Genomic DNA, 55,509 nt, shown 5'->3' with positions numbered 1-55,509 from the left:
GCGGCGCAGATCACGCCCGAGTCGCTGGAGGCCATTGCCACCTGGCTCTACGTGGAGATGCTGGAGGCCGGTTACACCTCGGTTTGCGAATTCCACTACGTGCACCACGACCAGGACGGCCGGCCCTATGCCGACGATGCCACGCTGTCGCTCGCGCTGCTGCGCGCGGCGCGCAATGCGGGCATCGGCATCACGCTGCTGCCGGTGCTCTACCAGACCAGCGGCTTTGGCGCCAGGCCACCGCGTGCGGACCAGGCACGCTTCATCCGCAGCACCGACAACATGCTGGCTCTGCTGGAGCGCCTTGCGCCCCTGGCGAAGGCGCAGGGTGCTGGCCTGGGCCTGGCACCGCACTCGCTGCGCGCCGTGCCGCCCGACAGCCTGGCTGCCGCCGTGCAGGGCCTCACCGCCATCGATGCCCACGCCCCCATCCACATCCACATCGCCGAGCAGACCCAGGAGGTGGACGACTGCGTGGCCTGGAGCGGCCAGCGCCCCGTGCAGTGGCTGCTGGAGCACATGGCCGTGGACGCGCGCTGGTGCTTGGTGCACGCCACGCACATGACACCGCAGGAGTATGCCGATGCCGCGCGCAGCGGTGCCGTGGCCGGCATCTGCCCCACCACCGAGGCCAACCTGGGCGACGGCATCTTCGACATGCCGCAGTGGCTGGGCCATGGCGGTGCCTGGGGCGTGGGCTCGGACAGCCATGCCTGCGTGAACGCGGCCGAGGAATTGCTGATGCTGGAGTACAGCCAGCGCCTGTCGCTGCGCCAGCGCAATGTGCTGGCAAGCGCGGTGCAGCCCCAGGTGGCCACGGCCATGTGGCTCGCGTCCGTGCAGGGCGGGGCGCAGGCATCGGGCCGCCCTGTGGCGGGCCTGGCCGTGGGCCAGCAGGCCGATTTTGCGGTGCTGGACCCGTCGCACATTGCGCTGGCCGGGTTGCCGGTCGAGGCCATGCTCTCGGCCCATGTGTTCGGCAGCCACCGTACCAGTGCGCTGCACGGCCTGTGGGCCGGCGGCGTACAGCGTGTGTCCGCCGGCCGGCATGCCCTGCATGAGAGTGCGGCTGCTGCCTTTGCCCAGGCCCGTGCTGCAACCATCGCGCCACAATGAAGAACTCTGAAAAGCGTCCCTTGAAACCCACGCCATGACCGTCACCACCCAACCCGCCTTCACCTTCCACCAGGGCACCGCGCCGCTGCTGATTTCCATGCCGCATGTGGGCACCTACGTGCCACCGGCCATCGCCGCGCGCTTCACCGACGAATGCCGCCAGGTGCCCGACACCGACTGGCACCTGGAGCGCCTGTACGATTTTGCGAAAGGCATGGGCGCATCCATCCTCGCGGCCACGCATTCGCGCTACGTGGTGGACCTGAACCGCCCGCCCGATGGGGCCAGCCTCTACCCGGGCCAGAGCGTTACCGGCCTGTGCCCGGTGGACACCTTCGACGACACGCCCATCTACACCCGGAGCGACGTGCCCGACGACACCGAAGTGGCCGAGCGCCGCGATGCCATCTGGGCGCCGTACCACGCGCAGCTGCGCGCCGAACTCGATCGCATCCGTGCTGCCCATGGCGTGGCCGTGCTGTGGGATGCGCATTCGATCCGCTCGGTGCTGCCGCGCTTCTTCGAAGGCAAGCTGCCCGACCTGAACCTGGGCACGGCCAATGGCGAGAGCTGCGACCCAGCGCTGGCGCAGGAGCTGCTGGCCATTGCGCAGGCCGCACCCGGCTACGCCGCCGTGCTCAACGGCCGCTTCAAGGGCGGACACATCACGCGCCACTACGGCCAGCCCGCGCAGAACGTGCATGCGGTGCAGCTGGAGATGACGCAGTGCAGCTACATGCAGGAAGCCCTGCCTTTCGACTACCTGCCCGAGGTGGCGGCCGGCGTGCAGCCGCACCTGAAACGCATGCTCGAAGCCGCTCTGGCCTTTGCCCAGGCGCGGGCCAAAGGCTGAGGCCGCACAGGCTTTACCGTCGCTGCGGCCGTTGGGCCGGGGCTATCGGTGCTATCGGTGCTAGTATGGGCCGAGCGGTCCTCGCAGGGCCGCAGGTGCGCCCCTTGGCCACCATTGCGGAAGGAGCCGCACCCTCGTGGACCCAGCGGCCTATTACTACATGCCCTTGTTCAAGCCCGGCGCCTTCGTGCACCTGGGGTTGAGCCGCGAGACGGTGAGCCACATCGTGGTGCGCCGCGACGCCATGATGGTCTACCTTGTGGGGCACGAATCGCCTGTGCATCCCGATGCACTTCGGCTGGCGCCCACGGCCTTCCATCTCGCGCGCGTTCCAGACAGGATCTGAAAAGCACTGCCCGGATTGCTTTGCGTCCCGGTGCAGCCGCAGGAGGCGGCAGCTCTGGGGGCAAGCCAGGCACGCCTGCGCGGAGGCATTATTCCATTGGGTACTGCGCCATGGCCTCGCCCAGGCGCACGGGACGCGCCGGAGCCCATTCGGCGTTGAACTGGAACGGCCCCTTGGGGAACAGCATCACCACGGTGGAGCCGAGCAGGAAACGGCCCATTTCCTCGCCCTTTTGCAGCGACACCTGGCCGGCCGGGTAGTCCCAGTGGCGCAGCACGCCGGTGCGCGGCGGGTTCACCTGGCCATGCCAGACGGTGGCCATGCTGCCCACGATGGTCGCGCCCACCAGCACCAGCACGAAGGGCCCGTGCGCCGAATCGAAGAAGCACACCACGCGCTCGTTGCGCGCGAACAGGCCGGGCACGCCGCGCGCCGTGGTCGGGTTCACCGAAAACAGGTCGCCGGGCACATGCACCATGCGCGTGAGCTGGCCTGCGCAGGGCATGTGGATGCGGTGGTAATCGCGCGGGCTCAGGTACAGGGTGGCGAAGTAGCCATCGTCAAAGCGCGCAGCCAGCGACGAATCGCCGCCCACCAGTGCCGTGGTGGAGTACGAATGGCCCTTGGCCTGGAAGATCTGGTCCTTCTGGATGGGGCCGAACTGGCTGATGGCACCGTCCACGGGGCAGACCAGGTCGGCATCGGCCAGGGGTCGCGCGCCGGGCTGCAGGGCCCTGGTGAAGAAGTCGTTGAACGAGGCATAGGCCGCGATGTCCGGATTGGCCGCCTCCGCCATGTTCACCTGGTAGTGGGACACGAAGCCGCGGATGACTGCGGTGGTCAGTCCCCCCAGGCGGGCCGAGGCGAATTTTCCCGCCAGGGCGGTCATGGCCTGCTTGGGCATCAGGTACTGGGGGAGAACGGCGAGGCTGTCAGACACTGTGGGAACATCCTTGGAAAGGGGTGCGGGCCATTCTACTGATGGCGGGCGCTCAAAAATGTAGGTATGCAGCCTGTTGTGCGGGCTGTGTTGGCCAAGTAGCGGGGCGCGGTGCCCAGTCCTCGGATGCCTGCACCAGGGCGCCGACGAAACTGCCCAGGTCGATGCCCAGTGCGCTGGCCGCAGCCTCGGCGCCTGCATCGCCGCGGCGGGCGCTGGTTGCGAACCGGCTGAATGCGGGCCAGTCGCGCGCCAACTGCTCTACCGCGATGCGGGCGAGGTCATACGACAGCGCGTTGCCATCGTCCGTGCGGTGGAACGAGTCGCCCGACCAGAACTCCTGCACGCGCTCGGCATTCCAGAATGCCAGGTGGCGCTGGTGCATGGCCTGCGGCGTCTGGGCAGGGCGGCGCGCGCCTGTCAGGCGGTGCTCGGTGTTCACGGCCAAGCCTTCATCGAGCCAGGTGGGCAGGCGCAGGTACGACAGGGCGCTGTGCGTGAGCTCGTGCGCGATCACGGGCTCGATGGTGGACAGGTCGGCCTGCACCACCACGAAGTGCGGGCAGCCGTTGTGGATGAACATGCCGCCGCTGAAGGCGAACTCCCCGCCATCGGGGTAGAACTGGCCCACGTAGTGGTAGTAGAGCTCTTCGCTCTCGAGCACCAGCAGCACGCTTTTCTCGCCTGGGTTGAAGCGGGCCACGCCATCGAGCACGCGCGCGATGCGCTGGCGCGTTTTGGTGACGTAGCCCGCCATGGCCTGTGCCACTGGCGGCTCCAGAGGGGACAGGATGTGCACGTCCGCGCTCTCGTGCAGGTGCATGTGCGGGCCAATCGCATCGCGCAGGTGCAGCAGCCAGGCGCGGCGGCCCAGGGCGATGGCCTCTGTGGTGGCTTCGGGGGTGGGGGCTTGTCCGGCCCAGTGGTCGAGTGCCTGCCAGTCCATCAGGGGCAGGCCGGCGGGGGCGCTCAGGTGGTCCCGCACGGTGAAGGGTTCGAGGCCGGCCATGCGCAGCACCTGCGGCGCCGGGGGCTGTTCGCCGCCCTGGACCGGCAAGGCCAATGCTGCAGGCCGTGAATCCTCTGGCGGCGCAAACTGGTAGCGCGCCATGAACGCGCCGAGGAAGGGCAGGATCCAGATGCCCATCACCATCAGCGCCTTGCGGTTGCCGAACTCGTGGCTGCGCAGCACGCGCCGCGTGGCCCAGACGTTGGTCAGCACCAGGGCGGCAAGGAGCAACAGGAAGACGGCGAGGGCAGGGGACATGGACAGCTTGGCGGGGCGGGTGGACCGCCGGATGCTAAGGCAAGACGAGACGGGTCCCGCGCACCGGGAGAGGGCGGTTGTGTCAAACGCCCAGGTGCTGCTCCAGCAACTGCGGCTGGGAGCACAGGGTCTCTGAGCTGCCCTCGAACACCACCTGGCCCTTGACCAGGATGACGTTGCGGTCGGTGATCTGGGTGACGTGCTTCCAGTTCTTGTCGACGATCACGCTGCTGATGCCGCTGGCCTTGATGAGGCTGCAGATGCGCCAGATCTCGCGCGCGATCAGCGGGGCCAGGCCCTCGGTGGCCTCGTCGAGGATGAGCACGTCGGGATTCGTCATCAGCGCGCGGCCGATGGTCAGCATCTGCTGCTCGCCGCCGCTGAGCTGCTGTCCGCCGTGGCCCAGGCGCTCCTTGAGGCGCGGAAAGGTCTCCAGCACGCGCTCGTAGGTCCAGTCGCGCTGGCCGCGCGTGCCGGCGCGGGCGGCCATCTGCAGATTTTCGACCACGCTCAGGTTGCCGAAGATGCCGCGCCCCTCGGGCACATAGGCGATCCCCAAGCGTGCCACCTCGTAGGGTGGTCGGCCCGTGGTGTCGTGCCCGGCCACGGCCACGCTGCCCGAGCGCGGCTTCACGAGGCCCATGAGCGACTTGAGCAGCGTGCTCTTGCCCATGCCGTTGCGGCCCATGAGGCCGATGGTCTCGGCCTGGCCCACGGTGAAGTCCACCCCGTGCAGGATGTGGCTGGCGCCGTAGAAGGTGTTGAGGCCCCGGGCCTCGATGAGGGGCGTGTTTTGCTGCGGTGCCATGTCAGTGTTCCTCACCCAGGTAGGCGGCCTGCACGTTGGCGTCGGCGCGCACTTCGGGCGGCGTGCCGCTGGCGATGGCCTCGCCGTTGACCATCACCGTCAGATGGTCGGCCAGTGCGAACACGGCATCCATGTCGTGCTCCACCAGCATCATCGCGTGGCCCGGCTTGATGCGCAGCAGCAGCTGCACCATGCGCTCGGCCTCGGCCACGCCCATGCCGGCCAGGGGCTCGTCGAGCAGCAGCACCTGGGGTTCGGTGGCCAGGGTCATGGCGATCTCGAGCTGGCGCTGCTCGCCGTGGCTCATGGTGCCGGCCACGGCATCGCGCCGCGCCTGCAGGCCCGCCAGTTCGATGGCCCGGTCCACACGCTCGCTGCTGGCGCGGTTGTGCGGGCCCTGGTCGCGCGTGTCACGCCACCAGCGCAGCGGGTTCCAGGGTTGCTGCGGGTCGCGCGACTGGGCGGCCAGGCGCACGTTCTCGTGCACGGTGAAGGGCAGAAAGATGTTGGTCTTTTGGTAGCTGCGGCCCAGACCCTGGCGCGAGATGCGCTCGGGCGCCCAACCTGTTACCTCGGTGGCGCCCAGCCGTATCTGGCCGGCCGTTGGGGGCAGGTCGCCCGAGAGCAGGTTGGTCAGCGTGGACTTGCCTGCGCCGTTGGGCCCGATCACCGCATGGATGCGGCCGCGCCACAGGTCCACCGAGACGCCGTTGACGGCAGCCAAGCCGCCAAAGCGTTTGGTGATCTTGTGGGCCGACAGCAGGACTTCGTGTTCAGCCATGGTCCGTGCCTCCCTTGGCAGCGCGCAGGCGCACCAGCATGCCCAGCAGCCCGCGCGGCGCCACCAGCACCACCAGCACGATGAAGCTGCCCATGAGCAGTTGCCAGTGCTTGGTGATGTCCTTGAACACATGCAGCAGGTACTCGAACGCGAAGGCGCCGACGATGGCCCCCGCGAAGTTGCCCATGCCGCCGAGGATGACCATCATGATGGCGTGCGCGCTCATGTGAAAGCCCATGAGCTCGGGGTTCACATAGCCTGTCTGCGCGCCCCACAGGTAGCCCGCCAGGCCCGCCAGGGCCCCGGCCACGGTGAAGGCCGTGAGCTTGTAGCCCTGGGTGGAAAAGCCCATGGCACGCATGCGGTGCTCGTTGACGCGGATGCCCGCCAGCGCCCGGCCCAGGTGGCTCCACAGCAGCCGGCGCAGCCCCACGTAGACCAGCACCACCAGCGCCAGAGTGAAGTAGTAGAAGGTGCGCCGCCCTTCGAGGTCGAACAGCAGCCAGCCGAACACCGAGGCATCAGGGCGCAGGTTGATGTAGATGCCGTCCGAGCCGCCCAGGATCTTGTTGTCGAAGAACAGGTAGAACACCATCTGCGCGAACGCCATGGTCACCATGATGAAGTAGATGCCGTGCGTGCGCACCACGAAGAAGCCGATGAACAGCGCCACCAGGGCCGAGCCCGCCACGGCCGCCGGCAGCGACCACCACAGGCTCACCGGGGCATCGGCCGGGGTCAGGAAGGCCAGCGCATAGCCTGCCACGCCGAAGTAGGCCGCGTGGCCCAGCGAGACCAGGCCGGTTACGCCCTGCAGCAGATCGAGGCTCATCGCGAAGATGGCCATGATCATCATGCGCGTGACCATCTGTACATAGAAGTCGCTGCCCACGAACGGAAAGGCCAGCAGCGCGACGAGGCCGAGCACGAGCACGAACTGCACGCTGCGCGGCAGCACCTCCAGGTTGGTGCGGGGTGTGCTCATGCGGGCCTCCGGGGCGCTGGCAGGGCAAGGATCACAGGAACGACTGTCATTGTTTGAAAAGACCTTCGGGTTTCCACAGCAGCACGGCCGCCATCAGCATGTAGACCAGCATGCCGGCCACGGAGGGCAGCAGCACCTTGCCGAAGGTGTCCACCAGGCCCACCAGCAGCGCAGAGATCAGGGCCCCGCGCACCGAGCCGATTCCGCCGATGACCACCACCACGAAGCACATGATCAGGACCGAGGAGCCCATGTTGGGGTAGACGCTGGAGACGGGGGCTGCCACCATGCCGGCCATGGCCGCCAGGCCCACGCCCAGCGCGAACACGATGGCGTGGATGAGCTTGATGTTCACGCCCAGCGACTCGGCCATGTCGCGGTTGAAGGCACCGGCGCGGATCTTCATGCCCAGGCGGGTCTTGGAGATCAGCAGGTACAGGCCGATGGCCAGCACGATGCACACGCCCGAGATGAACAGGCGGTACACCGGGTAGGAAAGGGTGTCGGTGAGCGGGATCGACCAGTCCAGCAGCTTCGGGATGGCCACTCCGTGCACATCGTCGCCCCAGAGGATGGAGCGCAGCTCCTCGAAGATGTAGATCAGCCCGAAGGTGAGCAGCACCTGGTCCAGGTGGTCGCGGTGGTAGAAGTGGCGAAACAGCAGCCACTCGAGCGCCAGCCCGAAGGCCACGGCCAGCACCGCACCGCCCAGGATGGCCAGCGTGAGGCTGCCGAAATACCCCGACAGCGAGTACGCCAGGTAGGCACCCAGCATGTAGAAACTGCCGTGCGCCAGGTTCACCACGCCCATGATCCCGAAGATCAGCGTGAGGCCGGCCGCCAGCATGAACAGCAAGAGGCCGTACTGCACGCCGTTGAGCAACTGGATCAGGAAGGTAGCGAAGTCCATGGCGTGCGGCAGGTGGATGTAGCGGGGTCAGGCCGCGCGGCGCGTGGCCAGCAGCAGCGAGCCCATCAGGGTGAACAGGCCACCCGAGACGCGGTTGAACCAGCGCATGCGGTTGCCCGAGCGCAGGGCTGGGGCCAGCCGGGCCACGCCCAAGGCGCACAGCGTGAGCACCGTGAACTCGAACGCGACGAAGGTGGCGGCCAGGATGGCGAACTGCGGCGCAAAGGACAGCGTGGGGTTCAGGAACTGCGGAAAGAAGGCCGTGAAGAACAGGATGGCCTTGGGGTTGCTGCCGCCCACGATCAGGCCCTGCAGGTACAGCCGGTGCGCGGGCACGGCGGGTGCCGCAGTGGCGCCCTCGGGCATCTGGTCGAACACGCTGCCCTGGCTGCGGAAGGTCTTGATACCGAGCCAGATCAGGTAGGCAGCGCCCGCTGCCTTGAGCACCCAGAACGCGGTCTCGGACGCGGCCAGCAGCGCGCCCAGGCCCAGGGCCGACAGCAGCATGGTGCCGAGCACGGCCGTCACACTGCCGGCGGCCGCCACGACGGCCTTGCGCGGGCCGTGCTGCAGCGAGGCGGTCATGCACATGAGCATGGTCGGGCCGGGCGAGAGCACCAGCAGGGCCACGGCGGCCAGGTAGAGCAGGTAGGTACTGAGGGTCATGGAAGAGGGTGATCCAAGGGGGTGGCCGCAAAGTCCGGGCGCACGGAGGACTGGCCTGCCGAGTTGGCAGGCGCTGCCATTGTGTCAAAACCCGCAGGGCCAGCGCTCCGCACGGCAGGCCGAGGCCCGCCGCTGCGCCAGGTGTGCGGTGGTGCTTAGGCCATGCGGCAGCCGGCGCCGCTGTCGGACAGGGCTTTTGCCGCAATGCCGACGACCTTGTTTTCCTTGTTCTCGACCACGCGCAGGTAGATGTCCTGCACCGGGTTGTGGGCCTTGCTCATGGTCCACTTGCCGCGCGGGCTGTCGATCACGGCGCTCTCGAGCGCCTTGTACAGCGCGGGCTTGGCGGCCAGGTCGCCCTTGACGGCGTTGGCACCCTGCACCAGCAGCAGGCCGGTGTCGTAGCCCTGCACGGCATACACATCGGGCTGGCTGCGGAAGGCCTTGGCGTATTCCAGGCGGAACTGCTTGTTGCGCGGCGTGTCCAGCGAGTCGCTGTAGTGCATGGTGGTGATGATGCCGTCGGCTGCGGGGCCGGCCGCATCGAGCACGCCTTCGGTCAGGAAGCCCGAGCCGTACAGCGGAATCTTGTCCTTGAGGCCGGCGGCCGCGTAGTCCTTGATGAACTTGGCCGCACCGCCACCGGCGAAGAAGCAGGCCACGGCATCGGGCTTGAGGGCCGCGATCTCGGTCAGCAGCGCCTGGAACTCCACGTTCGGGAAGGGCAGGCCCAGCTCCTTGACGATGGTGCCGCCGGCTGCGGTGTAGCTCTGCTTGAAGCCTTCGAAGGCTTCCTCGCCTGCGGCGTACTTCCAGGTGATCCACACGGCCTTCTTGTGGCCCTTGTCCACCATCGCCTTGCCCAGGGCCAGCGTGGGCTGGGAGTTGCTGAACGAGGTGCGGAACACGTTGGGCGCGCACAGCCCCCGGGTGGCGGCATGCACGCCGGCGTTGGGGATCAGGTTGAGCACACCGGTGTCGCGCGCCACCTTCTGGATGCCCATCTGCACGCCGGAGTGCACGGTGCCGATCAGCACGTCCACCTTGTCGCGCTGCACCAGCTTGCTGGCGTTTTCCACGCCCTTGCTGGGCTCGGACTCATCGTCCACCTTGAACCACTCGATCTCGCGCCCGCCGAGCTTGCCACCCTGCTGGTCGATGGCCATGCGCACGCCGTTCTCGATGGCCACGCCCAGTTGGGCGAAGGTGCCGGTATAGGGGAGCATGAAACCCACGCGCACCTTGCCGCTCTGGGCGCGCACGATGGAGGGCAGCAGCAGGCCGGTGGATGCGGCGCCGACGAGGGCTGCGCTGCGGCTGATGACAAGGCGGCGAGTGGTCATGGGGAGTGTCTCCTTTGTTTAGGCTTAAAGTAATTTAACCCCAAGCCCCTGTGTGAAAACCTATGGCTTACCCGTACCGGCGCTGGCTGCTGGTGTCCTTCATGGGCTCACGGGCGTGTTCCGTGAGGCTTGTTTTCGGGCCATCCATGGCGAAAACAGGTGTGAAGTAAACTGCATTCAATGCGGTGTACATGCAGTATAGAGCATGTTTTCTTGGCCATGTGCAGCGGTTTGAGGGGTTGCGATAGGTAGTTTCGAGCATAGTGCCCACCTTTTCCCACCCTGGCAGCAGCGAGCGCCATTTCTGCTCGGCCGCGCTGGCATCGATGGTCGCGAGCACCTGCGCTTCAGGTGCTGGACGTGAGCCGCGCCGACCTGGAAGGCCTGCTGCGGCTGGCGGGCACCACCACATCCCCATCGTCGTCGAGGGCGGGCACCTTGTGGGCATCATCCCCCAGACCGATCTGGTGCGCGCCCTGGCGGTGGCCGTGCAGGGCCAGGATCCGGCTGCTTGAAGGGGCTCTGGTGCCGTCCCGCGACACTGCTGCGCCCATGCCATAGGCAAGCCCGGGTACATCGCGGTACAATCGACAGGCTATGCACAGCGCTCTGCCTGTCCATTGATACGGATTTGCCTTTAACCGTGTAGCGTCGTTGCTGGCTACACGGTCAAATGCAAATCCGTATGAAGCCGTCTCCCCGGCCCTCTGCCTGATCTGCGCCCCGGGTGCAGCGACTCCCACCGCCCGCAATGCACCGTGTGTCGAGCCCGACCACGCTGCATAGGCCGTGGTGGATGCCCCAGCGTTCAGGCCGATCACCAGATTTTTTGATTTTTGAAAAGACAAGAGAACATGGCCAAAGAAGAACTGATTGAAATGCAAGGCTCCGTGACCGAAGTGCTGCCCGACTCGCGCTTTCGCGTGACGCTGGACAACGGTCACCAGCTGATTGCCTACACCGGCGGCAAGATGCGCAAGCACCACATCCGCATCCTGGCGGGTGACAAGGTCTCCCTGGAGATGTCGCCTTACGACCTCTCCAAGGGCCGCATCACCTTCCGCCACCTGGCTGGCCGCGGCCCAGGTCCGTCGAGCCGCTGATTGCAGGCCGCCACGTGGCCACGATGTGGCCGCACTGGTGCTTGCTGGCTGGTTCGCCGTTGTATTTTCCCCTTGGTTGTTGATTGATTGAGTTTCCCCCATCGCCGCAGTTTGCATCGCCCTGGATGCATGACAGCACTGCCGATGGAACCCTGGTCCGGTGCAGTCGCTGCAAAAAATTCAAAAAAAGCGCGCATTTGGTCAGAACCCGAAATTTCCCGGGTTAGAATACGAGCTGTCGGAGCGTAGCGCAGCCTGGTAGCGCATCTGCTTTGGGAGCAGAGGGTCGCGAGTTCGAATCCCGCCGCTCCGACCATTATTGGCAAGGCCTGCAGAAGCAATTCTGCAGGCCTTTTGTCATTTCCGGGCCACCATTGCACGCAAGCGTGTTCGCGCTGACGCTGCAAGCGAGGGTGCAACGGCTTGCCATTGCTTATCTCCCCCGCATCATCCTTTCCCCCGAGTTTTCTGCCGTGGTGGGCCATGAAGCCCGCGCAGCCTGGGCCAGAGTTCTGGCGGGTGCCAATGACCTGCAGGAATGCTCTGAAAAGCCACCATGCGACCCGTAATCGGGTACGATAACTGTATGAAAATACAGTATTTGGCTTTGATCCCGGGCGCCATGCACAGGCATGCCCTGTCCAGGGCCCTGGCGCGTCCGCAGCGGTTTTCCGCCGTCGCCTGACCTTGCACATGCCCACCCTCGGTTGCTCTGTCCATGTCCGCCGTTCCCCTCCGTTCCCTGACTGCCAGCGCACCGCCGCGTCTGGCAGGCGTGTGGCTGGCCGACCAGTTGGGTACAGCGGCCATGGCGCGGGTGCAGGCCACGGGGCATGCCGGGCTCGATGCGCAGTTGCCTGGTGGTGGCTGGCCTGTGGGCGCCATGACCGAGGTGCTGCAGCCGGCGGCGGGCCTGCATGTGTGGCAACTGGTGCTGCCAGCCTTGGCCCAGGCCACGGCCGCGCGGCCGGGGGCCGTGGTGCTGGTGGCGCCGCCCTATGAACCGTTTGCACCGGCCCTGCGTGCGGGTGGGTTGGATGCGGCGCGGCTGTGCCGCGTGCAGACCACCTCTGCAGCGCAGGCCCTGTGGGCGGCAGAGCAGGCGCTGCGCTGCCGCGACGTGCAGGCGGTGCTGGCCTGGCTGCCCCAGGCGGCACCCGAATCGCTGAGGCGGCTGCAGCTGGCGGCTGCGCAGATGGGGCAGCTGCTGTGGGTGTTCCGCCCGGCCAGGGCGCGCCAGCAGGCCTCTCCCGCGCCGCTGCGGTTGTGGGTCGAGGCCGTCGATGGCTCGGGTGGCGCGCAGATGCAGGTGCAGGTGCTCAAGCGCCGTGGGCCGCCCATGGAGCAACCCCTGGCGCTGCCTGCCAGCCATGCGGCGCTGGCCCGGGTGCTGGCCGCGTCGGCAGCACGCGGGGAGGGGCGGCGCGCCCCACAGCAGCCAGCCCGGCCTGCCGTGGTGCTGCCATTGGCGGCGTGGCGGGATCGCCTGCCAGTAGGAGGTGTGCAGCATGCACTGGATCGCATGGCCGTTGCCGCCAACCCCCACTGACAGCCATACCGACCCTGGCGTGGCATTGCTGTCGGCCACAGCCGGGCCGCGCCAGCCCTTGCCGCAGGCCCCGCATGCGCTCTGGTGGGCGCTGCAGTTCACGCCGCGCGTGGCGAGCGTGGAGGGCGAGGCTTTGTTGCTGGAGGTCTCGGCCACCGAACGCCTGTGGGGCGGGCGCGAGGCACTGTTGGCACAACTGCAGCTGCGCAGCCCGCCATGGTCCGCCGAACCGCCCGCGGCAACGGGCAACCCATCGCATGGACCTGTGCCGCAGGAATGCCCTGCCGCCAGATGCCCAACCCCTTTTGCCGAGGCGCCCACCTCGCTGCAGGCCCTGGCCCTGCTGCGCCTGCAGCTGGCAGGCCAGCCCCTGCCCAGGCACCTGCCCGATGGCCTGCCGCTGCATACCCTGACGGCGCTGCACCCGCACCTGCCCAGCCTGGCACGCATGGGCTGCCGCACCTGGGGCGCCTTGCGCGCGCTGCCGCGCGACGGCGTGGCCCGGCGTCTGGGCGCGGCCGTGCTGCTGGCGCTGGACCGGGCTTACGGCCATATCGCCCACAACCACGCCTGGGTGGAGTTGCCCGAGCGTTTCGAGTTGACGGCCGAGCTGCCCGCGCTCGCCACCTCGGCCGACGCCTTGCTGTGGTCCGCCAGCCGCCTGCTGTCGGCCCTGCAGGCTTGGCTGCAGGCGCGCCAGCAGGGCGTTCTGGCGCTGGAGCTGGCCTGGCGGCACGACCTGCGCCGGGTCGATGGCGTGCTCATTGCCCCCTGGCATGCACTGCCCGTGCGCACCGCCCAGCCCACGCACGAGCTGGCCCACCTGCGCCGCCTGCTGGCCGAGAACCTGGCGCGCACGCCCCTGGCTGCGCCGGCCAACCAGATCACGCTGCGCGCGCTGGAGACCGCGCCCTTGCACCATGCCAGCGCCCACCTGCTGCCGCCCGACGGATCGTCGGCCGCCGGTGACCAGGAGGGCGAGGCCTGGCACCAGTTGGTCGAGCGCCTCTCGGCCCGCCTGGGGGCCGGGCAGGTGCAGTCCGTCACCCTGCTCGCAGACCACCGGCCCGAATGCATGCAGCGCTGGCAGCCCATGGCGAGCACGGCGTCAGGGACCGCTGTGGCCAAGGTGCTGCACGCAGCGCATGCGCCCGAGGCCGTGCTGTGGCCCACCTGGCTGCTGCGCACCCCGCAGCGCCTGGACATGCGGGGCCACCGGCCGTGCTACCAGGGCCCGCTGAGCCTGCTGGCCGGGCCGCACCGCTTCGATGCCGCCTGGTGGGAGGAGGGGGCCTGCGCCCAACCAACAGGTGAGAACGATGGCAGCCAGCCTCCGGAAAGCCGCAGCGGACTGGTGCAGCGCGACTACTTCGTGGCCCTGAGCCCTGTGGCCGGACGCGTCTGGATCTTTCGCGAACGGCTGGCGCATGCGCCTGCGGGGGCGTCGCGCGACCGCTGGTTCCTGCAAGGCCTGTATGCGTGATGGAAACCCACCATGACCCATACCCTTCCTGATCGCCCACCAGTCAGTCCCGCCGCACCGCTGGCCTTGCCGGACTATGCCGAGCTGCACTGCATCTCCAACTTCAGCTTCCAGCGCGGCGCCTCGCAGCCCCAGGATCTGGTGGCGCGCGCGGCCGAGCTGGGTTACCGGGCCCTGGCGCTGACCGACGAATGCTCGGTGGCCGGCGTGGTACGGGCCCATGGCCCGGCCAAGGCGCTGGGCCTGCAGTTCATACCGGGCAGCGAGTTCGTATACCCCGGCTTTCGGCTGGTGGCGCTGCCGCGCAACATCGAGGGCTGGGGCAATCTGTGCGAGTTCATCAGCGCCGCGCGGCGCACCGCGCCCAAGGGCACCTACGAGCTGGGGCCGGTGTCCGACGTGGCCCAGCTGCAGCACTGCGAGCTGCTGCTCATGCCCGACCGCAGCGTGCAGCATGCGATGGACACCGCTGCACTGCTGGCCTGTGTGGAACAGGCGCAGGCGAGCTTCGGCCAGCGCTTCTGGCTGGGGGTGGAGCTGCTGCTCGGGCCCGACGACGACCTGTGGCTGGCCACCTTGCAGCAGGTGTCGCGCCAGACCGGTGTGCCCCTGGTGGCTGCGGGCGACGTGCACATGCACCTGCGCTCGCACAAGCCGCTGCAGGACGTGATCACCGCCGTGCGCCAGGGCTGCACCGTGGCCGAATGCGGCTTTGCGCTGCAGCCCAATGCCGAACGCCACCTGCGCCAGCGCGTGCGCCTGGCCGGCATCTACCCGCCCGAGCTGCTCGCGGCCACGCTGGAGATTGCGGCGCGCTGCACCTTCAGCCTCGACGAGATCAAGTACCAGTACCCGCTGGAGGCTGTGCCTGAGGGGATGACGCCTGCGGAGGGCCTGGCCTGGCTGACCTGGGAGGGCGCGCGCAGCCGCTACCCGCAAGGCGTGCCGGACAAGGTGGTGGCGCAGATATTGCGCGAGCTCGCGCTGATCGCCGACTGCAAGTACGAGATGTACTTCCTCACCGTGCACGACATCGTGCGCTTTGCGCGCGGCGAGGGCATCCTGTGCCAAGGCCGCGGCTCTGCCGCCAACTCCGCCGTGTGCTACTGCCTGGGCATTACCGAGGTGGACCCCGAGCGCACCAAGCTGCTGTTCGAGCGCTTCATCAGCAAGGAGCGCAAGGAGCCACCCGATATCGACGTGGACTTCGAGCACAACCGACGCGAAGAGGTCATCCAGTACGTCTACACCAAGTACGGCCGCGACCGTGCCGCCATTGCCGCCGTGGTCACCAGCTACCGCACCCGCAGCGTGCTGCGCGACGTGGGCAAGGCCCTGGGCGTGCCTGCGGCGCTGGTCGATTCGTTTGCCAAGGAGCACCACTGGTTCGACGAAGAATTCGCTGCGCACCGCCTGCAGGAGATGGCGCAGGACATGGGCGAACCCATCAGCCTGCATACCGCCGAGTTGTGGCTGCAGTTGTCGGTGCAGCTCAAGGGCTTTCCGCGCCACCTGAGCCAGCATGTGGGGGGTTTCGTGCTCACGCAGGGGTTGCTCACGCGCATCGTGCCGGTAGAGAACGCCGCCATGGTCGACCGCTCCATCATCCAGTGGGACAAGGACGACCTGGACGACATGGGCCTCATGAAGGTGGATGTGCTGGCCCTGGGCATGCTCAGCGCGCTGCGCCGCTGCCTGAACCTGCGCGCCGACCTGCGCGGCGAGCGCTGGTCGCTGGCCCAGGTGCCGGCCGAAGACCCTGCCACCTACAACATGATCTGCGCCGCCGACACCGTGGGCGTGTTCCAGATTGAAAGCCGCGCCCAGATGAGCATGCTGCCGCGCCTGCGGCCAAAGGTGTTCTACGACCTGGTGGTGGAGGTCGCCATCGTGCGGCCGGGGCCCATCCAGGGCGGCATGGTGCATCCTTACCTGCAGGCACGCGAAAAGCAGCGCAAGGGCGAGCCCTTGAAGCTGGAGAGTGAAGAGCTCGGTGAGGCATTGGAGCGCACGCTGGGCATTCCCATCTTCCAGGAGCAGGTGATGCAGATCGCGATGATCGCCGCCAAATTTTCCGCATCGGAGGCCGATGCGCTGCGCCGGTCCATGGCCGCATGGAAACGCACGGGCGGGGTACACCATTTCGAGAAGCGGCTGATCGACGGCATGGTGGACAACGGGTACAAGCTGGATTTCGCCCAGCGCGTCTTCAAGCAGATGCTGGGTTTCGGCGAATATGGTTTCCCCGAAAGCCATGCCTACAGCTTTGCCCTGCTGGCCTACAGCAGCAGCTGGCTCAAATGCCACGAGCCCGCCTGCTTCCTGGCGGCGCTGCTCAACTCGCTGCCCATGGGCTTCTACACCGCCTCGCAACTGGTGCAGGATGCACGGCGCCATGGCGTGCGCGTGCTGCCCATCGACGTGACCTGCAGCGACTGCGATTGCACGCTGGAGGGCACGCCCGAAATGCTGCAGCCCGCCAAGGGTCTGCCCGCACCACCGCTGCCCCAGCCCGCGGTGCGCCTGGGCCTGCGCCTGGTGGGCAGCCTGGAGACAGCCGCGGCAGAACGCTTGGTCGAGGCCCGTGTGCAGGACGGCCCCTTTGCCAGTACCGAAGACCTGGCCCTGCGCGCCCGCCTGACCCATCAGGACATGCAGGTGCTGGCTGCGGCCGATGCGCTGGCCCGCCTGTCGGGCCACCGGCGCCAGCAGATGTGGGATGCTTCGGCCCAGCACACCGCACCCGCCCTGCTGCGCGATGTGCCGGTGCACGAGGCCCCGCTGCAGCTGCCCGAGGCGCCCGAGGGCGAGGAGATCCTGTTCGACTATGCGGCCACCGGCCTCACCTTGCGCCGCCACCCGCTGGCGCTGCTGCGCAACCGGCTCGCGCGCTGGCGCCTGCTCACGGCGCTGCAACTGCGCAATGTGCCCGATGGCCGGCAGGTGCGCGCCTGCGGCATCGTCACCGTGCGCCAGCGGCCGGGCTCGGCCAAGGGCACCATGTTCGTCACGCTGGAGGACGAGACCGGCCCCGTCAACGTCATCGTCTGGCCAGCGATGGTGGAGCAGTGGCGCGATGCCATCCTGCGCTCACGCCTGCTGGCCGTGCAGGGGGTGTGGCAGTGCAGCCGGCATGGGGAGGATGAAGAAAAAGGGAAAGGCGTCGCGGGAGAGGCCTTCGTGGTGCGCCACCTGGTGGCCCAGCGCTTCAAGGACCTGACCCCGCTGCTGGGCCGCATGGCCGGGGCACTCGATGGCAGCCGGGACTTCCATTGAGACGGATTTGCCTTTGACCGTCTAGCGTCGTTGGTTCGCCTTGCCATACGATCAAATGCAAATCCGTATGAGCGCTGCAGCTACTGCCCTTTCAGATAAGCGCCCGGGTCCATGAAAAAGGCCTTCTTGGTCCCCTGGGTCGCCCCATCGATCTTCCACGGCGCGGGCAGCAGCCGCACGATGGAGTAGTGCAGGTGCGGCGGCTTGCCCTGGGCATTGCCGCTGGCGCCCACGGTGCCGATGGGGCTGCCCGACGCCACCGGCGCCAGCGCATGGGTGCTGATGCGGTCCAGGTGGGCGAAGTAATGAAGCCGCCAGCGGGGGCCGAGCACCAGCACCACCTTGCCGCCTTTGGCGATCTCACCGGTGAAGAGCACGATGCCGTCCGTGGTGCTGAGCACCGGCGTCCCCGTCTTGCCGAAGATGTCGATGCCCTTGTGCACGCCCGACGTGCCCCAGGGCTCGAACCAGAACGACTGGGCATTCCAGTCCTTCGTGGAGGCTCCGGCCACGGGGATGCGGATGCGTTCAGGGATGATCAGGCCCATGAGCAACAGCCCGAGCAGGGCCAGGCCCACGGATTGGAGAGTCTTCATGCAGGGGGGCGCACCGCATCGACCATGCAGCGCGCCGGCGGGCAAAAGGGAGGATTATTCCCGCATTGCGCCTGTCCAGTGACCGCAGGCTGGCTCAGCGCGCTGGTCGCTGCCGGCTGGCGGCATCCCGTGCGGGCTGCGATGCCGTGCCTGCAGCGCCCTCGGCACCAGGCTTCACAGGCTCCTTGGCCAGGTCCAGCAGCGGCTTGCAGTAGGTGTCGTCATCGGCGGCCGGCACGGTGACCGGTATCAGCGCCAGGGCCACCGGTGCCGCTACCGCCGCTACCACCGCAGCGCCCGCGCGCAGCAGCAGCGGTCCGGGTTCCACCCCTACATCCGGGTTGCCAAAGGTGCCCTTGACATACAGCGGGGTGCGCAGCGAGAAAAACTTCCACTCCAGCGACTCGGGCTTGATGCGCAGGTTCATCGCTTCCGTACCCAGATCAATGGTGCCGGTGGCCTCGATCACCGCGTCGTCGGTGCTCATCTTCACCACGCGCGTCTGCGCCAGGCCATCGACCACGGTGAAGTCGGCCACCGCGCAGCGCAGGCGTACCTCCTTGTCATCGCCGAACAGCTTGCCCACGATGATGCTGCCCACGTTCAGGGATGCCAGGTCCAGCATCTGCTTGCTCAGCGTGCCCTCGCGCACGTACAGGCGCGCCTCTCCCGTGCCCTTGCCCAGGAGGTCGGCCACGTTGTTGCCGCTGCTGCGCAGTGCCACGGCGCCATCCATGCGACCAAAGCTTTTTTTCATCAGTTCCACCTTGGGGAACAGTGCGGCCAGCTGAAGTCCTTCCACCTTGCCGCGTATCTGTGCCTTGAGGGGGGGCGTGCGGCCATCGATGATGACCTCTGATTCGATCTTGCCCTTGGCCACGCCAAAGGTCAGCGGCGCGAGCCTGAGTTGCGCGTTGTCCATCACCGCACGCAAGCTCAGGTCTTCCAGCGGCAGGCTTTCGGATCGGATGATGTGCTCTCCCTTGAACGCGATGTCCATGTCCATGGCACTCCAGCGCTCGGCCGCAAAGTTGGCGTCCGGCAGCACCTTGCCATCGGTCTTGCCACGGTGGGTGTTGCTGGCTTTGGCGGTACCCAACGCCGGTCCCAGGTCCGCCAGGCGCAACTGGCTGGATGTGACCCTGCCCGTGAGTTTGGGTCGCGGCTTGCCCGAGGTGTATTTCAGGTCGCCCTGCAGATCGCTCTGGCCCACCTTGCCCCGAAAGTCGCTGTAGCTCCACACGGCGCGTTCGGGTTCCAGGCTGCCGGTCAGGCGCCCGCGCGTTTCGAACGGCGGCGTGCTGGGCAGCACCAGGCCCGTTACCTCGTACAGGTCGGCCATGCTGTCGGCCTTGAGCATCACATCGAAGTCCATGCCGGACAGCGCCCCGGGATTGGCCAGGATGCCCTCGGCCGACAGTGCTGCGCTGCCCGCAGTGGCTTCGATCTGCAGCGGGTAGTTGACCACCTTGTCGCGCAGGCTGATCACCTGGCCAGCCCGGCCGCGGCCCTCAACCTGTGCCTTGGCAATGCGGCCCTGCAGCTCGAATTGCAGGCCATAGGGCACGGCCGTGCTGCTCGCACTGCTTTTGCTGGCTACCACATCGCGCGAAGCCGCAGCCTCGGCCGAGGAGGCCGCCGCCGACGCGGGAAGAATGGATGCCTTGGCCGCCTTCGCGCTGCCTGCCTGTGCCGGATCCACCGGCTCCGTGGTGTTCACCTGCGCCTGCAGGTCCACGTCCTTCTGGGCATCGGCATAGGCCAGCAGCCCCTGGTTGACCACCAGCCGGCCCACGTCAAAGGTCCAGCGGCTCTTGGGGGCGTCTTCGTCCTTGTGCTTGAAGGTCCAGTTGTTGCTGCCGTCCTTGGTGCGGGCAAGGGCGATCTCCGGATCGGTCAGAGCCACGGTATCGATGGCCAGGTGGCGCGAGAGCAGCGGCAGCAGGCTGACAGAAGCACTGACGCTGCCGATGCGGGCCATGGTCGCGGTGCCGGGCAGGGTAGCCGTGGTCAGCGGCGTGAATGCAGAAGCCGATCTTGCCGAGGCGGCACTGGCAGGGGCTCTGGCAGCGGTGGTGTCTTGTTCCTTGTCGCTCCCCTTGGCCTTGCCTTTCTGCTTGCCATCGCCGCTGAAAGGGGGCTCGAACCCTGCCGGGTTGTCCATCACCAGGCGCTCGGCCTTCACCGTCACGCCAGGTACCCAGCGGCGCCAGCCTTCTTCCAGCGGCTGCGGCCAGCGCCAGGCAGCCGACAGGTCGCCTTCGATCACGAAGCGCCGGCCCGTGGCCTCGCTGACCTTTTCATTGACCAAAGGCTTGTAGCGGTTCCAGTCCATCAGCGACAGCACCACGCCGATCAGGATGGCCAGGCCCACGAGCAGACCTGCCAGCACAAGCACCCACTTCACCGCCCGGTGCAAAGGCTTGCGGGCAGGGCGGCCGGCCGCCGGGGGCGGGGTGGGCATGTCGGTCGATGGCGTAGCGGGCATGGGGGGCAGGTGTCATCCAAAAGCGCGAAGATCGGAGCACTTGCTGCAGGCCAGCGGCCTGTTGGGTGCGGTTGGGCCGATGCTAGCCCGCAACGGCCCTGCCAGGTCGCCCGTGTAACCAACTGCAGCCCTTGTCCTACAGCCCTGGCGCGGCGCTGGCTGCGCGGGCCGTGGACGCCTTGCTGCTGCGGGCCTCCGCCTGGACGGCGTGAAAAGACTGGCGGCTGTAACGGGCCGGCGGTGGGGAAGGCCTTCTAGAATGCGCCACCATGCACAGCCCCCGCCATCATTTCGCCCCGCCCATGCGCGACGGCGTGGGTGCGAGTTGCGTGGTGCTGCCCACCCACGGGCAAGGCAGCATGCTCGACTTCCTGGCCGAGCGCCTGCCCGCGGTGGACCGCGCCGCATGGCAGGCCCGCATGCAGGCCGGCGACGTGGTGGACGAGCGCGGTGCCCCGGTCGAACCCGCCCGCCCCTTCGAAGGCGGGCTGCGCGTGTACTACTACCGCCACCTCGACGACGAGCCCGAAGTGCCGTTCACAGAAACCGTGCTCTACCAGGACGAGCACCTGCTCGTGGCCGACAAGCCGCACTTCATGCCCGTCACGCCCTCGGGCCGCTACCTGCAGCACACGCTGCTGGTGCGCCTCAAGCGCCGCCTGGGCCTGCCCGAACTGTCGCCCCTGCACCGCATCGACCGCGACACGGCCGGGCTGGTGCTGTTCTCGGTGCAGCAGCGCACGCGCGGCGCCTACCAGGCCCTGTTCCGTGACCGCACCATCACCAAGCACTACGAGGCGGTGGCGCCCTGGCGCGACGACCTGGTCTTTCCGCGCGAGCACCGAAGCCGCATGGAAGAAAGCCCCCAGTTCTTTCGCATGCACGAGGTGCCGGGCGAGCCCAACAGCCAAACCCACATGGAAGTATTGGAGAGGAGGGGCGACTGGGCGCTGTACCGTCTGTCGCCCATCACCGGCAAGCGCCACCAGCTGCGCGTGCACATGGCAGCGCTGGGTCTGCCCCTGCGCAACGACCCGTTCTACCCGGTGGTCAATGATCCGCCGGAGGGCGACTACTCGCGCCCGCTTCAGCTGCTGGCACGCTCGCTGGCATTCACCGATCCGCTCACGGGCGATGGCCGGCAATTCGCCAGCCGGCTGCAGCTCAATACACTGGATTGATCAGCCGCGCGGCACGCTGCCCCGGGCCACGGCATCAACGTAGACGTTGCCGCCGCTCGAGATGTGCCGGCACATATGGCGGTCGGCCGCATCTTCGTCACCATCGAGGATGGCCTTCATGATGTCCTTGTGCTCGGCCAGCGAGTTGCGCACCCGGTTGGGCCGGTCGAACAGCGAGCGCTGCGGGTGCCGCATGCGCAGGCGCATCTGGCGCAGCTGGCGCGACAGCACCTCGTTGAGGCTGCCGTCGTAGATGGTCTGGTGGAACCAGCGGTTGGCCTCTTCATAGGCCACGGAATCGTCCTTGGCGGCCGCGGTCTCGCAGGCCTGGAAGGAGGCCTGCAGGTCCCGGCGCAAGGCCGCCGGCATGCGCCGTGCCGACAGGCGCGCGGCCAGGCCTTCGAGCTCGGTGAGCATCTCCAGCATGGCCACGTACTCGGTCAGTGAAAGGGTCGCGACCACCGCGCCGTGGCGCGGCACCATCTCCACCAGGCCGGCGGTGGCCAACTGCTGGATGGCCTCGCGTGCCGGGGTGCGCGAGACCTCGAAGCGCTCCATCAGTTCCTGCTCGTCGATGCTGCAGCCGGCATAGAGCTTGCCGGAGATGATCTCTTCCTCCAGGGCCTCGCGGATCTTGTCGCTGAGGTTGACGCGGGGCGGTGTTGTGGTAGTGGTGGCCATGTTCGTAGAGGCCGAATGATAATGCGCGGGCGGCCGCATCTTGGCCTGGCTCAGGTGCTTATGGTGGCCGCGCGTTGCCGCTCCTGCAGCACATCGCCAAACAATTGCAGGCGCGCTGCGGCAAACGCCGGGCGCTGCTGCATGGCCTGCCACCAGCGGTGCACGAGCGGGTGGGAAGATTCGGCCAGGGCCGCGGGCTCGATCTCCGCAATGCGCGCGATGAAGGGCGCGGCGGCAATGTCCGCCAGCGAGTAATTTGCGCCCATCAGCCACGGCGAAGAGGGCGCCAGCATGCCTTCCATGCGGTCCACCAGCAGCAGCAGCTTGCGCAGGGCCTCGGCCTTTTCCTCCTCGGTATAGGGCTTGCGGGCAATGCGCACCCAGGCCTCGCGCCGCTCGGCGGTGGGGATGCGTGCCAGCTTGTCCTGCAGTTCCTGATCGCTCCACTGCTGTGCGGTGGACTGCAGCATCAGGCTCCAGTTCAGGATCAGCAGGTGGGGCAGCGACTTCTCGTCGGTCCAGCGCACGAAGTTGCGCATCTGTGCCAGTTCGTAAGGATCGGCGGGGCGCAGCGGGGGCTCTGGGGCAATGTCGTCCAGGTACTCGCAGAGGGTCGAGCTTTCGTGCAGGAAGCGGCCGGGCGATATTTCAAGCGCCGGCACCACCCCATTGGGGTTCATGGCCAGGAATTCGGGTGCGTGCTGTTCCTGTTTGCTCAGGTCCACGGCCACGCTCTCGTAGGGGATGTTCTTTTCGGCAAGGCACAGGCGCACGCGGCGCGAGGCGCTCGACAGCCAGGCATGGAAGAGTCTCATGGGAAGGGTCCAGTGCGTCAGGGGATGAGGACGGGGGCGCCGGTGGTGGCGCGGCTTTCGAGGTCGCGGTGTGCGCGCTGCACCTCGGCCAGCGGGTAGCGCTGGCCTATTCCCAGCCGCACATGGCCGTCGCGCACGGCATCGAAGAAGGCCTGGGCCGACGCGCGCAGCTCGGCCGGGTCGGCCACGAAGCTGCGCAGGGTGGGGCGGCACACGCTGAGTGACTTCGCATGCAGGATCTGCAGGTCGAAGGCTTCCACGTCGCCCGATGCCGTGCCGTAGTTGACCGCCAGCCCGCGCGGGCGCAGGCACTGCAGCGAGGGCAGAAAGACGTCCTTGCCCACCGCGTCGTACACCACGCCCACTCCCACACCGCCGGTGAGCTCCAGGGTGCGGGCCACGAAGTCCTCGCGGCGGTAGTCGATCACGTGGTGGCAGCCATGCGCCAGCGCCACCTCGGCCTTGGCGGCCGAACCCACGGTGCCGATCACCGTGGCCCCCAGTGCGCGGGCCCATTGCGACAGGATGAGCCCCATGCCGCCTGCGGCTGCATGCACCAGCACCGCGTCGCCGGGGTGCACCACGTGCAGGCGGCGCAGCAGGTACTCGGCCGTGAGTCCGCGCAGCAGGTTGGCGCCCGCGATGTCTCCTGGTATCCAGTCCGGCAGCACCACCACCCGGTGCGCTGGCACGTTGCGCGTGACCTGGTAGGCGCCCGGATGCAGGTAGGCCACTGCCTGGCCTGGCGCGAAGGCCGTGACTCCCGAGCCCACTGCCTCTACCACGCCTGCCCCTTGCGCACCGGGGGTGACGGGGAAGGGCGTGGCCGAGTGCGGGCCGTGGCCGCCGCGCCGCTGGTAGATGTCCGCGAAATTGAGGCCGATGGCCGTCTGGCGGATCTGGACTTCGCCTGCGGCGGGGGGAGGAACGTCGATCTGCACAGGTTCTAGCACGTTGGCTTCCCCGTGGCGATGGATGTGGATGGAAAGGCTTTTTGTCATGGCAGCACCATTAGAACCTTCGGCATGCTATAAAAAAATACATACAAACCATTAGTGTATTTTTATAAACATCATGTGCATACTTAAAAAAGGCCGACACCGATCGGTCACCAACGATCAGGAGACAACCCATGTTCTTGCGCAGACGAGAGTTCGGTGTGATGGCGGCCAGCGCACTGGCCTTTCCCGCGATAGTCCGGGCACAGGCCCCCGCCCTGGCAGCCCTGCACGATGCTGCCCGCAAGGAGGGCGAGCTCACTTGGTATACGGTGCCCCAGACCTCCGAGGTGGCTGAGAAGATGGGCCGCACCTTCACGGCGCGCTACCCGGGCATCAAGGTCAACGTGGTACGCACCACGGCGCAGGTGGCCTACCAGCGCCTGAACCAGGACCTCAAGGCCGGCACGCCCAACTGCGACGTGTTCACCTCCACGGACCTAGCGCACTACGTGGACCTCAAGGGCCGCAACCTGCTGCTCAAGTTTCTGCCGGCCGCCGTGGCCCGGCAGGACAAGCGCGTGCAGAACATGGACCCGGACGGCTACTTCCACGCATCGAGCTGCTTCATGATGGGCCTGGTCTACAACACCCAGAAGGTCTCGGCCGCCGCGGCCCCCAAAAGCTGGGCCGACCTGCTCGACCCGAAATGGAGCGGCGCTGCCCTGGTGGCGCACCCCGCCTACAGCGGCGCGGCCGGCGCCTGGTGCATCGAGATGCGCAAGCTCTACGGCGACGACTTCTTCAAGAAGCTGGCCGCCAACAAGGCGCACGTCAGCCGCTCGACCATCGACGCGGTGACGGCGGTGATCTCCGGCGAGTCCTCCGTTTCCGCCGGGCCCATGAGCCTGGCCGCCCGCTCCGCAGCCAAGGGCAACCCGGTGGCCACGCTGGCGCCCAAGGAAGGGCCGGTGCTGATCCTCTCGCCCACGGGCATCCTGGCCAACACGCGCCGGCCCCATGCGTCCAGGCTGTTCATGGAGTGGATGCTGGGCAGCGAAGACACCGAACGCATCTCGGTCGAGGAGTTCAGCGTGCCGCTGCGCGCCAACGCCAAGCCCGCGCCCGGTGTGATCGGCCTGGGCGACGCCAATCCGCTGCTGGCGCCCACGCCGCCGCAGATGGTCGCGCAGATCCCCAAGGTGATCGATGCCTGGCGGGAGGCCTTCGGTGTCTGACGCCATGGTCCTCCATCCACCCGCCATGCGCCGTGCCGCCGGCCGCCTGGGCGATCCCTCGGTCTGGCTGTTCGGTGCCCTCATCGTGGTGCTGGTCCTGCTGGTGGCCAACCCCATCCTGCGCCTGGTGTGGGACAGCTTCCACACTGCAGACGGTCAGTGGTCGCTGCAGAGCTACGTGCAGGCACTGGGCCGCGGCCGCCATCTGCAGGCACTGCTCAACTCGCTGTACCTTGGGGTGGCCGTCACGGCCATCGCGCTGGCCCTGGGCGTGCCGTTGGCGCTCGCCGTCTCGCGCACCAACATGCCGGGCCGCGGCTTCACGCACCTGAGCGTGCTGGCGGCGTTCGTCATGCCCAACTTCCTCGGCGCCATCGCCTGGATCCTGCTGGCCGGGCCGAACGCCGGCTGGCTCAACCGCCTGGTCGTCGAGCTCACCGGGCTGCAGAAGGGGCCGTTCAACATCTTCAGCTTCTGGGGCCTGGCCTTCGTCATCGCGCTCTATACCTACCCGCTGATCTACGTGTTCACCAAGTCGGCCCTCGACCTGGTGTCCACCGAGCTGGAGGATGCCGCGAGCATCCACGGGGCCGGCAAGTTCCAGACCATGGCGCGCGTCACCTTGCCCCTGGTGCTGCCGTCCATCATCGGCGCGGCCATCCTGATCTTTCTGGAGGCGATTGCCCTGTACGGCACGCCCGCGCTGATCGCCATCCCCGCGCGCATCAACCTGGCCACCACGCAGATCGTCTCCTTCTTCCAGTACCCGCTGCAGGTGGAGCAGGCAGCGGCGTTCTCCATGCCCATCCTGCTGCTCACCATCGTCATGCTCATGCTGCAGCGCAGGCTGCTGGCGCGGCGCGGCTATGTGTCGGTGTCGGGCAAGGGCGGCGAGCGGCGGCCTTTCGACATCGGTGGGTGGAGGTGGCTGCTGCTGGCGTACTCGGGCCTGGTGGCGCTGCTCTCGGTGGTGATGCCGCTGGCCATTCTCGTCCTGGCGTCGGTGTCCAAGGCCTGGGGCAAAGGCCTGGCGCTCGACAACCTTACCTGGGACAACTTCTACGGCATCTTCTTCGAGCAGCTCACGGTGCGCTCGGCCATCGTCAACACGGTGCTGTACTCGGGCGCCACGGCACTGGTGTGCGTGGGCATGGGCATCTGCATCGCCTATGCCACGCAGCGGCGCATCACGCCGTTCCCGGTGTTCGTGCAGTTCCTGGCGCTGGCCCCCGTGGCCGTGCCGGGGCTCATCCTGGCCATCGGTCTCTATGCCGCGTATGCCGGCCCGCCGTTCTCGCTGTACGGCATGGGCGTGCTGATCGTGATCGCCTTCACCACGCGCTTTTTGCCCATCGCGGTGGCGGCCAGCTCGGCGGGGGTGCGCGCCCTCAACCCCGAGCTGGAAGAGGCCGTGCGCATCCTGGGCGGCAGCCGCATTACCGTGCTCACGCGGGTGGTGGCGCCGCTGCTCAAGAAGACGCTGCTGGGTGCATTCGTGCTCGTGTTCGTGATCTGCACCAAGGAGCTGTCCACGGCGGTTTTCCTCACCGGGCCGGGCTCGCGCGTGGTCTCGGTGCTCACGCTGGACCTGAGCGAGCAGGGCAACTACGAGACGCTGGCCGCCATGGGCGTGGTGCTGGTGGTGATCGTCACCGTGGTCGTGGCCATCGGCATGAAGCTCGCGGGGCGCGACTTCATGCTGCGCCGGGGTTGATGAACTGAGGAATCAAAAAATATGTCCAAACTCGAACTCAAAGACCTGCGCAAGAACTACGGCAGCGCGTCCGTGGTGGATGGCGTCTCGCTGCAACTGCGGCGCGGCGAACTCGTCACCTTGCTCGGCCCCTCGGGCTGTGGCAAGACCACCACCTTGCGCATGATCGCCGGCTTCATCGAACCGAGCGCCGGCGCCATCCTGGTGGACGGGCGCGAGATATCGTCGCCCACCCGCTCGGTGGCGCCCGAGCACCGCGGCATGTCCATGATCTTCCAGAGCTATGCCATCTGGCCCAACATGACCGTGGCCGAGAACGTCGGCTTCGGCCTGCAGGTGCGCAAGACACCTGCTGCCGAGACCGCGCAGCGCGTCAAGGAGATGCTCGACGTGGTAAAGCTCGGCCCCTACGCGCAGCGCTACCCGGCCGAACTGTCGGGCGGCCAGCAGCAGCGCGTGGCCCTGGCCCGCGCCATGATCGTGCGGCCCGAGGTGCTGCTGCTCGACGAGCCGCTGTCCAACCTCGATGCCAACCTGCGCGAAGAGATGGCCGCCGAGATCCGCCGCCTGCACGACGAGTTCCGCTTCACCACGGTCTACGTCACGCACGACCAGACCGAGGCCATGGCCATCTCCGACCGCATCGCCGTGCTGCACCAGGGCCGCCTGGAGCAGATCGACACGCCCTGGAACCTCTACAACCGCCCGCAGACGCCCTTCGTCGCGGGCTTCATCGGCAAGACCAACCTGGTGCAGGGGGCGGTGCAGGGCGGGCACATGCGGCTCGACGGCCTGCCCGATGGCATTCCCCTGCAGGCCGGACAGGATGGCGACCGCGCCAGCCTGCAGGCCTCCATCCGCCCGCAGTCGTTGTACCTGGGCGCCGGGCCCGATGGCGCCGTGCCGCTGGGTGCCGTGTCGGTCGTGGGCCGCACCTACCTGGGCGAGTACTGGCACTACCTGGTGCAGCCCAGCGCGGGCGGCGCGCCGCTCAAGGTCCACGCAGCGCCGTCCCTGGTGCTGGAGATCGGGCAGCAGTCGATGGTGTACGTGGACCCCCACGCCGTGGCGGCGGTGCAGTGATGTCTTCGAGAAACGAATTGCCCATGCAAGCCAACCCTGCCAATACCACCTTGCCACTGTCGGGCTACCGCGTGCTCGACCTCACCATCGCGCGCGCCGGCCCCGTGGCCGTGCGCCTGCTGGCCGACTGGGGCGCCGACGTGGTGCGCATCGACCCGCCCGACCGCAAGCCCACGCTGGGGCCGCGCCGCGGCTCCGACGAGCAGAACCTGCACCGCAACAAGCGCAGCCTGAGCGTCAACCTCAAGACCGCCGAGGGCATGCGCGTTTTGCGCCAACTGGTGGAGCGCAGCGACGTGGTGGTGGAGAACTTCCGCTCCTCGGTCAAGCAGCGCCTGGGCCTGACCTACGAGGCCCTCTGCGCCGTGAACCCGCGCATCATCCTGGCCAGCATCTCGGGCTTTGGGCAGACCGGCCCGTATGCCGAGCGGCCGGGGCTCGACCAGATCGTGCAGGGCATGAGCGGGCTGAGCTCCGTCACCGGCGAGCCCGGGCGCGGCCCGTACCGCACGGGCATCGCCATCTCGGACACCACGGCCGGCATGTTCCTGGGCCAGGGCATCCTGCTGGCGCTGCTGCACCGCGAGCGCACGGGCCAGGGCCAGTGGGTACACACCTCGCTGCTCGAAGCCATGCTCAACAAGCTCGACTTCCAGGGTGCGCGCTACACGGTGGACGGCAAGGTGCCGCGCCAGGAGGGCAATTCGCACCCCACGCTGGTGCCCATGGGCACCTTCGAGGCGCGCGACGGGCAGGTCAACATCTGCGGGCCCGGCGCCGCCATGTGGGGCAAGCTGTGCGACTTCCTGCAGGCACCGCACCTGGCGCAGGACGAGCGCTACAAGGACCAGCCCTCGCGCCTGGCCCACCGGCGCGAGCTGGAAGAGGCCATCAGCGCGATCACCCGCCAGTTCGGCGTGGCCGACTTGGTGGAGCGCCTGAACCAGGCCGGCGTGCCCTGCGGGCCGGTGTATGACATCGGCCAGGCCTTCGAGGATGTGCAGGCAAAGCACCTGCGCATGACACGCCCGGCGCCGCATGCCGAGATGGGCGCACTGCAGCTGCTGCGCTCGCCCATCAACCTGTCGGCCTGCGCGCATGCCGAGGCCTTCCACCGCGCCGCACCCGATGCCGGCGAGCACACCGACGACGTGCTGCGCGAGCTGGGCTACACCGATGAGTCGATCAAAGCTCTGCGCAGCGAAGGGGCCGTAGCATGAGCACGATGGACCTGGGGACCGCGCGCATCCTGGCCGAGGTGCAGGATGGCGTGGGCTGGATCACCTTCAACCACCCCGAGCGGCGCAACGCCATGTCGCTGGACATGTGGCAGGGCCTGGGCATCGCGGCCGAGGCCTTCGAGCGCGACCCGGCCGTGCGTGCCGTGGTCATGAAGGGCGCAGGCGGCAAGGCCTTTGTCTCGGGCGCCGACATCTCGGAATTCGAGCAGCACCGGGCCGACGCGCAGCAGAAGCAGACCTACGACGCCATCGCCGCACGCGGCCATGCCGGGCTGGCTGCGCTGAGCAAGCCTCTGATTGCGATGATCGAAGGCTACTGCGTGGGTGGCGGGCTGGCGATCGCGCTCGCGGCGGACGTGCGCTTTGCTGCTTCATCCTCGCGCTTTGCCATCCCCGCCGCCCGGCTGGGCCTGGGCTATGACTACCGGGGCGTGGCCGCGCTGGCGCGCCTGGTGGGGCCGTCCACCGCCAAGGACATCCTCTTCAGCGCACGCTTTCTGGAGGCCGACGAGGCGCTGCGCGTGGGCCTCGTCAACTTCGTGGTGGATGCCGAACTGCTTGGCGAGCGCGTGGCCGCCTATGCCGCACAGATCGCCGCCAATGCGCCTCTGACCGTGCATGCGGCCAAACAGGCGCTGCAGGCTTTCGAGCACTATTCCGACGCAGCCGAAGGCGCCGATGCGGTGGCCGCCCTGGTGCTGCGCTGCTTTGACAGTGAAGACTACCGGGAGGGACGCCGCGCCTTCCTGGCCAAGCGCACCCCCCAATTCCATGGCCGATGAAATTACCCATGAACGCACTTCCCGAACTCACCACCGACGGTGCCATAGCCACCATCACCCTGCGCCGGCCCGAGCAGGCCAACCGGCTCACCGCCGATGACCTGGAGCACCTGGCCGCACTGATCGATGAGGTCAACCAGCGCCCCGACATCCTGGTGCTGCAGCTGCGCAGCACCGGCAAGTACTTCTGCAGCGGCTACGACATCGGCAGCATCGGTGCCCCGCGCAAGATCGATTTCGCGGGCATGGTCGATGCGCTGGAGATGGCACGGCCCGTGACCATCGCCGTGCTGCACGGAGGCGTCTACGGCGGGGCCACCGACCTGGCACTGGCCTGCGATTTCCGCGTAGGGGCCGAGGGCATCGACATGTTCATGCCGGCCGCGCGCCTGGGCCTGCACTACTACCGCTCGGGCATGGAGCGCTACGTGAGCCGGCTGGGGCTGGACCATGCCAAGCTGCTGTTCCTCACCGCGCGCAAGATCGGCGCGGCGCAGATGCTGCGCATCGGCTACCTCACGCAACTGGTGGAGGCGGCGCAGCTGGAGGAGGAGGTGGCCGGCCTGGCGCGCGACTGCGCCAGCATGGCGCCGCTGGCCCTGGTGGGCATGAAGCGCCACCTGAACCGCATGGCCCGGGGCACGCTGGACGTGGACGAGTTCAACGCCGATACCCTGCGCGCCTACCAGTCGGCGGACCTGCGCGAGGGCCAGGCGGCCTGGGCGCAAAAGCGCCCACCCCAATTCACCGGCCAGTGATGAACCGCCGGCACAGGAGACCACCGCCATGAAACTGCACTGCATCGCATCTGCCCTGCTGCTCGGCCTGGCGGCCCCGGCCATGGCCAGCGACTACCCTGCCAAGCCCATCCGCCTCATCGTGGGTTATTCGCCCTCGGGCGCGGGCGACGGCATCGCGCGCATCGTCGCCGAGGCCATGGGCAAGGAGCTCGGGCAGGGCATCGTCGTGGACAACAAGCCCGGGGCGGGCAGCACGCTGGCCTCCACGCTGCTCTCGCGGGCCCCTGCGGACGGCTACACCATCGGCCTGGCCACGGGCACGCTCTACGGCATCGACCAGCATCTGTACAACGTGCGCTACACCCCGGCAGACTTCACGCCCATCAACCGCCTCACCGTCTCGCCCCTGGTGCTGGCGGTCAGCCCCAAGGGCGGCATCACCCAGCTCAAGGACCTGATCGCAACGGCCAAGGCGCGGCCGGGCCAACTCAACTATTCCTCTTCGGGTATCGGTGGCTCGCCGCACCTGGCGGCGCTGACCTTCGAGAAGGCCATTGACGCCACCATGGTGCACATCCCCTTCAAGGGCGGCGCGCCCGCGCTGCAGGCCGTGGCCACGGGCGAGGTGGACCTGTCGTTCGGCACGGCAGCCTCGGTGCTGCCACTGGGCCGCCAGGGCGTGGTGAAGATGCTGGGCGTGACCACACAGCAGCCATCGGCGGTGGCGCCCGGAGTGCCCACCCTCGATTCGCAGGGGCTGCCCGGTTTCGAGTTCTCGTTCTGGTTCGGGCTGTTCGGCCCGGCGAAGCTGCCCCCTGATGTGCAGGCCCGGCTGGTCGCCGCATCCAGCAAGGTGCTGGCCGACCCGCAGGTGCAGGAGAAGCTGCTGTCCACCGGCAACGAGGCCGCGCCGTTTGCCACGCCGGCCGCATTCAATGCCTGGGCGGCGGATGCCGGCAAGGCGCAACTCGAGCGCGTGAAGAACGCCAACGTGAAGGTGGAGTGATCGATGATCGACGTCTATTCCTGGGCCACGCCCAACGGCCACAAGGTCCACATCCTGCTGGAGGAGTGTGGCCTGCCATACCGTGCCCACCCCGTGAACATCGGCGCGGGCGCACAGTTCCGCCCCGAGTTTTTGACCATCAGCCCCAACAACAAGATCCCCGCGATCCGCGACCCCGAAGGGCCGGACGGCCATGCCATCACGCTGTTCGAGTCAGGGGCTATCCTGCTGTACCTCGCAGGCAAGACCGGGCGCTTCCTGCCACCCGACGACCGGGGCCGCTACGAGGTGCTGCAGTGGCTCATGTTCCAGATGGGCGGCGTGGGCCCCATGCTCGGGCAGAACCACCATTTCAGGCTCTATGCGCCCGAGAAGATCCCCTATGCCATCGACCGCTACACCAACGAAGCGAAGCGGCTCTACGGCGTGATCGAGCGGCGGCTGGCCGCCAGCCCCTGGCTCGGAGGCGAGGATTATTCGATTGCCGACATCGCCATATGGCCCTGGCTGCGCAACTGGGAAAAGCAGGGCATCACCCTGTCGGACCACCCGCACCTCGAACGCTGGTTCACTGCCGTGGGCAGCCGCCCCGCAGTGCAGCGCGGCATCGCCGTGCTGGCCGATCTGCGCAAGCCCGCACACGATGCGCAATCGCGCGAGGTGCTGTTCGGGGCGCAGCAGTACGCGAAGCGCTGACCGGTCGTGCTCAGGTAAAAGTCACCGACAGCCGAGATAGCGGCGCGTCGAAATCCGCGCTCCAGCGTTGGCCTGCCTGCACCGGCCAGGCATTGGTCCAGGTGCCGGTGGTGACCACGTCGCCTGGCATCAGATCGGGCGCGCCGGGGCAGGCGCGCAGTTCCTTCAGGAAGTAGTGCAGGGCACTCAACGGGCCTTCCAACACATTGGCGCCCTTACCCTGTTCCACCAACTCCCCGTCGCGCAGCAGCGTTACCCGTGCGGCGGCCAGGTGCTGGTCCAGTTCGGCCGCCGAGCTGGCGAACTCGCGCACCGGGCGCTGCGGGCCCACCAGCAGCCGCGCATGCAGGGCGCTGTCGGCCACGGTCTGCGCGGCATTGAACTTCCAGTCCGGCTGGTGCGACTGCACGATCTCGAAGCCCGGTGCCACCCAGTCGATGGCATCGAACAGATCGTCCAGGGACGCGTCCGGTGCGGGTGTGGCCCTGAGCCCGAGCACTGCCTCGGGTTCGATGCGCGGCTGGGCGCAGTGGTCCAGCGACACGCTGCCGTCCCCACCGCAAAAAGCCAGAGTAGTCGACCACACCGTGCCCCAGATCGGGCCGAACACGTTGTAGTGCGCCCAGATGTTGCGGTTGGTGAAACCGATCTTGTAGCCGCGAGGAACTTCGCCGCGGGCCTGGCGCAGGGCGCGCACGGCGAGCGCCGTCTGGTAGGCGCCCGGCACGTCGCCGTTGGCGGATGCCGCGCCGCTGGCGGGCCAGAGTGCACCACTGTCGTAGTGGGCGAGAAGCGTCTCGGGGGTCATAGGTGTTGTTCCACGGTCTTGCGGCTGCCCATTTTGGGCCAGGCACTGGCGGTATGGGCTTCAAAGATTTACATTGACTTGGATCAAGATTCGATTGACAGATTCAATCAACCACGCGAGGCGCTCCTATGAAATCCTTTGCCGCCCGGTCCATCGCATTCAAGCTGTCCTTCGTGGCCCTGGCCAGCCTGCTGGTCGTCTTGCTGACCACCATGGCACTGGTCAGCAGCATGGTGTGGAGCAGTTTTGGCGCCGCATCGCGCGGTGATGCGCGGCAATATGCATCCCAGGTCAGCACCCTGGTGAAGACCATGGACGAATCGGCGCAGCAACTGGCACTGCGCGACTTCGGCTTGCTCAAGGCCAATTTCCCGGGGGCCTTCAGCCTGGCCGAGCAGCCAGGTGCGGATGGCAAGCCCGAAGCCGTGCTGAGCTTTCAGGGCGTCCCGGTCAATGGCGATTTTGAGGTGGTGGACCGGTTTTCCGCAGATGCCAAGGGCGCAGTTGCCACCATCTTTGCGCGCACCGGTGACGATTTCATCCGTGTCACGACCTCGCTCAAGAAGCAGGACGGCGAGCGCGCCTTTAAGACCCTGCTGGACCGCAAGCACCCGGCCTATGCCCTCATGGCCGAAGGCAAACCTTACATCGGCCGCGCCAACCTGTTCGGCCGCGACTACATGACCGTGTACGAGCCGATTCGCGAGGGCAACCGCACCATCGGCATCCTGTTCATCGGCTCCGACATCGCGCCCATCCTCAGCAGCCTGAGCGAGTTGATGGCCAGCCGCAAGCTGTTCGACACGGGGGCCGTTTACGCGGTTGATGTTTCTTCGGGGCCGGCGCGGGGTCGCATCGCCGGCCTGGGGGGCTCTGGCCCCGCACTGGTCGTTGACGAGAAGGTCGACGAGGGCAAAGCCTGGTTGGCGGCGCTCACCAGCTCGGAGCGGGCCAGCGATTTCGAGGCCACCTGGTCGCCGCGCCCCTCCGGCGAAGCCACTGCGCGCCGCTTTGTCGCCGTGGAGCGTTACAAGCCCTGGAACTGGGCCATCGTGGCTGAAGCGCCGGTTGCTGAGCTCATGGGCGAGGCACGCAGCGCATTGACCTGGCTGTGGCTGGGCGTACTGGTGGCGCTGGTGCTGCTGGCCGTGGTGCTGGTGCTGGCCACGCGGCGCCTGGTGGGCGCACCGGTGCAGCAACTGAGCACCGCGCTGGGCTACCTCGCGCAGGGCGACCTGACGCATGGCGTCAGCATCCAGTCGCGTGACGAGATCGGCACCTTGGCGCAGGCCATGGAAGGTTTTCGCGTGCGCTTGCTGGAGAGCCTGGGCACGGTGCGCGCCAGCGCCGAGAGCGTATCGGCCGCGAGCTCCCAGATCGCCCATGGCAACCAGGACCTGTCGGCCCGCACCGAGAGCCAGGCCAGCTCGCTGGAGCAGACCTCGGCCAGCATGGAGGAACTGGGCGCCACCATCCGCCACAACGCGGACGGTGCCGCCCAGGCCAACCAGTTGGCCGTGCGGGCCAGCCAGGTCGCTACCGACGGTGGCAAGGTGGTGGCCCAGGTGGTCAGCACCATGCACGGCATCAACACCAGCAGCCAGAAGATCGCCGACATCATCGGCGTGATCGACGGTATTGCCTTCCAGACCAACATCCTGGCGCTCAATGCCGCCGTGGAAGCGGCGCGTGCCGGCGAGCAGGGCCGCGGCTTTGCCGTGGTGGCCGCCGAAGTGCGCAACCTGGCACAGCGCACGGCGGCCGAAGCCAAGGCCATCAAGGAGCTGATTGTCGCCAGCAGCACCATGGTGCAGCAGGGCTCGGTACTGGCCGACCAGGCGGGCGCCACCATGCAGGAGGTGGTGCAGTCCATCGGGCGCGTGGCCAGCATGGTGGCCGAGATCAGCGCCGCCAGCGGCGAGCAGACCGCCGGCGTCGGCCAGGTGGGAGAAGCCGTTACCCAGCTCGACCAGGCCACCCAGCAGAACGCGGCCCTGGTCGAGGAGATGGCGGCCGCCGCGAGCAGCCTGCGCAGCCAGGCCGAGCAGATGGTCGGGGCCGTGGCGCAGTTCAACCTGGGCAGCAGCGGCACGCATGCGGGCACGCCAGCACCGGCATTGCGTGCCAAGCCCCAGGCGCGCCTGGGTGCAACGCGTTAGCGGGCGGCCACCGGCTGCGGTGGCAGCAGCCATGTCGCATGCCAGGTATGTAGTAGCCGGCTAACACCCACCGCCGGCGCCGCAGTCCAACAATGAACTCCCCATACCCCTGAGGAGACAAAAGACATGGCTGCGAAGAAGATACTCATGCTGTGCGGCGACTACTGCGAGGACTACGAGACCATGGTGCCGTTCCAGGCCCTGCTGGCCGTGGGCCACACCGTGCACGCCGTGTGCCCCGACAAGAAGGCCGGCGATCACATCAAGACGGCGATCCACGACTTCGAAGGCGCGCAGACCTACAGCGAGAAGCCGGGCCACAACTTCACACTGAACGCCACGTTTGAAGGCCTGGACGTGGCCAGCTACGACGCCCTGGTGATCCCCGGCGGGCGCGGCCCTGAGTACCTGCGCACCTACCCGGCGGTGATCGCTGCCGTGAAGCACTTCTTCGACACCAACAAGCCCGTGGCAGCGGTGTGCCACGGCGCCCAGTTGCTGGCCGGCGCTGGGGTGCTCAAGGGCCGCACCTGCTCCGCCTACCCGGCCTGCAGGGCCGAGGTCGAGATCGCAGGCGGCACCTATGCCGAGATCGCCATCGACGCCGCCGTGACCGAGGGTAACCTGGTGTCCGCCCCGGCATGGCCGGCGCATCCGGCCTGGATTGCGCAGTTCCTGGCGCTGATGGGCACGCGCATCAGCCTGTAGGCACCATTTGACGCCGCAGGGGCGGTCTTCCATGATGGGGGCCGTTCTGAAAGGCGAAATCCCATGTGCCAGGTATTCATCAGCGCCGACCCCGCCCTGTACGAAAGCCGCGCCCGCTCTGTGCGCCTGCACGGGGTGGCCACCAGCATCAAGCTGGAAAACCTGTTCTGGCAGGTGCTCGAGGAGATCGCCCAGCGCGACGGCATGGGCGTGCCCCAATTGTGCGCCCGGCTGTACGACGAACTGGTCGCGGAGCGCGGCGAGGTGGACAATTTTGCCTCGTTCCTGCGCGTCAGCTGTGGCCGCTACCTGGCCTTGCAGCTGTCGGGCGGCATACCGCAGGACGCCTCCATTTCCATCCGCAGCCTGAATGCCCGTCAGGTGCTTGCCACCGAAGGGCGCAGCCGCGTGCTGGCCAGGGCTGCCTGACGGGCCCGGCAACCCCCTATAATCCGGCGCACTGCGGGTGTAGCTCAATGGCAGAGCTGTTGCTTCCCAAGCAACTGACGAGGGTTCGATTCCCTTCACCCGCTCCATCCCCCTGCGCCATCGCGCAACGCTGTTCCAGCTTCTCCCCCCGTCTTTTGTGCCTGTTGATGCCCTGGTGTGGGGCAGCCGTGCCGTTTTTCGCATAACGAAGCACGTTTTGCTTTGTTCCCTGGATGGCACGGCTCCTCTAAATTCTGTCCATCGGTTGCCGCAATGGTTGCAGCACCGGCCACCCGACGACAAGGATGACCCGCATGAGCCAGCCGCAGCACACGACGACGATCCACCCCACCCAGCCCCTGGGCCGGCGCCTGTGCGCATGGGTGCTGGGCGCCGGCATGGCACTGGGCGCATCGGTGGCCTTTGCTGCCACGCCCATCCCGGCGGGCCCGCTGGTCAGTACCGAGTGGCTGGCGCAGAACCTCGACAACACCCAGGTGCGCGTTGTCGAGGTCAGCGTGAACCCGGGCCTCTACGAGCGCAGCCACGTGCCCGGCGCCGTCAACTTCTCCTGGCACCAGGACCTGAACGACAAGGTGCGCCGCGACATCGTCAGCAAGGAAGCCTTTGAAGCGCTGCTGTCCAAGGCCGGCGTGGCGCCCGACACCACGGTGGTGCTCTACGGCGACACCAACAACTGGTTTGCCGCCTGGGGCGCCTGGGTGTTCGACATCTACGGCGTGAAGAACGTCAAGCTGCTCGACGGCGGCCGCAAGAAGTGGGAGGCCGAGAACCAGCCGCTGAACAACCGCGTGCCCGAGTTCGCGGCCACCAGCTACAAGGTCACGCAGGTCAACACGCAGCTGCGCGCGCGCCTTACCGACACCCTGGCCGCGGCCGAGGGCAAGAGCAACGCCAAGCTGGTGGACATCCGCTCGGCCGATGAATACACCGGCAAGATCTTTGCGCCGGCGGGCGTGCCCGAGCTGAGCATCCGCGCCGGCCACATCCCCGGCGCCGCCAACGTGCCCTGGGGCCAGGCGGTCAAGGAAGACGGCACCTTCAAGTCGGCCAACGACCTGAAGAAGCTCTATGCCAACGTGGGCATCGACGGCAGCAAGCCGGTCATCACCTACTGCCGTATCGGCGAGCGCTCCAGCCACACCTGGTTCGCGCTGTCCAAGATCCTGGGCTACAGCGTGAAGAACTACGACGGCTCATGGACCGAATACGGCAACGCCGTGGGCGTGCCCATCAACAACCCGGCCGGCACGGTCTGGGCAGCCAAATAAGGCGTACCGAGTTTTTTGGTAGGGGTCTCTTTACAGCCCGCTTCGGCGGGCTTTTTTTCGTTCCGGTGCCACACATGACGACGACAACCACAAGCAATCACCCAATCAAGTTCCTGTCTCCCATCGCCGCCGTGGCCCTGCTGACCGCGCTGGCCCTGTCCACCCGCTGGGTCGAGGGCCTGGCCGGCGGGCGCACGCTGGTCTTTGCCCTGGTGACTGGCGCCGTGCTGGGCCTGGTGCTGCAGCGCTCGCGCTTTTGCTTTTACTGCCATGCGCGCGACTGGTTCGAGGACGGTAACCCGCGCGGCCTGCTGGCCATCGTGCTGGCGTTGGCCGTAGGCCTGGTGGGCACCACCGTGGTGCTGGGCGGCTGGTTGCCGGTGCCGCAGCCGGGCAAGCTGCCGCCGGACATGCACATCGGCCCCGTGAGCTGGGTGCTGGTGGCCGCCGGCCTGTCGTTCGGTGCCGGCATGGTGGTCTCGGGCTCGTGCATCAGCGCGCACTGGTACCGGCTGGCGGAGGGCTCGGCGGTCTCGCCGTTTGCGCTGCTCGGTTCGGCGCTGGGTTTCATCCTCGGGTTCAAGACCTGGAACGGCCTGTACAGCCTGAGCGTGGCCGATGCGCCCGTCGTGTGGCTGCCTGCGCACCTGGGCTATGGCGGGGCGCTGCTCGCGCAACTGGCGGTGCTGGCCGCTGTGGCGGCCTGGCTGTGGCGCGGCTTTGCGCGCGAGCAGGTGCCAGAGGACGTGCGCGCGGTGGGCGTCCCTGGCCTGCGCGCCGTGTGGCTGAGGCTGTGGGCCGGGCGCTGGAGCTACTGGGTGGGCGGCCTGGCCGTGGGGCTCATCGGCGCGCTGGCCATCGTGCGCATGCGCCCGCTGGGCGTGACGGCCACGCTGGGCAGCGCGGCGCGCCAGTGGGCGCAAGGGCAGGGCCTGATACCGGACCGGCTCGACGGGCTCGATGGCTTTGCCGGTTGCGCCACGCTGCCCCAGTCCACCTGGCTCACGCCCAATGCGCTGCTGCTCGCGGGGCTGTTGGCCGGCGCCTTCATCGCCGCGCTGGCCAGCCGCCAGTTCGCACCACGCTGGCCCACCTGGCGCGATGCTGCGCGGGGCCTCTCGGGCGGCGTGCTGCTGGGCTGGGGCGCGATGACGGGGCTGGGCTGCACCATCGGTACTCTGCTCTCGGGCGGCATGGCCGGGGGGCTGTCCGCTTGGGTGTTCGCCGCATCGCTGTTCTTCGCCGTGTGGGCCGGGCTGCGTGCCAAGGCCTTGCTTGGCAAGACCTCAAAGACCTGATCGGCCTGGGGCCATCTCAAGGCATTGGCTGACGCCGCCGCGCCGCAGCATGGGGCACGATGCCCCTTCAGCCCCGTGTGCGGGCCCCATTGCATGAGGGAATGAATGGCTTCCAAGGACAAAGACAAGGACACGAAGGCCAAGAAAGCCACGCCTGACAAGCCCAGTGCGGCGCAGGAGGAAAAGGACGCCAAGGCCCAGCGCGAGCTGGGCATCGTCGGCCCGCATGGCGACATGCGCCTGGCCTCGGTGGTCATCGAGGGCTACAGCCTGGAGCTGCGCGATGGCGATGGCTTCGTGGGCGACGTGGCCAGCCGCACGGCGTTTCGCCACATGCTCGACGCCTGGCGCAAGCTCTTCACCTCCATGGCAGGCAAGGACCCGATGGGGGACAAGCCCACGCGCGAACTCAGCAAGCACCAGATCGATGCCATGCTGGAGAAGGACGGAGCGGCTGCGCAAGCCATCGAAGCGGCATCGGAAGACTATGCGCTGCAGTTGGCACACGTGGTGCAGCGCTTTCTCAAGCACAAGACCTGGAAAGGCGTGGAGCGCATCATCATCGGTGGGGGCTTTCACCAGAGCGAGGTCGGCGGCATGTCCATCGCGCGTGCCGGCAAGATCCTCAAGGCCGAGAAGGTGCCCGTGGAGCTGCGCACATTGCATCACCATTCGGACGAGGGCGGGCTGATCGGCTGGGTGCACCTGGCGCCACCGGCCCTGCTGCAGAGCTACGACGCCATCCTGGCGGTGGACATCGGCGGCACCAACGTGCGCTGCGGCATCGTGCAGACCCACCTGCACCGCGCCCCCGACATGTCACAGGCCGAGGTGGTGCGCCGCGAGAAATGGGCCCATGCCGACGACGAGCCCAAGCGCGACGAGCTGGTCGAGGGCATCGCAACCATCCTCGAAGACCTCATCGCCTATGCCGAGAAGAAAGAGATCCGCCTGGCCCCCTACATCGGCGTGGCCTGCCCGGGGCTGATCGTGGAAGACGGTTCGCTGGCCGGCGGCACGCAGAACCTGCCGGGCAACTGGGAGAGCACGCGCTTTCACCTGCCGCGCGACCTGTGCGAGCGGCTGCCGCACATCGGCGATGGCCGCACCCAGGTGTGTCTGCACAACGATGCGGTGGTGCAGGGCCTGTCGGAGATGCCCTTCACCAACGACGTGGAGCGCTGGGCCATCCTCACCGTGGGCACGGGGCTGGGCAATGCCAGCTTTACCAACCGGCGCGATGCGCCGGGACAGGGTTGAGTCTGCGTTGCAGGCTCAACGCTGGTAGCAGCGGCTGGCGTTCTTCACCATCTTGCAGTTGAAGAGAATGCCCTCGGTAGCGCCTCCGTAGCCGCGCATGTATTCAGCGAGCTGGTTGTCGTCGTACCGGGTGTGGTGGGGCTGGCCCGTGGGCTTGTCCAGGCTGTCGGACCAGATCTTCACGCGGCAGCTGCCCTTGTTCTGGTCCTGGCAGAACTTGTAGGCTGCCCGCTCCAGGTACTGCGTGTCCTGGGCCTTGTCGGTGGGCACCATGGCGTAGTGCATGTTGCCATGCGACTCGAAGACGTCGAGCGTTTGCGCATGCGCTACGGCAGTCGCTGCACTCAGCAGCGCAAGGATCAAGGCTTTCATGGTGGTGGCTTCCCTCTGGGTACGTGCAGCCGGTGGGCGATCCTGAAGTGGACGCCTCTTGGTGGTGGAATGCAGTGCAGCCCCGGATGGGGCTGCCTGTGTTGCCGAATGCACGCCGGCGATTGTGCCCCAGCCCGAGCGCCTCCTGGGGCATCGGCGCCGGCTGGGCTTAGAGCGGATAACAAAACTCAGCGAAGCGGTTCTGGCTAGGCGCTGCGCCGCAGGCAGTACGTTGGTACGACAAGGCGCAGCAACGACGCCAGAAGAGTTTTGTTAGCCGCTCTTACTTCTGGATGTCGCCCAGGCAGAGGTACTTGATCTCCACATAGTCATCGATGCCGTGGTGCGATCCCTCGCGCCCCAGGCCCGATTGCTTGACGCCGCCAAAGGGCACATGCTCGGTGGCCAGAATGCCCACGTTGATGCCGACCATGCCGTATTCCAGCGCCTCGGCGACGCGGAAGATGCGGCCCACGTCGCGGGTGTAGAAATAGCTCGCCAGGCCGAATTCGGTGGCATTGGCGGCGTCCACGGCCTCCTGCTCGGTCTTGAACTTGAACACCGGGGCGAAGGGGCCGAAGGTTTCCTCGCGCGCGCACAGCATGTCTTGTGTGGCATTGGCAATCACCGTAGGCTCGAAGAACTGGCCCGCCAGGCGCTTGCCGCCGGCCACCACGGTGCCACCTTTGGCCACGGCGTCGTCCACATGGCGCTGCACCTTGACCAGCGCGGCTTCCTCGATCAGCGGGCCCTGGTTCACACCGTCCTCAAAGCCATTGCCCACCTTGGCCGTCTTCACCTTGGCGGCGAACTTGGCGACGAACGCGTCGTACACACCTTCCTGCACGTAAAAGCGGTTGGTACACACGCAGGTCTGGCCGGCGTTGCGGTACTTGCTGGCAAAGGCGCCTTCCACGGCGCTGTCGATGTCGGCGTCGTCGAACACCAGGAAGGGCGCATTGCCACCCAGTTCCAGTGACATCTTCTTCACGGTGGGCGCCGACTGCGCCATCAGGATGCGGCCCACCTCGGTGCTGCCCGTGAAGCTGATGTGGCGCACCACGTCGCTCGCGCACAGCACCTTGCCGATGGCAATGGAGTTGTCGCTGTCGGCCGGCAGGATGTTGAACACGCCTGCGGGGATGCCGGCGCGGATAGCCAGCTCGGCAGCGGCCAGTGCGGTCAGCGGCGTGAGCTCGGCCGGCTTGATGACCACCGGGCAACCGGCGGCCAGCGCAGGCGCCACCTTGCGCGTGATCATGGCCAGCGGGAAGTTCCACGGCGTGATGGCCGCGCACACGCCGATGGGCTGCTTCAGGACCATCAGCCGGCGGCTGTTGTCGAACTGGGGCAGGGTCTCGCCGTTGATGCGCTTGGCCTCTTCGGCAAACCACTCGACGAAGCTGGCGCCATAGGCCACCTCGCCCTTGGCCTCGGCCAGGGGCTTGCCCTGCTCGGCCGTCATGATGCGGCCCAGGTCGTCCTGGTTCGCCATGAGCAGGTCATACCATTTGCGCAGGAGGATGCTGCGCTCCTTGGCGGTCTTGGCCTTCCAGGCGGGCCAGGCGGCATTGGCGGCGGCAATGGCCGCCTCGGCGTCAGCAGGGCCCAGGTTGGCGACGCTCGCGAGTTTCAGGCCGGTGGCCGGGTCGTTCACGTCGAAGCGGCTGTTGCCCGCCACCCACTGGCCGTTGACGAGGCCGTCGGTCTTGAGCAGGCTCGGGTCCTTGAGCAGGGAAAGGGGCGAAGTCTTCATGTCCATGGTGGTGTCTCGTCGGTTTGTAGTGGGGGCGCCAGGGCTGCCGCTGTGCAGCGCATGCCCGGGGCGCCAACGGCCAAAAATGAATATACACGCGGGGTGACTGCGCTGCAGGCAGCGCAGTCACGTCCCTGACAGCGTCTGCGGTATGCGTTCAGGCCACGGCCGCAAAACTGTCCGCGAGGATGGCCAGGCCTTCCTCCAGCAGCGCGTTGGAGGCCGTGAGCGGCACCAGGATGCGGACTACGTTGCCGTGGGTACCGCAGGACAGCAGGATCAGCCCGCGGCGCGCGGCCTCGGCCACCACCTTCTTCGTGAGGGCCGCATCGGGCCGGGCGGTGTCACCGCCTTCGAACAGTTCGATGGCCACCATGGCGCCCAGGCCGCGCACATCGCCGATGGCGGGCACGCGGGTCGCCAGGTCCTTGAGGGCATGCACCAGCAGGGCGCCCATGTCCTGGCTGCGCGCCAGCAGGCTTTCCTTCTCGAAGGCATCGATCACGGCCAGCGCCGCAGCGCAGGCCACGGGGCTGCCGGCATAGGTGCCACCCAGGCCGCCAGGCGCGGGGGCGTCCATCACCTCGGCGCGGCCCACCACGCCCGCCAGCGGAAAGCCGCCCGCCAGCGACTTGGCGGTGGTGATCAGGTCGGGGGCCACCGGCCATTGCTCGCAGGCGAACCAGGTGCCGGTGCGGCCCGCGCCGGTCTGCACCTCGTCGGCGATCAGCAAGATGCCGTAGCGGTCGGCCAGGGCCTTGAGGCCGCTGATGAATTCCCCAGGGGCAATGTAGAAGCCGCCTTCTCCCTGCACGGGCTCGATGATGAAGGCCGCAACCCGCTCGGGCTCAATGTCGTTCTTGAAGATCAGCTCCACCGAGTGCAGGGCCTGCTCCACGCTCACGCCATGCAGCGCGTTCGGGAACAGCGCGTGGTACACCTCGCCGGGGAAGGGGCCGAAGCCGATCTTGTACGGCGCCACCTTGCCGGTGAGGCCCAGTGTCATGTTTGTGCGGCCGTGGTAGCCGCCGGTGAAGGCGATCACGCCGGGGCGGCCGGTGTGGGCTCGGGCGATCTTGACGGCGTTCTCCACCGCTTCGGCGCCGGTGGTCAGCAGCAGGCTCTTCTTGGCAAAGGCGCCGGGGGCCAGGGTGTTCAGGCGCTCGGCCACTTCCACATAGGGCTCGTAGGCCACCACCTGGAAGCAGGTGTGGGTGTACAGGTCGAGCTGGGCCTTGACGGCGGCGATCACGCCGGCATGCAGGTGGCCGGTGTTCAGCACGGCAATACCGCCGGCAAAGTCGATGTAGCGGCGGCCTTCCACGTCCCACAGTTCGGCATTCAATGCCTTCTGGACGAAGATCTCGTGGGCCTGGCCCACGCCGCGCGCCACGGCGGCATGGCGGCGGGTGATGAGGGCGGCATTGGTGAAGTGGCGGTCGTGCTGCATGGCGTTGGCGTTCAGGCGTGGTGAAGAATGGCGCCATTCTGGAAGCTGTGCCGCCCACCGTCCATGTACACCGGCATGCTGATTCATGTGCACTGTGCAGGTCTAGAATCCAGTACACCTGCTCTGGCACACCCTCTGTTCTCTTTCCATCGATGCTCACACTCAACCCGGACCTGCCGACACCCCTGGTCAGCCAGATCGTCGACGGGCTCAGGGACCTGATCACCGCGCAGTCGCTCAAGCCCGGCAGCAAGCTCCCCTCCATCCGCAGCTTTGCCGCCACCCATGGCGTGAGCGTGTTCACCGTGGTGGAGGCCTATGACCGCCTGGTGGCGCAGGGCTGGCTGGTCTCGCGTGCCAACGCCGGCTTCTTCGTGAAGCGGCGCGAGGCGGCTGCGCCCGGCGCTGCGGCACCTGACCGGGCTGCACCCACCTTTGACGCCCGCTGGTACCTCCAGCAGATCTTCGAGAACCGCAACCTGCCCATGAAGCCCGGCTGCGGCTGGCTGCCGCAGGACTGGCTGTTCGGCGACGCGGTGCGCCGCAGTATGCGCCAGCTGTCGTCCGAGGGCACGGAACTCGATGGCTATGGCCTGCCGCACGGGCTGCTGGACCTGCGCACGGTGGTGGCCGAAGCCATGGCCGAGCGCGACATCACCGTGGATGCCGACCGCATCATGCTCACCCAGGGCTCCAGCCAGGCGCTCGACCTGGTGGTGCGCCGCCTGGTCAAGCCCGGCGACGTGGTGCTGGTGGACGACCCGGGCTACCCCAACCTGCACTTCATCCTGCGCTTTGCCGGGGCCCATGCCGTGGGTGTGCCGCGCACCGCCACGGGCTACGATCTCGCGGCGCTGGAGGCTCTGCTGACCCAGCACCGCCCCACGGCCTTCTTCACCCAGCCGCGGCTGCAGAGCCCCACCTGCTCGGTCGCGTCCATGGCGCACCTGCACCGCCTGCTGCAGCTGGCCGAACAGCACGGCTTCATGCTGGTGGAAAACGACATCTATGCCGACATGGAGACTGGCGTGCGCCCCTCGCTGGCCAGCCTGGACCAGCTCAACCGCGTGGTCTACCTGGGCAGTTTTTCCAAGACCATCTCGCCCAACCTGCGCACGGGCTACCTGGCGGCACGGCGCGACCTGGTGGATGAACTGGTGCAGCTCAAGATGGTCTCAGGCCTGACCTCGTCGGACATCACCGAGCGCATCACCTTCGGCGTGGTGACTGACGGCCGCTGGCGCAAGCACCTCAAGTCCCTGCGCGAGCGCCTGGCCGAGGCGCACCGCACCGTGGGGCGGCGGCTCGAAGGCCTGGGCTTCGAGCTGTTCCACGAGCCCGAAGCGGGCATGTACCTCTGGGCCCGCCACCCCGACCTGCCCGACAGTGCCCTGCTCACACAGGACGCCACGAGGGAGGGCATCATGCTCGGCCCCGGCGCCCTGTTCCTGGTGGAGCCGCGGCCCACGGGCTGGCTGCGCTTCAACGTGGCGTTCTGCGCGGACGAGCGCATGTGGCGCTTTCTGGAGCAGCGCATCGCGCTGGGGCACCAAGCCTCCTAGCAGCCTTGGCACAGCGCTGTGTACCGATTTGGATTCAATCGGGTAACTAGGCGGGAAGCCGCAGACAGTGCTGTAGCAGGGCAAGCCTTCCCAACGACGTAAGCCGGTTGAAGGCAAATCGGTATCACCTGTCGATGATGCGCCGCGCGAACTGCTCCAGGTAGTCCATCAGCTGGTTGGCGCCGGCCACGGCATGCGCCTCGTCGCCGCTGGCGATGCCCTGGGCCAGGTGCATGTGGGCGCGCGCGCCCTCGGTCACGTCGCCTTCGTGCTGGTAGGCATACCAGAAGCGGCGGCACTGCACGATCAGCGGCGCCACGGACTTCACAGCCGACTGGTTCTGGCAAGCCAGGTGCACGATCTGGTCGAGCCCGTGGTCGGCCAGCATGTAGCCATCGAGCTCGCCGCGCTCGGCAGCGCGCACCATCTCTTCGGCGCAGCGCACGATGGCCTGGCGCTGCGGCGCGGTGGCGCGGCGGGCCGCGCACGACGCGATCAGCCGCTCCAGCACGCGGCGCGTCTGGATCACGTCCAGGTGGTCTGCCAGGTCGATGTTGGAGACCTGCAGCCCGCGGCGCGGCTGCTGCACGATGAGCCCGATGGAGACCATGCGCAGCAGGGCCTCGCGCACGGGCGTGCGGCCCAGGCCGGTGCTCTCGGCGATCTCGGCCTCCACCACCGGGCTGCCGGGCTGCAGCTGCAGGGTGGAGATCATGGCCTCGATGGCGTCATAGGCCACGTCCGCCGCGCGCCGCTTGGGGCCGGTGTCTTTGCGGAGGGGTGTGCTGCTGCTGGGTGTCATCGAGCGGAAGGGGCCTGGTGGGCATGGTCCCCGGGCTGGGGACCATGGGGTCTGCACCCATCTTAAATCAGAGGCTGGCACCGGCCTTGCGCAGTTCCGCGATCTGCGGAGCCTTGGGCAGCCACAGCTTGTCGAACTCCTGGATGGTGGCCTCGGGGTTGAAGGACGACGCAGTCTTGAAGGCGATGGAGGTGCCCTTGAACTTCTCGATCAGGCCCGCCTCGGTGGTCACGATGTCGTTGATCTGCGCGTCCAGCGACTGGGCGGTCAGCTTGCGGATGAGGTCCTTGTCCTTGGCGTCCAGGCCCTGCCAGATACGGCCCGACACCAGTGGAGCGAAGGGCATGAACAGCGCGTTCATCTGCAGCAGTGTCTTTGCGACCTTGTCGAAGCGCTGGTTCCACGAGAACTCGATGTCCGCCTCCAGTCCATCCACCTGGCCGTTGCTCATGGCGTCGAACACCTGGGGTGTCGGAATGGGCGTGGGCGCGGCGCCCAGCATCTGGTAGAAGTCGCGGTACACCGGCGTGGGGTTGATGCGCAGCTTCATGCCCTTGAGGTCGGTGGGCACGGAGATGTCCTTGGTGGAGAACACCGCGCGCATGCCGGTGATGCCCCAGCCCAGGCCGATGGTGCCGGTCTCGCGCGGCAGCACATCCAGCAGTTTGGTGGCCGCAGGGTGCTTGACCAGCTTGGCCACGCTGGGCGTGGAGCGCACCAGGTAGGGTGCATTGATGGCGGCGATGCTGGCCACGCGCGAGCCCAGTTCGGCCGCCTGGATCCAGCCCATGTCGAGAGCGCCGGACTGCAGCTGCTGCATCATCGCCGCCTCGTTGCCGAGCTGGCCCGAGTGGAACACGGTCAGGCTCAAACGGCCATCAGTCTCCTTCTTGAGCGCCTCGCCGAACTGCAGCGCGGCGCGGTTCCACGAGTGGCCGGCAGGGGTGATCAGGCCCAGGCGGAATTCCTTGGCGCCCGCACCCTGCGCGAATGCCGGCATTGCGAGCGGGACGCCCACGGTGGCAGCGGCGGCAGCCATGGCGTGGCGCTGGATGAAATGGCGGCGGGAGACGGACGTAGTGGTCATGGTGAACTCCGTGTTGGAAGGGATGGGACGTGAGAGGGCTGAAAAGGACGCTGCCGGCTACTTGAGCAAGGCCAGCGACAGGCTGGGGAACAGGGACAGCAGCACCAGCGCCACGCAGCTGATGATGAAGAACGGCAGGGTGACGATGAACATCTTTCCGGGCTTGGCCCCGGTCACGGCCGATGCGACAAAGAAGCTCAGGCCCACGGGTGGCGTCATCAGGCCCAGTACCAGGTTGATGACTACCACCACGCCGAAGTGGCGCGGGTCGATGTGGTAGACCTCGGTGGCGATCGGCAGCAGGATGGGCACGGTCATGATCAGCCCGGGAATGCCGTCGATCACCGTGCCGATGACCAGCAGGATCAGGTTGGCCAGCAGCAGGAAGGTGACCGGGTCGTGTGCCACGGTCTGTATCCACGCCGCCACCATCTGGGGCACCTTGCCGTAGATCAGCAGCCACGAGAACACGGCGGCGGCGGCCACCAGGAACAGCACCACGGCCGAGTAGATGGCCGAACGCAGCAGGATGGCGGGCATGGCCTTGAGCTTGAACTCCTTGGTGACGTATCGGCCCACAAGCGCCGAGGCGAGCGCACCCACGGCCGCAGCTTCGGTGGGGTTGGCCAGGCCACTCAGGATGGAGCCGACGATCACCAGGGGGATCAGCAGCGTTGGGCTGGCATGCACGATGGTGCGTGCGCGCTGGGCCAGCGTGCGCTTTTCACTGCGCGGGTAGTCGTAGACGAAGAAGCCCATGAGGGCGATCACGACGAAGAACAGCAGCGTGAGCAGCACGCCGGGGATGATGCCGGCGATCAGCATGTCGCCCACGGCCACCTGGGCCAGCACGCTGAACACGACAAACATGACCGAGGGCGGGATGATGGGCCCGAGCATGCCGCCGTACACCGTGAGGCCGGCGGCAAAGGTCTTGTCATAGCCCTGCTTTTCCATCTCGGGCACCATCACCTGCGACATGATGGCCACCTGCGCGGTGGCCGAGCCGATGATGGACGAGACCAGCATGTTGGCCAGGATGTTGACGTAGGCCAGGCCCCCCTTGACGGAGCCGATGAAGGCCATCGACAGGTCCACCAGCCGGCGCGTGATGCCGCCGCTGTTCATGATCTCGCCGATCAGGATGAACAGCGGGATGGCGATGAGCCCATAGCTGTCCACCCCCGCGAACATCTGCATGGGAAACGACTGGAACAGCACCGTGCCGCCGGTGGCGAAGATGTAGACGATGCCCGAGAGGCACAGGCACACGCCGATGGGCACGCCGACCAGCAGCGCAACCAGGAAGAAGAGGGAGGTGATCATGGAGGGGCCTTCGGGAGTCTTCAGTTCACGGCGTCGGCGTTGACCACGTCAAAGCCCGGGTGCGTGCGCCGCTCGGCCGCGCCCAGGTCTTCGAGCAGGTTGGCCAGCGCATGCACGCTGAAGGTGGCCGAGAAGATCGGCAGGATCAGCTGCAGCACCCAGGTGGGCCAGTTGAGCGTCTGCGTGCGCTCGGTGTAGAGAAAGTTGAAGCTCTCGGCCGCGTACTCCTTGGCGTCGAAGCCGTAGCGCGCGATGCCGATCGGGTCCATCCACTGCCAGCACATCCACAGCATGGCCGCGCCGAACAGCAGCACACATGCTGTGGCCACGCCCTTGATGGCCTTCGCGGCGCGTGCACCCAACTGGTCCGTGAGCATGGTCACGGCAAAGTCCATGCGCAGCCGCGTCATGACCGAGGCGCCCACAAAGGTCAGCCAGACCACCGTGTACACCGCCGCCTCGTCGATCCAGTAGATGGGCATGCCGCTGTAGCGCGTCACCACGTTGAGCAGGATCAGCGCCACCAGCAGGGTCATGAGGGCGGTGAGCAGGTGGCGCTCCATGCGCAGCAGCCAACTGGACAAATCCAGCAACCAGCGGATGGGGGCGCGTGGTGGCGCCACGGGAGGGGTGGCTGAGGTGGAAGCGGAGGGCATGGGGGTGGCTCTGTTGGAGTGGTTATGGAGGAGGGATCGGCGGCACCAAAATAAATATCTTCTTAATATATGTAGAAGCAAGATGAGTGCCCGTGCCAGAAGGCTCGAACGCCCTGATCGGGTGCTTCCTGCAGCGGGGGCTCAGCCGGAGGGGGCGTCGTCGCCAGCCGCCGCCAGGGTGGCGATGCGTGCCGGTGCCAGCAGATGGCGCGGCGGCGCCGGCGTCCAGCCGAACAGGTGCTGTGTGGCGGCGCTGCAGATGCGCCCCTGGCAGGCACCCATGCCGCAGCGCGTGTGCAGCTTGGCGTCGATCCAGCCGGTGCGGTCTGCCAGTTCGGCGTGCGACACGTCCTCGCAGCGGCACACCAGGGTGTCTGGCCGGGCCAGGGTCTTGAGTGATTCGTTCAGTGCGAAGGACTGCTGCAGGGCCTGTGCAAAGCCTTCCCAGCGGCGCAGCGTGGCCTGCAGCGCGTGCACCGGGGTGGTGTTGCCTGCGGCGGCATGGCCGGCGATGGCGCCCTGGGCCAGTGCACGCTCGCTGCCGCCAAAGCCGGTGCACTCGCCAGCGGCATAGACCCCGGCCACGCTGGTGCGCATCTGTGCATCGACCTGCAGGCCCAGGCCGCCACTCAAAGGACCGCCCAGGGCGCAGCCCAACAGCTGTCCCAGGTGCGTGTTGGGCACCAGGCCGAAGCCGCAGGCCAGGCGATCACAGGCGATGGTTTCTTCGCCACGCCCCGCGCGCAGGCGCACGGACTGCACCTGGCCTTCACCGACGGCTTCGAGCACATGGCTGCCCGCACGCAGTTGCGGGTGCAGCAGCGTGAATGCCTGCACGGCCTTGGCGGGCCAGCGCGGCAGCTGCGTGGCAAAGCCTGCGAGTGCACGCCAGTTGGCCTGCTCGGCCACCCGCACCACCTGGGCGCCTGCCTGGGTGGCTGTGGCTGCGGCGGCCAGCAGCAGTGGGCCTGTGCCCGCGATCACGATGCGCTGGCCCCGCACCGGCAGCCCGGACTTGATGAGGGCCTGCAGGGCGCCTGCACCGGTGACGCCCGGCAGCGTCCAGCCCGGAAACGGCAGCAGCAGCTCGCGCGCACCGTTGCACAGCAGGATGCGGTGGCTGTGCTGGGTCCAGCCCCGGTCGGCGTCTTCGAGCAGCAGGGCAGGGGCATGGTCGGCCCGTTGTCGCTCGCCCAGGCCCACCACGCGCGTGCCGCACAGCAGCCGGATGTTGGCGTGCCGCGCCAGGGCCTCGCGGTGCTGGCGGGCCAGGGGCGGCAGCGTGGCACCGGGGCCGTCGCGCCAGATCTGCCCACCCGCCGCAGGGTTGTCGTCCACGATGGTGATGGTCGCGCCGCTGGGCGCGGCGGCCAATGCGGCGGCCATGCCGGCGGGGCCGGCACCGATGATGAGGATGTCGCAGCGCTCATGCGCCGGCGAGGGGCTGGAAGAGGTCATGGGCATGGCCTGCCGGTATCGGTGTGGACCTGCATGCCTTCGGTGCACACGGTCTGGCAGGCCAGGCGCGTGCGGCCGTCGATGCGCACCCGGCACTCATGGCACACGCCCATGCCGCACAGCGGCGCGCGCGGCTGGCCAGTGACGGAGGTACGCGTGCGGCCCGGCGGCAGCTGGGCCAGGGCGGCAGCCACGCTGGTGCCGGGCGCGACCTGCAGGGGCGTGCCGTCGGCGTGGATCTGTACCGTAGCGGTGGTCATGCGATCAGGCTCCCGGCAAAACGGTCGGGCGAATAGGGGGCCGGGTCGAGCGGCAGCGCGGCGCCCGTGATCTGCGCGGCGAGCAACCGGGCCGTGGCCGGCGCCGTGGTCACGCCCAGGCCCTCATGCCCCACGGCCAGCCACAGGTCGCTCTGGTGCGGGTGGCGGCCGATGATGGGCAGGCCATCGGGCGTGGCCGCGCGAAAGCCGGTCCAGGTGCGGATGGCGTTGAGCTCGGCCAGCCCCGGCACGTACTCGAGCGCACGGCGCAGCATGCGCGCCAGTACGGCGTTGTCGATGTCCGGGTCGGTAGTGTCGAACTGGCGCGACGAGCCGATCAGCAACTGTCCCGTGGGCCGCGGCTGCAGGTTGAAGGCGACCGAGGTGCCGTCGCTCTGGTGGGCATTGGTGATGTAGCCCAGCTCCACCAATTGGTGGCGCACCGTGCCGGGGTAGCGGTCGGTGATGGCCAGGTGCCCCTTCTTGGGGCGTATCGGCAGGCCGGGGCACAGTGCCGTGGCATGGATGCCGGCGGCCAGCAGCACCGCACCGCCCTCGCGCACGCTGCCATCGGCTAGGTGCACGCGCCGGCCATCGATGCGCGCCACCTGGGCATGCTCGACCGGAACGGGCCGCGCCGCATGCGCCAGCAGCCACTGCGCGGCGTTGGGGGCGTAGACCACGCTATCGCCACCGACCTTCAGGGCGCCGTGCAGGCCGGGGCGCAGCGCGGGCTCCAGCCGGGCCAGCGTGGGGGCGTCCAGCAGCTCGCAGGCGATTCCGTGCGCGCGCAGGCCGTCGGCCTTGGCTTCGGCGCCGGCCATTTCCTCGGCATTGGCCGCGATCCAGAGCGTGCCGCAGTTGGCATACGCGCAGCCGGGCAGGTCGGCATTCATGCGCGGGCCCCAGGCGTGCCATTGGTCCAGCGAGGCCTGGCTCAGCGCCAGTTCGGCCGCGTTGTCGTCCATCACCACCAGGTGGCCCATGCCGGCCTGTGTGGCCCCGCCCCGGCGGGCATCAAGCACCAGGACCGACAGCCCGGCGTTGGCCAGCAGGTGGGCACAGGCGGCACCCACCATGCCGGCACCGATGACGATCACGTCCGCAGCTTGCATGGGGTGGCTGGTGGCTTAGAGGCGGATGCCCCAGGCAAAGGGGTCGTCCTGCGCGATGAGCAAGGTGGCCTCTGCGCTCATGTGGGCCGTGCCGCGCAGCGTAGGGATGATCCTGCCGGCCTGGGTGTCGGGTTCGTAGCGGGCCTCGAAGCTGCTGCCGATGATGCTGGCCTGGCGCCACACCTGGCCGGGCTGCAGCTTGCCGTCGGCCGCCAGGCAGGCCAGCTTGGCGCTGGTGCCGGTGCCGCAGGGCGAGCGGTCGTAGGCACCGCCGGGGCAGAGCACGAAGTTGCGGCTGTCGGCCACATCATCGTCGGCAAAGAGTTCGATGTGGTCGATATCGCCGCCGTTGTCGCCGCGGATACCCTGGTCCTTGAGCGCCTGCTGCACGGCGCTGGTGTAGGCGGTCAGCGCTGGCAGGTTGTCGCTGGCCACGCGCTGGCCGTGCGCGCTCATCAGAAAAAACCAGTTGCCGCCCCAGGCCACGTCGCCCGTGACGGTGCCGATGCCCGGCACTTCAAGGGACAGGCCCTGGTGCAGCCGGTAGGCGGGCACGTTGCGCACGCTGACCGAGCCATCCCCGTGCAGCGTGGTCATCACCGTGCCCACGGGTGTCTCGATGCCGTGCTCGCCCGGCTGTATGCGACCCAGGTAGGCCAGCGAGGCCACCAGGCCGATGGTGCCGTGGCCGCACATTCCCAGGTAGCCGGTGTTGTTGAAGAAGATCACGCCCGCCGCGTTGGCCGGGTCCTGCGGCGCGCACAGCAGCGCGCCCACGATCACGTCGTTGCCGCGCGGCTCCAGCACCGTGGCTGCGCGCCAGGCGTCGTGCTGGCTGGCCAGCAGGGCGCGGCGCTCAGCCATGCTGCCCGTGCCCAGCTCGGGAAAGCCGCCCACCACCAGGCGCGTGGGCTCGCCGCCGGTGTGGGAGTCGAGGATCTGTATGCGTTGCATAGCACTGTCGTGGGTCATGGTGGGTCGCGTGGGTTGGGGTGCGAGGATCGTAGCGGGAGCCCCGCCGCGATCCCAGCAGTTTCAGTAGCTGGCCAGTGGCACGGGGACGGCGTTCCTGAAGGTCAGCACCGTGATCGGCGCCTGCTTGAGGTTGCCCTTGTCGTCGTAGGCATAGGTGCCCGCCACGCCCTGGTGGCTTGCCAGGTACATCTGCGCTCCGACCTTGGCAGGCTCCACGGACTGGGCTTTCTGCATGGCATCGGCCATGAACATCACCTGGTCGTAGTAGGACGCTGCGTAGGCATCGGCATCGAGCTTGAAGCGCGCCTTGTATTTCGCCTTGAAGGCCGGGCCGCTGGCGGCCTTGTCGAGCATGGTGCCGCCCTGGGCGCAGAACACGGTGTCGTTCACGGCCTCGCCGCCGAGCTTGCCGACCTCGGGGCTGCACAGCGTGTCGCCGCCCAAGAGCTTGGCCGAGATGCCCAGTTGCTTCATCTGCCGCGCCATGGGCGCCGCCTGCGGCGCATAGCCGCCAAAGAAGATGGCCTGCGGCTGCTTGCCCTTGAGGCTGGTGAGGATGGACAGGAAGTCGGTGGACTTGTCGGTCGTGAACTCCTGGCCCACCACGGTGAGGCCTTGCTTCTTGGCTTCCTTGGTGAACTGGTCGGCCACGCCCTGGCCAAAGGCCGTGCGGTCGTCGATCACCGCCACCTGCTTCACTTTGAGCACCTGGGCGGCATACACGGCCATGTTCGAGCCGATCTGGGTGTCGCTGGCGATGATGCGAAACAGGTTCTTGTAGCCGCCCTCGGTGACCTTGGGGTTGGTGCCCACGGTGGAGACCATGGCCCCGCCGTCGCTGTAGACGCGCGAGGCGGGGATGGCCACGCCCGAGCAGTACGGCCCCATGACGAACCTGACGCCGCTGTCCACCAGCTTCTGCGCCACGCTCACGCCGGTGCGGGCGTCGCACTGGTCGTCTTCGGACACCAGCTCGAACTTCAGGGTCTTGCCCCCCACCACGATCTTCTTCGCATTCAGTTCCTCGACGGCCAGGCGCACGCCGTTCTCGTTGTCCTTGCCCGCAAACGCATTCGGGCCCGACAGCGGGCCGCTGTGGCCGATCTTGACGACCTGCTCCTGCGCGAACACCGGTGCCGCCAGCAGCACGAGGGTTGCCAGCGCCGAGGGGGTCATGAATCTGGATGCCATGGGAGACCTTTGGTGGGATGAAGGGAGTGGGGGAGGGCGCGGGCGCTCAGGCGACCGACTGGTACTCGGTGGGGCGCGTTTCCAGCGCCTTCTTCACGACGCGCTCAATGAAGGCGCGTTCCTCGCCGATCAGCGGCAGGCGCGGGCGGCGCATGTGCTCGGTGCCCACGCCTACCAGCACGTCGATGAGCTTGAGGTTCTGCACCAGCTTGGTGGATACATCGAGGTGCAGCATCGGCGTCATCCATTGGTAGAGCTTGAGCGCTTCGGCAAAGCGGCCGGCCTTCATCAGGTCGTACAGCGCCACGGTCTCGCGCGGGAAGGCGCAGCCCACGCCGGCCAGCAGGCCGTCGCAGCCCAGCGCCAGGCCTTCGTAGGCCAGGTCGTCCACCCCCAGGAAGAGCTGGTAGCGGTCGCCCACGGTGTTGCGCAGGTCGGTGATGCGGCGGATGTTGTCCGTGCTTTCCTTGATGGCTGCGATCCACTCGCAGTCGGCCAGCTCCAGCATGTGCTCGGGCTTGAGGTCCACGCGGTAGGCCACGGGGTTGTTGTAGACCATGAGCGGCTTCTGTGCCACCTTGGCCATGGCGCGCACATTGGCCATGGCTTCGCGCGCATCGGCCACGTAGATCACCGAGGGCATCACCATGTAGCCGGCCACGCCCAGCTTGTTGCCGCCATCGATGTAGCGCAGCGCCTCGCGGGTGCTGGTCTCCGAGACGTTGGCCAGCACGGGCACGCGGCCATCGGCGGCGTCGAGCGCGATCTTGGCGACCTGCAGCTTCTCCTCTAGCGTGAGGGTGCTGGCCTCGCCCAGCGAGCCGCAGGTCACCAGGCCGTGGATGCCGTTGCGGATCTGGAAGTCGATGTGGCGCGCCGTGCCTTCGGCATCGATGCTCTCGTCGGCGTGGAACTTGGTG

50 protein-coding genes, 2 tRNA genes and 1 pseudogene (2 of these 53 only partly in view) are annotated in these 55,509 nt (G+C 67.7%); 26 read left to right on the top strand and 27 right to left on the bottom strand.

What is annotated here, in order from left to right; genetic code table 11:
• The 3 genes from ACSQ3Y_RS22945 to ACSQ3Y_RS22935 form a co-directional block, all read left to right on the top strand.
• A protein-coding gene (locus ACSQ3Y_RS22945) for a formimidoylglutamate deiminase (RefSeq protein WP_436178992.1) crosses the window boundary here: on the top strand, positions 1-1,116 show its 3' portion. It extends 270 nt beyond the left edge of the window; only the last 1,116 of its 1,386 coding nucleotides appear in the window; its start codon lies off the left edge, out of view; the stop codon is at positions 1,114-1,116.
• A 34-nt stretch (positions 1,117-1,150) separates the two neighbouring features.
• Positions 1,151-1,969 (top strand): N-formylglutamate deformylase, encoded by an 819-nt coding sequence (gene hutG / locus ACSQ3Y_RS22940; RefSeq protein ID WP_436178991.1) that lies wholly within the window; start codon positions 1,151-1,153, stop codon positions 1,967-1,969.
• A 136-nt stretch (positions 1,970-2,105) separates the two neighbouring features.
• On the top strand, positions 2,106-2,315 hold the full coding sequence (locus ACSQ3Y_RS22935; protein WP_057203812.1) for a hypothetical protein: 210 nt from the start codon (positions 2,106-2,108) through the stop codon (positions 2,313-2,315).
• An 88-nt stretch (positions 2,316-2,403) separates the two neighbouring features.
• On the opposite strand, the gene asd is transcribed toward ACSQ3Y_RS22935, so the two are convergent.
• The 8 genes from asd to ACSQ3Y_RS22895 form a co-directional block, all read right to left on the bottom strand.
• A complete protein-coding gene (gene asd / locus ACSQ3Y_RS22930) occupies positions 2,404-3,255 on the bottom strand; it encodes an archaetidylserine decarboxylase (protein ID WP_057203811.1) in 852 nt (283 codons plus the stop codon).
• Positions 3,256-3,307: 52 nt separating this feature from the next.
• On the bottom strand, positions 3,308-4,522 hold the full coding sequence (locus ACSQ3Y_RS22925; protein WP_057203810.1) for a hypothetical protein: 1,215 nt from the start codon (positions 4,520-4,522) through the stop codon (positions 3,308-3,310).
• 82 nt (positions 4,523-4,604) lie between these two features.
• Positions 4,605-5,330, bottom strand: coding sequence for an ABC transporter ATP-binding protein (locus tag ACSQ3Y_RS22920; RefSeq protein WP_057269697.1), 726 nt, complete (start codon positions 5,328-5,330; stop codon positions 4,605-4,607).
• A gap of 1 nt (position 5,331) precedes the next feature.
• Entirely contained in the window at positions 5,332-6,111 is a 780-nt protein-coding gene (locus ACSQ3Y_RS22915; RefSeq protein ID WP_436178990.1) for an ABC transporter ATP-binding protein, read from the bottom strand.
• Complete coding sequence (locus ACSQ3Y_RS22910; protein ID WP_436178989.1) at positions 6,104-7,096, bottom strand: branched-chain amino acid ABC transporter permease; 993 nt, start codon at positions 7,094-7,096, stop codon at positions 6,104-6,106. The genes ACSQ3Y_RS22915 and ACSQ3Y_RS22910 overlap by 8 nt, the downstream gene beginning before the upstream one ends.
• 46 nt (positions 7,097-7,142) lie before the next feature.
• A complete protein-coding gene (locus ACSQ3Y_RS22905) occupies positions 7,143-8,006 on the bottom strand; it encodes a branched-chain amino acid ABC transporter permease (RefSeq protein WP_057269699.1) in 864 nt (287 codons plus the stop codon).
• Positions 8,007-8,033: 27 nt separating this feature from the next.
• Positions 8,034-8,672 carry a LysE family translocator gene (locus tag ACSQ3Y_RS22900; RefSeq protein ID WP_057203805.1) on the bottom strand — a complete coding sequence of 213 codons (639 nt, stop codon included), beginning with the start codon at positions 8,670-8,672 and terminating at the stop codon, positions 8,034-8,036.
• A 155-nt stretch (positions 8,673-8,827) separates the two neighbouring features.
• Complete coding sequence (locus tag ACSQ3Y_RS22895; RefSeq protein WP_428000107.1) at positions 8,828-10,015, bottom strand: ABC transporter substrate-binding protein; 1,188 nt, start codon at positions 10,013-10,015, stop codon at positions 8,828-8,830.
• 398 nt (positions 10,016-10,413) lie between these two features.
• Between ACSQ3Y_RS22895 and ACSQ3Y_RS22890 the strand changes: the two are divergent.
• From ACSQ3Y_RS22890 to ACSQ3Y_RS22865, 6 genes and pseudogenes are all read left to right on the top strand, one after another.
• A pseudogene (locus ACSQ3Y_RS22890) lies at positions 10,414-10,530 on the top strand (CBS domain-containing protein); the annotation flags it as partial.
• 339 nt (positions 10,531-10,869) lie between these two features.
• Positions 10,870-11,118: a translation initiation factor IF-1 gene (infA, locus tag ACSQ3Y_RS22885; protein ID WP_007856902.1), complete on the top strand. Its 249-nt coding sequence runs from the start codon at positions 10,870-10,872 to the stop codon at positions 11,116-11,118.
• Between the two features lie 239 nt (positions 11,119-11,357).
• Positions 11,358-11,434: transfer RNA gene (locus ACSQ3Y_RS22880), tRNA-Pro, on the top strand.
• A 402-nt stretch (positions 11,435-11,836) separates the two neighbouring features.
• Positions 11,837-12,667 carry a translesion DNA synthesis-associated protein ImuA gene (gene imuA, locus ACSQ3Y_RS22875; RefSeq protein ID WP_436178988.1) on the top strand — a complete coding sequence of 277 codons (831 nt, stop codon included), beginning with the start codon at positions 11,837-11,839 and terminating at the stop codon, positions 12,665-12,667.
• Positions 12,627-14,150, top strand: a complete 1,524-nt coding sequence (locus ACSQ3Y_RS22870; RefSeq protein WP_436178987.1) for a Y-family DNA polymerase — start codon at positions 12,627-12,629, stop codon at positions 14,148-14,150. Before imuA ends, ACSQ3Y_RS22870 begins: the two co-directional genes overlap by 41 nt.
• A gap of 12 nt (positions 14,151-14,162) precedes the next feature.
• On the top strand, positions 14,163-17,426 hold the full coding sequence (locus tag ACSQ3Y_RS22865; protein ID WP_436178986.1) for an error-prone DNA polymerase: 3,264 nt from the start codon (positions 14,163-14,165) through the stop codon (positions 17,424-17,426).
• Between the two features lie 80 nt (positions 17,427-17,506).
• Here ACSQ3Y_RS22865 and ACSQ3Y_RS22860 read toward each other — a convergent pair whose 3' ends face one another.
• Both ACSQ3Y_RS22860 and ACSQ3Y_RS22855 read right to left on the bottom strand, forming a co-directional pair.
• On the bottom strand, positions 17,507-18,022 hold the full coding sequence (locus ACSQ3Y_RS22860) for a M23 family metallopeptidase (protein WP_428000111.1): 516 nt from the start codon (positions 18,020-18,022) through the stop codon (positions 17,507-17,509).
• 94 nt (positions 18,023-18,116) lie between these two features.
• Positions 18,117-20,510: an AsmA family protein gene (locus tag ACSQ3Y_RS22855; RefSeq protein WP_436178985.1), complete on the bottom strand. Its 2,394-nt coding sequence runs from the start codon at positions 20,508-20,510 to the stop codon at positions 18,117-18,119.
• Positions 20,511-20,779: 269 nt separating this feature from the next.
• Here ACSQ3Y_RS22855 and ACSQ3Y_RS22850 point away from each other — a divergent pair, with 269 nt between their 5' ends.
• Complete coding sequence (locus ACSQ3Y_RS22850; RefSeq protein ID WP_436178984.1) at positions 20,780-21,691, top strand: RluA family pseudouridine synthase; 912 nt, start codon at positions 20,780-20,782, stop codon at positions 21,689-21,691.
• On the opposite strand, the gene ACSQ3Y_RS22845 is transcribed toward ACSQ3Y_RS22850, so the two are convergent.
• The 3 genes from ACSQ3Y_RS22845 to ACSQ3Y_RS22835 are packed head-to-tail and all read right to left on the bottom strand — an operon-like array spanning position 21,692 to position 24,188.
• Entirely contained in the window at positions 21,692-22,372 is a 681-nt protein-coding gene (locus ACSQ3Y_RS22845; protein ID WP_436178983.1) for a GntR family transcriptional regulator, read from the bottom strand.
• A gap of 50 nt (positions 22,373-22,422) precedes the next feature.
• Entirely contained in the window at positions 22,423-23,187 is a 765-nt protein-coding gene (locus ACSQ3Y_RS22840) for a glutathione S-transferase family protein (protein WP_436178982.1), read from the bottom strand.
• A gap of 17 nt (positions 23,188-23,204) precedes the next feature.
• Positions 23,205-24,188 (bottom strand): quinone oxidoreductase family protein, encoded by a 984-nt coding sequence (locus ACSQ3Y_RS22835; protein ID WP_436178981.1) that lies wholly within the window; start codon positions 24,186-24,188, stop codon positions 23,205-23,207.
• A 131-nt stretch (positions 24,189-24,319) separates the two neighbouring features.
• Here ACSQ3Y_RS22835 and ACSQ3Y_RS22830 point away from each other — a divergent pair, with 131 nt between their 5' ends.
• Genes ACSQ3Y_RS22830 through ACSQ3Y_RS22795 form a run of 8 tightly spaced genes read left to right on the top strand, consistent with a single transcriptional unit; the run spans position 24,320 to position 32,625 of the window.
• Positions 24,320-25,363 (top strand): ABC transporter substrate-binding protein, encoded by a 1,044-nt coding sequence (locus ACSQ3Y_RS22830; protein WP_436178980.1) that lies wholly within the window; start codon positions 24,320-24,322, stop codon positions 25,361-25,363.
• 4 nt (positions 25,364-25,367) lie between these two features.
• On the top strand, positions 25,368-27,077 hold the full coding sequence (locus ACSQ3Y_RS22825; RefSeq protein ID WP_436178979.1) for an ABC transporter permease: 1,710 nt from the start codon (positions 25,368-25,370) through the stop codon (positions 27,075-27,077).
• Between the two features lie 21 nt (positions 27,078-27,098).
• Complete coding sequence (locus ACSQ3Y_RS22820; protein WP_436178978.1) at positions 27,099-28,160, top strand: ABC transporter ATP-binding protein; 1,062 nt, start codon at positions 27,099-27,101, stop codon at positions 28,158-28,160.
• A 23-nt stretch (positions 28,161-28,183) separates the two neighbouring features.
• Positions 28,184-29,380 carry a CaiB/BaiF CoA transferase family protein gene (locus ACSQ3Y_RS22815; RefSeq protein WP_436178977.1) on the top strand — a complete coding sequence of 399 codons (1,197 nt, stop codon included), beginning with the start codon at positions 28,184-28,186 and terminating at the stop codon, positions 29,378-29,380.
• Positions 29,377-30,183 carry an enoyl-CoA hydratase gene (locus tag ACSQ3Y_RS22810; protein ID WP_436178976.1) on the top strand — a complete coding sequence of 269 codons (807 nt, stop codon included), beginning with the start codon at positions 29,377-29,379 and terminating at the stop codon, positions 30,181-30,183. The genes ACSQ3Y_RS22815 and ACSQ3Y_RS22810 overlap by 4 nt, the downstream gene beginning before the upstream one ends.
• Positions 30,184-30,191: 8 nt before the next feature.
• Entirely contained in the window at positions 30,192-30,941 is a 750-nt protein-coding gene (locus ACSQ3Y_RS22805; protein ID WP_428000119.1) for an enoyl-CoA hydratase/isomerase family protein, read from the top strand.
• A gap of 28 nt (positions 30,942-30,969) precedes the next feature.
• Positions 30,970-31,929: a Bug family tripartite tricarboxylate transporter substrate binding protein gene (locus tag ACSQ3Y_RS22800; protein WP_436178975.1), complete on the top strand. Its 960-nt coding sequence runs from the start codon at positions 30,970-30,972 to the stop codon at positions 31,927-31,929.
• Between the two features lie 3 nt (positions 31,930-31,932).
• Positions 31,933-32,625, top strand: coding sequence for a glutathione S-transferase C-terminal domain-containing protein (locus tag ACSQ3Y_RS22795; protein ID WP_436178974.1), 693 nt, complete (start codon positions 31,933-31,935; stop codon positions 32,623-32,625).
• Between the two features lie 10 nt (positions 32,626-32,635).
• Here the strand turns inward: ACSQ3Y_RS22795 and ACSQ3Y_RS22790 are convergent, their stop codons facing one another.
• Positions 32,636-33,433, bottom strand: coding sequence for a 2-keto-4-pentenoate hydratase (locus ACSQ3Y_RS22790; RefSeq protein WP_436178973.1), 798 nt, complete (start codon positions 33,431-33,433; stop codon positions 32,636-32,638).
• A gap of 128 nt (positions 33,434-33,561) precedes the next feature.
• On the opposite strand from ACSQ3Y_RS22790, the gene ACSQ3Y_RS22785 reads away from it, so the two are divergent.
• From ACSQ3Y_RS22785 to ACSQ3Y_RS22755, 7 genes are all read left to right on the top strand, one after another.
• The gene (locus ACSQ3Y_RS22785; protein WP_436178972.1) at positions 33,562-35,592 is read left to right on the top strand and encodes a Cache 3/Cache 2 fusion domain-containing protein; all 2,031 of its coding nucleotides are present in this window, start codon (positions 33,562-33,564) and stop codon (positions 35,590-35,592) included.
• A 126-nt stretch (positions 35,593-35,718) separates the two neighbouring features.
• Positions 35,719-36,300 carry a DJ-1/PfpI family protein gene (locus ACSQ3Y_RS22780; RefSeq protein ID WP_057203785.1) on the top strand — a complete coding sequence of 194 codons (582 nt, stop codon included), beginning with the start codon at positions 35,719-35,721 and terminating at the stop codon, positions 36,298-36,300.
• A gap of 63 nt (positions 36,301-36,363) precedes the next feature.
• Entirely contained in the window at positions 36,364-36,729 is a 366-nt protein-coding gene (locus tag ACSQ3Y_RS22775; protein ID WP_057203784.1) for a ribbon-helix-helix domain-containing protein, read from the top strand.
• A gap of 33 nt (positions 36,730-36,762) precedes the next feature.
• A tRNA-Gly gene (locus ACSQ3Y_RS22770) sits at positions 36,763-36,836 on the top strand.
• A 291-nt stretch (positions 36,837-37,127) separates the two neighbouring features.
• The gene (locus ACSQ3Y_RS22765; RefSeq protein ID WP_200961150.1) at positions 37,128-38,021 is read left to right on the top strand and encodes a sulfurtransferase; all 894 of its coding nucleotides are present in this window, start codon (positions 37,128-37,130) and stop codon (positions 38,019-38,021) included.
• Between the two features lie 74 nt (positions 38,022-38,095).
• Positions 38,096-39,319 (top strand): YeeE/YedE family protein, encoded by a 1,224-nt coding sequence (locus ACSQ3Y_RS22760; protein ID WP_436178971.1) that lies wholly within the window; start codon positions 38,096-38,098, stop codon positions 39,317-39,319.
• A 105-nt stretch (positions 39,320-39,424) separates the two neighbouring features.
• Positions 39,425-40,579, top strand: a complete 1,155-nt coding sequence (locus ACSQ3Y_RS22755; protein WP_436178970.1) for an ROK family protein — start codon at positions 39,425-39,427, stop codon at positions 40,577-40,579.
• A 15-nt stretch (positions 40,580-40,594) separates the two neighbouring features.
• On the opposite strand, the gene ACSQ3Y_RS22750 is transcribed toward ACSQ3Y_RS22755, so the two are convergent.
• The 3 genes from ACSQ3Y_RS22750 to gabT all read right to left on the bottom strand — a co-directional run bounded on the left by ACSQ3Y_RS22750 (position 40,595) and on the right by gabT (position 44,157).
• The gene (locus ACSQ3Y_RS22750; RefSeq protein ID WP_436178969.1) at positions 40,595-40,951 is read right to left on the bottom strand and encodes a hypothetical protein; all 357 of its coding nucleotides are present in this window, start codon (positions 40,949-40,951) and stop codon (positions 40,595-40,597) included.
• A gap of 283 nt (positions 40,952-41,234) precedes the next feature.
• Positions 41,235-42,713, bottom strand: a complete 1,479-nt coding sequence (locus ACSQ3Y_RS22745) for an NAD-dependent succinate-semialdehyde dehydrogenase (RefSeq protein ID WP_428000154.1) — start codon at positions 42,711-42,713, stop codon at positions 41,235-41,237.
• Positions 42,714-42,864: 151 nt separating this feature from the next.
• Positions 42,865-44,157: a 4-aminobutyrate--2-oxoglutarate transaminase gene (gene gabT / locus ACSQ3Y_RS22740; protein WP_428000155.1), complete on the bottom strand. Its 1,293-nt coding sequence runs from the start codon at positions 44,155-44,157 to the stop codon at positions 42,865-42,867.
• 152 nt (positions 44,158-44,309) lie between these two features.
• Between gabT and ACSQ3Y_RS22735 the strand changes: the two genes are divergently transcribed.
• Positions 44,310-45,719, top strand: coding sequence for a PLP-dependent aminotransferase family protein (locus ACSQ3Y_RS22735; protein WP_436178968.1), 1,410 nt, complete (start codon positions 44,310-44,312; stop codon positions 45,717-45,719).
• Between the two features lie 124 nt (positions 45,720-45,843).
• On the opposite strand, the gene ACSQ3Y_RS22730 is transcribed toward ACSQ3Y_RS22735, so the two are convergent.
• From ACSQ3Y_RS22730 to ACSQ3Y_RS22685, 10 genes are all read right to left on the bottom strand, one after another.
• A complete protein-coding gene (locus ACSQ3Y_RS22730; protein ID WP_057269721.1) occupies positions 45,844-46,521 on the bottom strand; it encodes a GntR family transcriptional regulator in 678 nt (225 codons plus the stop codon).
• Between the two features lie 67 nt (positions 46,522-46,588).
• Entirely contained in the window at positions 46,589-47,608 is a 1,020-nt protein-coding gene (locus ACSQ3Y_RS22725; protein WP_057203776.1) for a TRAP transporter substrate-binding protein, read from the bottom strand.
• A gap of 57 nt (positions 47,609-47,665) precedes the next feature.
• Positions 47,666-48,934, bottom strand: a complete 1,269-nt coding sequence (locus ACSQ3Y_RS22720; protein ID WP_057203775.1) for a TRAP transporter large permease — start codon at positions 48,932-48,934, stop codon at positions 47,666-47,668.
• 20 nt (positions 48,935-48,954) lie between these two features.
• Complete coding sequence (locus ACSQ3Y_RS22715) at positions 48,955-49,590, bottom strand: TRAP transporter small permease (RefSeq protein ID WP_436178967.1); 636 nt, start codon at positions 49,588-49,590, stop codon at positions 48,955-48,957.
• 141 nt (positions 49,591-49,731) lie between these two features.
• Positions 49,732-51,048, bottom strand: coding sequence for an FAD-dependent oxidoreductase (locus tag ACSQ3Y_RS22710; protein ID WP_436178966.1), 1,317 nt, complete (start codon positions 51,046-51,048; stop codon positions 49,732-49,734).
• Positions 51,045-51,308 carry a (2Fe-2S)-binding protein gene (locus ACSQ3Y_RS22705; RefSeq protein WP_436178965.1) on the bottom strand — a complete coding sequence of 88 codons (264 nt, stop codon included), beginning with the start codon at positions 51,306-51,308 and terminating at the stop codon, positions 51,045-51,047. Before ACSQ3Y_RS22705 ends, ACSQ3Y_RS22710 begins: the two co-directional genes overlap by 4 nt.
• A complete protein-coding gene (locus tag ACSQ3Y_RS22700; RefSeq protein WP_436178964.1) occupies positions 51,305-52,423 on the bottom strand; it encodes an NAD(P)/FAD-dependent oxidoreductase in 1,119 nt (372 codons plus the stop codon). The genes ACSQ3Y_RS22705 and ACSQ3Y_RS22700 overlap by 4 nt, the downstream gene beginning before the upstream one ends.
• A gap of 15 nt (positions 52,424-52,438) precedes the next feature.
• Complete coding sequence (locus ACSQ3Y_RS22695) at positions 52,439-53,377, bottom strand: 4-hydroxyproline epimerase (protein ID WP_436180160.1); 939 nt, start codon at positions 53,375-53,377, stop codon at positions 52,439-52,441.
• 81 nt (positions 53,378-53,458) lie between these two features.
• Positions 53,459-54,589, bottom strand: coding sequence for a branched-chain amino acid ABC transporter substrate-binding protein (locus ACSQ3Y_RS22690; RefSeq protein ID WP_436178963.1), 1,131 nt, complete (start codon positions 54,587-54,589; stop codon positions 53,459-53,461).
• A gap of 46 nt (positions 54,590-54,635) precedes the next feature.
• On the bottom strand, positions 54,636-55,509 hold the 3' portion of the coding sequence (locus tag ACSQ3Y_RS22685) for a dihydrodipicolinate synthase family protein (protein ID WP_436178962.1). It continues 41 nt past the right edge of the window; 874 of the gene's 915 nt are visible here — the last part of the coding sequence; its start codon lies off the right edge, out of view; the stop codon is at positions 54,636-54,638.

This window comes from Acidovorax sp. LjRoot66 (assembly GCF_964253305.1).
Lineage (GTDB): Bacteria > Pseudomonadota > Gammaproteobacteria > Burkholderiales > Burkholderiaceae_C > Acidovorax.
The sequence above is the reverse complement of the archived record's forward strand: the minus strand, read 5'-3'. Positions and strand labels throughout refer to the sequence as shown.

Excerpts from the sequence above, each read along its gene's own strand:
- hutG (WP_436178991.1), top strand. The coding sequence starts at position 1,151 with ATGACCGTCACCACCCAACCCGCCTTCACCTTCCACCAGGGCACCGCG.
- ACSQ3Y_RS22925 (WP_057203810.1), bottom strand. The coding sequence starts at position 4,522 with ATGTCCCCTGCCCTCGCCGTCTTCCTGTTGCTCCTTGCCGCCCTGGTG.
- ACSQ3Y_RS22920 (WP_057269697.1), bottom strand. The coding sequence starts at position 5,330 with ATGGCACCGCAGCAAAACACGCCCCTCATCGAGGCCCGGGGCCTCAAC.
- ACSQ3Y_RS22915 (WP_436178990.1), bottom strand. The coding sequence starts at position 6,111 with ATGGCTGAACACGAAGTCCTGCTGTCGGCCCACAAGATCACCAAACGC.
- ACSQ3Y_RS22910 (WP_436178989.1), bottom strand. The coding sequence starts at position 7,096 with ATGAGCACACCCCGCACCAACCTGGAGGTGCTGCCGCGCAGCGTGCAG.
- ACSQ3Y_RS22905 (WP_057269699.1), bottom strand. The coding sequence starts at position 8,006 with ATGGACTTCGCTACCTTCCTGATCCAGTTGCTCAACGGCGTGCAGTAC.
- ACSQ3Y_RS22900 (WP_057203805.1), bottom strand. The coding sequence starts at position 8,672 with ATGACCCTCAGTACCTACCTGCTCTACCTGGCCGCCGTGGCCCTGCTG.
- ACSQ3Y_RS22895 (WP_428000107.1), bottom strand. The coding sequence starts at position 10,015 with ATGACCACTCGCCGCCTTGTCATCAGCCGCAGCGCAGCCCTCGTCGGC.
- infA (WP_007856902.1), top strand. The coding sequence starts at position 10,870 with ATGGCCAAAGAAGAACTGATTGAAATGCAAGGCTCCGTGACCGAAGTG.
- imuA (WP_436178988.1), top strand. The coding sequence starts at position 11,837 with ATGTCCGCCGTTCCCCTCCGTTCCCTGACTGCCAGCGCACCGCCGCGT.
- ACSQ3Y_RS22870 (WP_436178987.1), top strand. The coding sequence starts at position 12,627 with ATGCACTGGATCGCATGGCCGTTGCCGCCAACCCCCACTGACAGCCAT.
- ACSQ3Y_RS22865 (WP_436178986.1), top strand. The coding sequence starts at position 14,163 with ATGACCCATACCCTTCCTGATCGCCCACCAGTCAGTCCCGCCGCACCG.
- ACSQ3Y_RS22860 (WP_428000111.1), bottom strand. The coding sequence starts at position 18,022 with ATGAAGACTCTCCAATCCGTGGGCCTGGCCCTGCTCGGGCTGTTGCTC.
- ACSQ3Y_RS22855 (WP_436178985.1), bottom strand. The coding sequence starts at position 20,510 with ATGCCCGCTACGCCATCGACCGACATGCCCACCCCGCCCCCGGCGGCC.
- ACSQ3Y_RS22850 (WP_436178984.1), top strand. The coding sequence starts at position 20,780 with ATGCACAGCCCCCGCCATCATTTCGCCCCGCCCATGCGCGACGGCGTG.
- ACSQ3Y_RS22845 (WP_436178983.1), bottom strand. The coding sequence starts at position 22,372 with ATGGCCACCACTACCACAACACCGCCCCGCGTCAACCTCAGCGACAAG.
- ACSQ3Y_RS22840 (WP_436178982.1), bottom strand. The coding sequence starts at position 23,187 with ATGAGACTCTTCCATGCCTGGCTGTCGAGCGCCTCGCGCCGCGTGCGC.
- ACSQ3Y_RS22835 (WP_436178981.1), bottom strand. The coding sequence starts at position 24,188 with ATGACAAAAAGCCTTTCCATCCACATCCATCGCCACGGGGAAGCCAAC.
- ACSQ3Y_RS22830 (WP_436178980.1), top strand. The coding sequence starts at position 24,320 with ATGTTCTTGCGCAGACGAGAGTTCGGTGTGATGGCGGCCAGCGCACTG.
- ACSQ3Y_RS22825 (WP_436178979.1), top strand. The coding sequence starts at position 25,368 with ATGGTCCTCCATCCACCCGCCATGCGCCGTGCCGCCGGCCGCCTGGGC.
- ACSQ3Y_RS22820 (WP_436178978.1), top strand. The coding sequence starts at position 27,099 with ATGTCCAAACTCGAACTCAAAGACCTGCGCAAGAACTACGGCAGCGCG.
- ACSQ3Y_RS22815 (WP_436178977.1), top strand. The coding sequence starts at position 28,184 with ATGCAAGCCAACCCTGCCAATACCACCTTGCCACTGTCGGGCTACCGC.
- ACSQ3Y_RS22810 (WP_436178976.1), top strand. The coding sequence starts at position 29,377 with ATGAGCACGATGGACCTGGGGACCGCGCGCATCCTGGCCGAGGTGCAG.
- ACSQ3Y_RS22805 (WP_428000119.1), top strand. The coding sequence starts at position 30,192 with ATGAACGCACTTCCCGAACTCACCACCGACGGTGCCATAGCCACCATC.
- ACSQ3Y_RS22800 (WP_436178975.1), top strand. The coding sequence starts at position 30,970 with ATGAAACTGCACTGCATCGCATCTGCCCTGCTGCTCGGCCTGGCGGCC.
- ACSQ3Y_RS22795 (WP_436178974.1), top strand. The coding sequence starts at position 31,933 with ATGATCGACGTCTATTCCTGGGCCACGCCCAACGGCCACAAGGTCCAC.
- ACSQ3Y_RS22790 (WP_436178973.1), bottom strand. The coding sequence starts at position 33,433 with ATGACCCCCGAGACGCTTCTCGCCCACTACGACAGTGGTGCACTCTGG.
- ACSQ3Y_RS22785 (WP_436178972.1), top strand. The coding sequence starts at position 33,562 with ATGAAATCCTTTGCCGCCCGGTCCATCGCATTCAAGCTGTCCTTCGTG.
- ACSQ3Y_RS22780 (WP_057203785.1), top strand. The coding sequence starts at position 35,719 with ATGGCTGCGAAGAAGATACTCATGCTGTGCGGCGACTACTGCGAGGAC.
- ACSQ3Y_RS22775 (WP_057203784.1), top strand. The coding sequence starts at position 36,364 with ATGTGCCAGGTATTCATCAGCGCCGACCCCGCCCTGTACGAAAGCCGC.
- ACSQ3Y_RS22765 (WP_200961150.1), top strand. The coding sequence starts at position 37,128 with ATGGCACTGGGCGCATCGGTGGCCTTTGCTGCCACGCCCATCCCGGCG.
- ACSQ3Y_RS22760 (WP_436178971.1), top strand. The coding sequence starts at position 38,096 with ATGACGACGACAACCACAAGCAATCACCCAATCAAGTTCCTGTCTCCC.
- ACSQ3Y_RS22755 (WP_436178970.1), top strand. The coding sequence starts at position 39,425 with ATGGCTTCCAAGGACAAAGACAAGGACACGAAGGCCAAGAAAGCCACG.
- ACSQ3Y_RS22750 (WP_436178969.1), bottom strand. The coding sequence starts at position 40,951 with ATGAAAGCCTTGATCCTTGCGCTGCTGAGTGCAGCGACTGCCGTAGCG.
- ACSQ3Y_RS22745 (WP_428000154.1), bottom strand. The coding sequence starts at position 42,713 with ATGGACATGAAGACTTCGCCCCTTTCCCTGCTCAAGGACCCGAGCCTG.
- gabT (WP_428000155.1), bottom strand. The coding sequence starts at position 44,157 with ATGCAGCACGACCGCCACTTCACCAATGCCGCCCTCATCACCCGCCGC.
- ACSQ3Y_RS22735 (WP_436178968.1), top strand. The coding sequence starts at position 44,310 with ATGCTCACACTCAACCCGGACCTGCCGACACCCCTGGTCAGCCAGATC.
- ACSQ3Y_RS22730 (WP_057269721.1), bottom strand. The coding sequence starts at position 46,521 with ATGACACCCAGCAGCAGCACACCCCTCCGCAAAGACACCGGCCCCAAG.
- ACSQ3Y_RS22725 (WP_057203776.1), bottom strand. The coding sequence starts at position 47,608 with ATGACCACTACGTCCGTCTCCCGCCGCCATTTCATCCAGCGCCACGCC.
- ACSQ3Y_RS22720 (WP_057203775.1), bottom strand. The coding sequence starts at position 48,934 with ATGATCACCTCCCTCTTCTTCCTGGTTGCGCTGCTGGTCGGCGTGCCC.
- ACSQ3Y_RS22715 (WP_436178967.1), bottom strand. The coding sequence starts at position 49,590 with ATGCCCTCCGCTTCCACCTCAGCCACCCCTCCCGTGGCGCCACCACGC.
- ACSQ3Y_RS22710 (WP_436178966.1), bottom strand. The coding sequence starts at position 51,048 with ATGACCTCTTCCAGCCCCTCGCCGGCGCATGAGCGCTGCGACATCCTC.
- ACSQ3Y_RS22705 (WP_436178965.1), bottom strand. The coding sequence starts at position 51,308 with ATGACCACCGCTACGGTACAGATCCACGCCGACGGCACGCCCCTGCAG.
- ACSQ3Y_RS22700 (WP_436178964.1), bottom strand. The coding sequence starts at position 52,423 with ATGCAAGCTGCGGACGTGATCGTCATCGGTGCCGGCATGGTGGGTGCC.
- ACSQ3Y_RS22695 (WP_436180160.1), bottom strand. The coding sequence starts at position 53,377 with ATGCAACGCATACAGATCCTCGACTCCCACACCGGCGGCGAGCCCACG.
- ACSQ3Y_RS22690 (WP_436178963.1), bottom strand. The coding sequence starts at position 54,589 with ATGGCATCCAGATTCATGACCCCCTCGGCGCTGGCAACCCTCGTGCTG.